At 75.8% G+C, this 46,956-nt stretch carries 42 protein-coding genes; 17 read left to right on the forward strand and 25 right to left on the reverse strand.

Annotated features, from left to right (window positions below; all coding sequences use genetic code 11):
- Positions 1-23: 23 nt before the first annotated feature.
- Together IE329_RS23440 and IE329_RS23445 are read left to right on the forward strand one after the other, a co-directional pair.
- Positions 24-1,304, forward strand: a complete 1,281-nt coding sequence (locus IE329_RS23440; protein ID WP_190212932.1) for a sensor histidine kinase — start codon at positions 24-26, stop codon at positions 1,302-1,304.
- Positions 1,301-2,017, forward strand: a complete 717-nt coding sequence (locus IE329_RS23445) for a response regulator transcription factor (protein WP_373311263.1) — start codon at positions 1,301-1,303, stop codon at positions 2,015-2,017. Before IE329_RS23440 ends, IE329_RS23445 begins: the two co-directional genes overlap by 4 nt.
- An 82-nt stretch (positions 2,018-2,099) precedes the next feature.
- Here the strand turns inward: IE329_RS23445 and IE329_RS23450 are convergent, their stop codons facing one another.
- Positions 2,100-2,921, reverse strand: coding sequence for an NAD(P)H-binding protein (locus IE329_RS23450; protein ID WP_190212933.1), 822 nt, complete (start codon positions 2,919-2,921; stop codon positions 2,100-2,102).
- Positions 2,922-3,005: 84 nt separating this feature from the next.
- Between IE329_RS23450 and IE329_RS23455 the strand changes: the two genes are divergently transcribed.
- On the forward strand, positions 3,006-3,416 hold the full coding sequence (locus IE329_RS23455) for a winged helix-turn-helix transcriptional regulator (RefSeq protein ID WP_190212934.1): 411 nt from the start codon (positions 3,006-3,008) through the stop codon (positions 3,414-3,416).
- Positions 3,417-3,464: 48 nt separating this feature from the next.
- On the opposite strand, the gene IE329_RS23460 is transcribed toward IE329_RS23455, so the two are convergent.
- Both IE329_RS23460 and IE329_RS23465 read right to left on the reverse strand, forming a co-directional pair.
- Positions 3,465-4,643, reverse strand: coding sequence for a CaiB/BaiF CoA transferase family protein (locus IE329_RS23460; protein ID WP_190212935.1), 1,179 nt, complete (start codon positions 4,641-4,643; stop codon positions 3,465-3,467).
- A 303-nt stretch (positions 4,644-4,946) separates the two neighbouring features.
- A complete protein-coding gene (locus tag IE329_RS23465) occupies positions 4,947-5,993 on the reverse strand; it encodes a Gfo/Idh/MocA family protein (RefSeq protein WP_190212936.1) in 1,047 nt (348 codons plus the stop codon).
- A 261-nt stretch (positions 5,994-6,254) separates the two neighbouring features.
- On the opposite strand from IE329_RS23465, the gene IE329_RS23470 reads away from it, so the two are divergent.
- Positions 6,255-7,265: a hypothetical protein gene (locus IE329_RS23470; RefSeq protein ID WP_308438396.1), complete on the forward strand. Its 1,011-nt coding sequence runs from the start codon at positions 6,255-6,257 to the stop codon at positions 7,263-7,265.
- Between the two features lie 149 nt (positions 7,266-7,414).
- On the opposite strand, the gene IE329_RS23475 is transcribed toward IE329_RS23470, so the two are convergent.
- The 5 genes from IE329_RS23475 to polX form a co-directional block, all read right to left on the reverse strand.
- Positions 7,415-7,861 (reverse strand): nitroreductase family deazaflavin-dependent oxidoreductase, encoded by a 447-nt coding sequence (locus IE329_RS23475; protein ID WP_190212938.1) that lies wholly within the window; start codon positions 7,859-7,861, stop codon positions 7,415-7,417.
- 181 nt (positions 7,862-8,042) lie between these two features.
- Positions 8,043-8,540 (reverse strand): MarR family winged helix-turn-helix transcriptional regulator, encoded by a 498-nt coding sequence (locus IE329_RS23480; RefSeq protein WP_190212939.1) that lies wholly within the window; start codon positions 8,538-8,540, stop codon positions 8,043-8,045.
- 166 nt (positions 8,541-8,706) lie between these two features.
- On the reverse strand, positions 8,707-9,528 hold the full coding sequence (locus IE329_RS23485; RefSeq protein ID WP_190212940.1) for a (2Fe-2S)-binding protein: 822 nt from the start codon (positions 9,526-9,528) through the stop codon (positions 8,707-8,709).
- 121 nt (positions 9,529-9,649) lie between these two features.
- Positions 9,650-11,032: a histidine-type phosphatase gene (locus tag IE329_RS23490; protein ID WP_229927692.1), complete on the reverse strand. Its 1,383-nt coding sequence runs from the start codon at positions 11,030-11,032 to the stop codon at positions 9,650-9,652.
- 392 nt (positions 11,033-11,424) lie between these two features.
- Complete coding sequence (polX, locus tag IE329_RS23495; RefSeq protein WP_190212941.1) at positions 11,425-13,155, reverse strand: DNA polymerase/3'-5' exonuclease PolX; 1,731 nt, start codon at positions 13,153-13,155, stop codon at positions 11,425-11,427.
- Between the two features lie 672 nt (positions 13,156-13,827).
- On the opposite strand from polX, the gene IE329_RS23500 reads away from it, so the two are divergent.
- The 3 genes from IE329_RS23500 (at position 13,828) to IE329_RS23510 (ending at position 16,437) form a co-directional block, all read left to right on the forward strand.
- Entirely contained in the window at positions 13,828-14,193 is a 366-nt protein-coding gene (locus IE329_RS23500) for a histidine kinase (protein ID WP_190212942.1), read from the forward strand.
- A gap of 106 nt (positions 14,194-14,299) precedes the next feature.
- Positions 14,300-15,001 carry an ArsR/SmtB family transcription factor gene (locus tag IE329_RS23505; protein ID WP_190212943.1) on the forward strand — a complete coding sequence of 234 codons (702 nt, stop codon included), beginning with the start codon at positions 14,300-14,302 and terminating at the stop codon, positions 14,999-15,001.
- On the forward strand, positions 14,998-16,437 hold the full coding sequence (locus IE329_RS23510; protein ID WP_190212944.1) for an MFS transporter: 1,440 nt from the start codon (positions 14,998-15,000) through the stop codon (positions 16,435-16,437). Before IE329_RS23505 ends, IE329_RS23510 begins: the two co-directional genes overlap by 4 nt.
- A gap of 76 nt (positions 16,438-16,513) precedes the next feature.
- Here the strand turns inward: IE329_RS23510 and IE329_RS23515 are convergent, their stop codons facing one another.
- From IE329_RS23515 to IE329_RS23525, 3 genes are all read right to left on the reverse strand, one after another.
- Complete coding sequence (locus IE329_RS23515; protein WP_190212945.1) at positions 16,514-17,350, reverse strand: SAM-dependent methyltransferase; 837 nt, start codon at positions 17,348-17,350, stop codon at positions 16,514-16,516.
- A 269-nt stretch (positions 17,351-17,619) separates the two neighbouring features.
- Entirely contained in the window at positions 17,620-18,999 is a 1,380-nt protein-coding gene (locus tag IE329_RS23520; RefSeq protein ID WP_190212946.1) for a glycoside hydrolase family 16 protein, read from the reverse strand.
- A gap of 342 nt (positions 19,000-19,341) precedes the next feature.
- Positions 19,342-20,517 (reverse strand): FHA domain-containing protein, encoded by a 1,176-nt coding sequence (locus IE329_RS23525; RefSeq protein ID WP_229927693.1) that lies wholly within the window; start codon positions 20,515-20,517, stop codon positions 19,342-19,344.
- Positions 20,518-20,727: 210 nt separating this feature from the next.
- Between IE329_RS23525 and IE329_RS23530 the strand changes: the two genes are divergently transcribed.
- Positions 20,728-22,719 (forward strand): serine/threonine-protein kinase, encoded by a 1,992-nt coding sequence (locus IE329_RS23530; protein ID WP_190212948.1) that lies wholly within the window; start codon positions 20,728-20,730, stop codon positions 22,717-22,719.
- Between the two features lie 61 nt (positions 22,720-22,780).
- Positions 22,781-24,220, forward strand: coding sequence for a phytoene desaturase family protein (locus IE329_RS23535; RefSeq protein ID WP_190212949.1), 1,440 nt, complete (start codon positions 22,781-22,783; stop codon positions 24,218-24,220).
- Here IE329_RS23535 and IE329_RS23540 read toward each other — a convergent pair.
- Together IE329_RS23540 and IE329_RS23545 are read right to left on the reverse strand one after the other, a co-directional pair.
- Entirely contained in the window at positions 24,171-24,866 is a 696-nt protein-coding gene (locus IE329_RS23540) for a DUF6629 family protein (RefSeq protein WP_190212950.1), read from the reverse strand. The genes IE329_RS23535 and IE329_RS23540 overlap by 50 nt on opposite strands.
- Positions 24,867-24,974: 108 nt before the next feature.
- Positions 24,975-26,003 (reverse strand): DMT family transporter, encoded by a 1,029-nt coding sequence (locus IE329_RS23545; protein WP_190212951.1) that lies wholly within the window; start codon positions 26,001-26,003, stop codon positions 24,975-24,977.
- 195 nt (positions 26,004-26,198) lie between these two features.
- On the opposite strand from IE329_RS23545, the gene IE329_RS23550 reads away from it, so the two are divergent.
- Positions 26,199-26,462: a dsRBD fold-containing protein gene (locus IE329_RS23550; protein WP_190212952.1), complete on the forward strand. Its 264-nt coding sequence runs from the start codon at positions 26,199-26,201 to the stop codon at positions 26,460-26,462.
- 177 nt (positions 26,463-26,639) lie between these two features.
- Here the strand turns inward: IE329_RS23550 and IE329_RS23555 are convergent, their stop codons facing one another.
- The 3 genes from IE329_RS23555 to IE329_RS23565 form a co-directional block, all read right to left on the reverse strand.
- Positions 26,640-28,700 carry a PTS fructose transporter subunit IIABC gene (locus tag IE329_RS23555; protein ID WP_190212953.1) on the reverse strand — a complete coding sequence of 687 codons (2,061 nt, stop codon included), beginning with the start codon at positions 28,698-28,700 and terminating at the stop codon, positions 26,640-26,642.
- A gap of 125 nt (positions 28,701-28,825) precedes the next feature.
- The gene (gene pfkB, locus IE329_RS23560; protein ID WP_190212954.1) at positions 28,826-29,770 is read right to left on the reverse strand and encodes a 1-phosphofructokinase; all 945 of its coding nucleotides are present in this window, start codon (positions 29,768-29,770) and stop codon (positions 28,826-28,828) included.
- On the reverse strand, positions 29,767-30,528 hold the full coding sequence (locus IE329_RS23565) for a DeoR/GlpR family DNA-binding transcription regulator (protein WP_190212955.1): 762 nt from the start codon (positions 30,526-30,528) through the stop codon (positions 29,767-29,769). The genes pfkB and IE329_RS23565 overlap by 4 nt, the downstream gene beginning before the upstream one ends.
- 439 nt (positions 30,529-30,967) lie before the next feature.
- Between IE329_RS23565 and IE329_RS23570 the strand changes: the two genes are divergently transcribed.
- The 5 genes from IE329_RS23570 (at position 30,968) to IE329_RS23590 (ending at position 33,930) form a co-directional block, all read left to right on the forward strand.
- Complete coding sequence (locus IE329_RS23570; protein ID WP_190212956.1) at positions 30,968-31,252, forward strand: HPr family phosphocarrier protein; 285 nt, start codon at positions 30,968-30,970, stop codon at positions 31,250-31,252.
- An 80-nt stretch (positions 31,253-31,332) separates the two neighbouring features.
- Positions 31,333-31,806 (forward strand): HD domain-containing protein, encoded by a 474-nt coding sequence (locus tag IE329_RS23575; RefSeq protein WP_190212957.1) that lies wholly within the window; start codon positions 31,333-31,335, stop codon positions 31,804-31,806.
- Positions 31,807-32,009: 203 nt separating this feature from the next.
- A complete protein-coding gene (locus IE329_RS23580; RefSeq protein WP_190212979.1) occupies positions 32,010-33,002 on the forward strand; it encodes a LacI family DNA-binding transcriptional regulator in 993 nt (330 codons plus the stop codon).
- A gap of 221 nt (positions 33,003-33,223) precedes the next feature.
- A complete protein-coding gene (locus tag IE329_RS23585; protein ID WP_190212958.1) occupies positions 33,224-33,709 on the forward strand; it encodes a DUF2975 domain-containing protein in 486 nt (161 codons plus the stop codon).
- Positions 33,709-33,930, forward strand: coding sequence for a helix-turn-helix domain-containing protein (locus IE329_RS23590; RefSeq protein ID WP_190212959.1), 222 nt, complete (start codon positions 33,709-33,711; stop codon positions 33,928-33,930). Before IE329_RS23585 ends, IE329_RS23590 begins: the two co-directional genes overlap by 1 nt.
- A gap of 52 nt (positions 33,931-33,982) precedes the next feature.
- On the opposite strand, the gene IE329_RS23595 is transcribed toward IE329_RS23590, so the two are convergent.
- The 9 genes from IE329_RS23595 to chvE all read right to left on the reverse strand — a co-directional run bounded on the left by IE329_RS23595 (position 33,983) and on the right by chvE (position 44,046).
- Positions 33,983-34,909: a DUF2797 domain-containing protein gene (locus IE329_RS23595; RefSeq protein ID WP_190212960.1), complete on the reverse strand. Its 927-nt coding sequence runs from the start codon at positions 34,907-34,909 to the stop codon at positions 33,983-33,985.
- Positions 34,906-35,505, reverse strand: a complete 600-nt coding sequence (locus tag IE329_RS23600) for a hypothetical protein (protein ID WP_190212961.1) — start codon at positions 35,503-35,505, stop codon at positions 34,906-34,908. The genes IE329_RS23595 and IE329_RS23600 overlap by 4 nt, the downstream gene beginning before the upstream one ends.
- Positions 35,493-35,720: a hypothetical protein gene (locus IE329_RS23605; protein ID WP_190212962.1), complete on the reverse strand. Its 228-nt coding sequence runs from the start codon at positions 35,718-35,720 to the stop codon at positions 35,493-35,495. The genes IE329_RS23600 and IE329_RS23605 overlap by 13 nt, the downstream gene beginning before the upstream one ends.
- On the reverse strand, positions 35,717-36,877 hold the full coding sequence (locus tag IE329_RS23610; RefSeq protein ID WP_190212963.1) for a hypothetical protein: 1,161 nt from the start codon (positions 36,875-36,877) through the stop codon (positions 35,717-35,719). Before IE329_RS23610 ends, IE329_RS23605 begins: the two co-directional genes overlap by 4 nt.
- Positions 36,878-37,067: 190 nt before the next feature.
- Positions 37,068-37,562: a hypothetical protein gene (locus tag IE329_RS23615; RefSeq protein ID WP_190212964.1), complete on the reverse strand. Its 495-nt coding sequence runs from the start codon at positions 37,560-37,562 to the stop codon at positions 37,068-37,070.
- A gap of 202 nt (positions 37,563-37,764) precedes the next feature.
- On the reverse strand, positions 37,765-39,885 hold the full coding sequence (locus IE329_RS23620; RefSeq protein WP_190212965.1) for a ricin-type beta-trefoil lectin domain protein: 2,121 nt from the start codon (positions 39,883-39,885) through the stop codon (positions 37,765-37,767).
- A gap of 154 nt (positions 39,886-40,039) precedes the next feature.
- Complete coding sequence (gene mmsB, locus IE329_RS23625; protein WP_190212966.1) at positions 40,040-41,281, reverse strand: multiple monosaccharide ABC transporter permease; 1,242 nt, start codon at positions 41,279-41,281, stop codon at positions 40,040-40,042.
- Positions 41,282-41,284: 3 nt separating this feature from the next.
- A complete protein-coding gene (gene mmsA / locus IE329_RS23630; protein WP_190212967.1) occupies positions 41,285-42,832 on the reverse strand; it encodes a multiple monosaccharide ABC transporter ATP-binding protein in 1,548 nt (515 codons plus the stop codon).
- Between the two features lie 107 nt (positions 42,833-42,939).
- Positions 42,940-44,046: a multiple monosaccharide ABC transporter substrate-binding protein gene (chvE, locus tag IE329_RS23635; RefSeq protein WP_229927695.1), complete on the reverse strand. Its 1,107-nt coding sequence runs from the start codon at positions 44,044-44,046 to the stop codon at positions 42,940-42,942.
- A gap of 427 nt (positions 44,047-44,473) precedes the next feature.
- Between chvE and IE329_RS23640 the strand changes: the two genes are divergently transcribed.
- Together IE329_RS23640 and IE329_RS23645 are read left to right on the forward strand one after the other, a co-directional pair.
- Positions 44,474-45,457, forward strand: coding sequence for an aldo/keto reductase (locus IE329_RS23640; RefSeq protein WP_190212968.1), 984 nt, complete (start codon positions 44,474-44,476; stop codon positions 45,455-45,457).
- A 207-nt stretch (positions 45,458-45,664) separates the two neighbouring features.
- Positions 45,665-46,243, forward strand: a complete 579-nt coding sequence (locus tag IE329_RS23645; protein WP_190212969.1) for a GNAT family N-acetyltransferase — start codon at positions 45,665-45,667, stop codon at positions 46,241-46,243.
- The last annotated feature ends 713 nt before the right edge of the window (positions 46,244-46,956 follow it).

Here is a 46,956-nt window from a genome sequence, read left to right on the forward strand (position 1 = left end):
CCTGCCCGGCCATACTGGCGATCATGATCAGGGGACTCCGGCCGCTGCTGCGCGGCTCCACGTACACGGGTGTGCTGTTCGCCTACGCCGGCGCGCTGGCGAGCCTTCCGCTGCTGCCGTTCGCACTGGCGCCGGCGCTGGCCTGGCGATCCGCCCCGGAGGCCGCGCGGATCGTGCTGGTACTGCTGCTCTGGGCCGTACTGACCGGCTCCGTGGGGCTGGCCCGCACCACGCGGCGGGTGCTGGTCGTGGCCGCCCGCCGGCTGCTGAGGGTGCCGTTGCCCGATCCGGTGGCCGGCCGCCTGCGGGCGGGCCCCGCCGGCGGGCCGGCCACGTCGGCCGGTGCCGCGCCGTCCGGTGCCGGCCGCTGGCGGACGCCGCTCTGGCTGCTGGTGCACGTGCTGCTGGGGTGGACCGGGGCGCTGGTGAGCGGCCTGCTGATCCTCCTGGGCCTGAGCCTGCCGGGCGGCCGGCTCGGCGGCCAGGTGGAGCTGACCCTGTCCGGCCGGGCGCTGCGGGTGGACGGCGGCTGGCAGAGCTGGGTGCTGGGACTCGGCTGCCTGCTGCTGGCCGCCGCCGGGTGCGCGGCGGTGACCGGCGCCCTGCGCTGGACGGCGCCCCGGCTGCTCGGGCCTTCCCCGGCCGAGCGACTCGCGCTGGCGGCCGAGCGGGAGCTGCTGCTGGCCGAACGCAACCGCCTGGCACATGAGTTGCACGACTCCATCGGGCACACCCTGACCGCTGCCACCATCCAGGCGGCGGTGGCGGGCGAACTCCTCGCCGCCGACCCGGCGGCCGCCCGGGCCGCCCTGCGCAGCATCGAGGAGTCGGCCCGCGCCGCGCTGGAGGACCTGGACCACGTGCTCGGCGTGCTGCGCGAGGAGCGGCCGGGGACGGCACCGACCCGGACGCTGAGCGACCTGCCCGAGCTGCTGGACCGGTTGCGGCACGCCGGTGCGGTCCTGGAGCCGGACCTGTCGGGCGACTTGGCGCAGGTGCCGGGGACGCTCTCCCGGGCGGCGTACCGGATCCTCCAGGAGGGGCTGACGAACGCCCTGCGGCACGGGGCGGGTGGTCCGATCGAAGTCCGGGTGGCGGCCGGCGCGGACGGGCTGGAGCTTGACGTGGTCAACCGGACCGGCGCGGCTCCCGGCCACGGCCCCGGTGCCTTCCCGACCACCGGGCACGGCCTGCCCGGCCTGGCCGAGCGGGTCCGGCTGCTGCACGGTGAGATCGACTTCGGCCCGGCCGGGCCCCGGCACTGGCGGCTGGCCGTCCGGCTGCCGCTCCGGTTGCCGGCGTGACCGGCCCGGACGGGAGCGGAGGCCTCCCCGCCGCTCCCGCCGCCGGCCCCCCGGACGCCCCCGTCACCCTGCTGATCGCGGACGACGACGAGGTGACCCGCAGTGGGCTGCGCACCCTGCTCTCGGCGCAGCCGGGGATCACGGTGGTCGGGGAGGCCGCCGACGGGGTCGAGGCGGTCGAGCGGGCCCGGTCGCTGCGGCCCGACGTCGTCCTGATGGACGTGCGGATGCCGCGCCGCAACGGGATCGAGGCCACCCGGCTGCTGCTGGCCGGGCCGGCCGGGCCACCGAAGGTCGTGGTGATCACCACCTTCGAGAACGACGGCTACGTGACCGCCGCGCTCGGCGCGGGGGCCTCCGGATTCGTGCTCAAGCGGCTTCCGGTCCGGCAGATCGCGGAGGCCGTGCGGGTGGTGGCGGCGGGCGAGGCGGTGCTCTTCCCCGCGGCGCTGGGCCGGATGGTCGCGGCCCGTCCGCTGGGTTCCGCGCAGGCCCTGCCGCGGGCGGCTCTGACGGGGCGGGAGGAGGAGGTGCTGCGGCTGATGGCCACCGGGCTGTCCAACCCGGAGATCGCCGAGTCGCTCACGGTGAGCCTGGAGACGGTGAAGACGCACGTCGGGAACGTGCTGACCAAGCTCGGTGCGCAGAACCGGACCCATGCGGTGGTGATCGCGTACGAGTCAGGCCTGGTGGTGCCGGGATTCGCCGGCTGACCCGGCCTGCCGCCTGCCGCCTGCCGCTTGCCCGCCGCCCGCCGTCCGCCTGCCCGCCGCCGCCAGGGCGCGCGGGCGGGGGCTACCCGCTCAGGCCGGTGATGACGTCCATCGCCGAGCGGGGCGCCCTGCCGAGCAGGGCGCGGAGGTCGCCGCCGGTCCGGTCCAGGAAGCCCGCCGCGACGGCGGAGCAGGTGCCGAGCACCATCGGCACCTGGAAGGGCGCGGCGCCGGAGGCGGTCAGGCGTTCGCGGGCCAGGGCCAGCGGCTCGGACTCGTAGACGACACCCGGGCCGTGGGCGCGGGCGAGGTCCTCGCCGCCGAGGGCCTCTTCGCCGACCAGCTCGTAGGTGCGCCCCGCGTGCGCGGCCGGCGCGAGGACGACGGCCGCCGCGGCGTCCGCGAGGTCCGCGCGGGCCACCGCGGCCAGCCGGCCCCGGCCCAGCGGGGCGGTCAGCCTGCCGTCCGGGGCCGGCGCGGCGAGCTGTCCCAGCAGTTCGGCGTACAGGCCGTTGCGCAGGATCGTCCAGTCCGCCGAGCCCTCGCGCAGCCGGCGCTCGGTCCACCGGTGGGGGAGGGCGTAGGGCAGGTGGTCGCCGTCGCCGGTCAGGCTGGTGTAGACGATGTGCCGCACGCCGGCCCGCTCGGCCGCGTCGACGGCCGCCCCGTGGCGGGCGATCACGGTGTCGTCCTCGCCGTAGCCGGCGGAGACCAGCAGCAGGACGTCCACCCCGGCGAAGGCGCCGGCGAGGGTGTCCGGCACGTCGAAGTCGAGCGGGCGGACGGGCAGCGGCACCCGGACGCGCTCGGGCGCGCGGGTGCCGAGGACGACGTCGCCCTGCCCGGCCAGCCGCTCGGCGACGAGGGTGCCGAGGCCGCCGGTGGCGCCGGTGAGGAGGATCAAGACGTGCTCCCTGCGGGGTAGGTTCTCTTCGGTGACCAGCACCATCCTGCGGATCCGCGTCGCCGGGCATAAGGAGGCACTTGCATGTCGGTAGGGCACACGGGGATAACCACCGGGCCCGTGGTCAGCTGCGAGGAGCACGTGGACTGCGGCATCCGCGACGTCCTGGACCGGATCGGCGACAAGTGGTCCGTCCTGGTCGTCGTCGAACTGGCCCAGGGCATGCGCCGGTTCCGCGGGCTGCAGCGCGCCGTCCCGGGGATCTCCCAGCGGATGCTGACGCTCACCGTGCGCCGGTTGGAGCGGGACGGGCTGCTCACCCGGACCGTCCACCCGACCGTTCCGCCCCAGGTCGAGTACGAGCTGACGCCGATGGGGCACAGCCTGACCCACCTGGTCCGGGCGCTCGCCGACTGGTCGCTGGAGCACCGGGACGCCATCGCGTCGGCCCGCCAGGAGTGGGACGGGGCGAACCCCGGTTCCGGGATCCGCTGACGGGCCGCCGGCCGCACGGACGGACGGGGGCGGCACGGGGAGCGGTCGTCAGGAGTCCAGCCAGGCGGTGAGCTCCTCGGTGTGCTCGCCCAGGCGCGGCGGCCGGCGGACGTAGCGGGGCGGGGTGCGGGAGAGGCCGATCGGATTGGCCACCAGGTCCAGCGGGCCCCGGTCGCCGGCCACGGTGGCGCGCGGCGACAGGCCCAGCGACTCGGCCAGGCCGAAGGCGCCCGCCAGGTCGTTCACCGGGCCGCAGGGCACGCCGAGCGGGGTGAGCAGGTCGAACCACTCGGCGGCGGTCCGGCCGGCCAGCAGGGCGGAGAGCGCGGCGGCCAGTTCGGCCACGTGCGCGACCCGGTCGGTGTTGGTGGCGAACCGCCGGTCCCGGGCGAGGCCGGGGGCGGCCAGCCCCTGGCACAGCGCGGCGAACTGACGGTCGTTGCCGACCGCGATCACCAGCTGCCGGTCGGCGGCCTCGAACACCTCGTACGGGGCGATCGACGGGTGCCGGTTGCCGAGGATCCCGGGCACCGCGCCCGCCAGCGTGTACCCGGCGGCCTGGTTCACCATGCTCGACAGCAGCGAGGTGAGCAGGTTGACCTCGACGTGCTGGCCCTCGCCGGTCGTCTCCCGCTCGCGCAGCGCGGCCAGCACCCCCACGGCGGCGTGCAGGCCGGTCAGCACGTCCACCAGCGCCACACCGGCCTTCACCGGCTCGCCCGGGCCCGGTCCGGTGACGCTCATCAGGCCGCCCACGGCCTGCACCAGCAGGTCGTACCCGGGCAGCGCGGCGCCCGGGCCGGGGCCGAACCCGCTCAGCGAGCAGTACACCAGGCCGGGGTTGAGGGCGTGCGCCCGCTCGTACCCGAGGCCGTGCCGCGCCATCGTGCCGGGCCGGAAGTTCTCGAACAACACGTCCGCACGGCGGACGAGTTCGACCGCGCGGACGTGGTCGGCGGGCTCCCGCAGGTCGAGCGTCAGCGATCGCTTGTTGCGGTTCACCGAGAGGAAGTACGTCGCCTCGCCCTGGGCGTGCGGCGGCCCCCAGGCCCGGGTGTCGTCGCCGCCCCCCGGCCGCTCGACCTTCACCACGTCCGCCCCGAGGTCGGCCAGCAGCATGGTGGCGTACGGCGCGGCCAGCACCTGGCCGAAGTCGGCGACCAGGACGCCCGACAGCGGCTGACCACCGCCGGCGCCCGTCGGCGGCACGCCGTCCCCGGCGCTCATCGGCGGCCGCCCGGCCGCCGACCGGTCACCGGCGGCTGTCCGGTCACCGGTGGCCCGGCCGGCCCCGCGGTCGTCGCTGTGCTCCGCTGCATGACACCCTCCCAAGCTCCGTACCTGACGCACCGGCCGCCGCCGGGTGCGGCGCCGGCCGGGACCGGCTCCGGGCGGGAACGGTCCGTGCCGAACATTGTGGAGCCGCGCGGGCGCGGGGACGGTGGACGCGGTGTCCTGGCGTCGGGGTGTCGCCAGGACACCGCGTCGGCACGGGTGGGTGCCGGGCCGGTCCGGCCGGGTGCCGGGCCGTCAGTCGCGGTCTCCCGGGTAGCGCAGGCCGATCCGGCGGCGGACGGTGTCCAGCGTGGCCATCACGGCCAGCGTCCCGTCCAACGGGACGAGCGGCGACTCGACCGCCCCCGCCCGCAGGCAGCGCATCACCTCCGCCGCCTCGTACCGGTAGCCGTGCCCGGCCTCGCGCGGGAACCGGAACTCCTCCGGCTCGTGCCCGCGGCGGTGCAGCACGAAGGAGTCGGGCCGGTAGAAGTCGCGGGGGATCTCGATCCGGCCCAGCGTGCCGCCGATCTCGGCCCGCTGCGCACCGTCCGAGACGATCGAGCAGGACAGCACGGCGTGCGCCCCGCCCGGGTGCCCGAGCACGATGCCGGTGTTGTCGTCCACGCCGTCGGCGGCGATCCGCCCCCAGGCCTGGACGCTGTCCGGCGCGCCCAGCAGCAGCTGGGCGAAGGCCAGCGGGTAGACGCCGATGTCCAGCAGCGCGCCGCCGCCGGCGCCCGGGTCGCGCAGCCGCCCGCTCCCGCCGGGATCCGCGGTGAACGCGAACTCCGCCTGGACGGTGCGGACGTCACCGATCGCGCCGTCGTCGATCAATTGGGTCAGCCGGCGGACGGCCGGGTCCAGGTAGGTCCACATCGCCTCCATCAGGAAGACCCGGTGCTCGCGGGCCAGCCGTACCAGGTCCTGCGCCTCGGGCAGGTTGAGGGTGAACGGCTTCTCGCAGAGCACCGGCTTGCCGGCCGCCAGCAGGAGGGCGGTGGCGGCGTGGTGCTGGGCGTGCGGGGTGGCCACGTAGACGACGTCGATCTCCGGGTCCTTGGCCAGCTGCTCCCAACTGCCGTACGCCCGGGGGATGTCATGGCGCTCGGCGAAGCGCCGGGCGGACTCCTCGGTACGGGAGGCGACCGCGGTGAGGCGGGCGTCCGGGAGCAGTGCGAGGTCCTCGGCGAAGGCGGTGGCGATGGCGCCGGTGGCGAGGATGCCCCAGCGGACCGGCGCGGTCGCGGTTGCGGGGGCGGCGGGGGTGCTGGGGGCGCTGCGGGGGGTGGGGGCGGTCATGGGGCCCGTTCTGGTCGGGGCGGCCGCTCGGTGCGGTCTGCGTGTCCGTATCGGAGCATATGGGAGCGCTCCCACAGAATGGCCCCGGGGGCCGACCGGGCCTGCCCGGAAGGGCCGGGGACGCCGGACTCCGGGATGCCCGGCTCCCGGGACGCCCGGAGCCGCCCGGCGGGCGGTCGGGAGCGGCCGAAATTCCGTTGTCCCCGCCCGCCCGGCCTGCTGGGATGCAGGGGCTACGACGACGAGGGGGACGGCTTGGCGGTGTTCGGGTGCGCGGACTGCGGCACGGTGCTGACGGCGGCGGTCTCGGAGGTGGCGCTGCCGATCCACCTGAGCGCCACCCACTGGGAGACGCTCCACCCGCCGCTCCTGGAGGCGGGGACCTACGCCGTCGACCCCGAGCCGAACGGACCGCCCTGGCGCCGGTGGGAGGAGGCCGTCGCGGAGGAGGCCGCCGGGCGGGGGATCTTCGCGCCGGTGGGCGCCCTGTCCGACGGACCGACGGACACCGTCCTGCTCGCCCCCGGTGACCTGCGCGGCACCGGGCTGATCCTGGAGCGCGCCGACGGCTACTGCATGGGCATCGACGGGCGGGCCGGGCCGAACCTCGCCTGCCTGGGCTGCGGGCTGCCGGTCGGCACCCGGATGGACGACTGCGGGCAGTGGCAGCTGGTCCGGCTCCTCCCGCACGCGCTGGTGCGGCTGCCCGGCCCTCCGGAGCGGCCGGTCATGGCCTGGTCGCGGCTGCCGGCCGACGGCGCGCTGTGGCACGGGCTGAGCGAGTTCCGGGACATCCCGGCGGGCGTGGCCCTCGCCCACCTGGTGGTGGCCGCCCGGGGCGGGCCGGTCGAGCCGGCGCCCGGTCCGGTCGCCGAACTCCTCGGTCCGACGATCGCCGCCCTGCTGCCCCCGGGTGCGGGTGCCAAGCGGCTGGACCTGGCCGGGCCGGGGTACGGCGAGCCGGCCGCCGACCTGCTGCTGGTGCCGGTGCACCCGCAGACCGGGGCCGTGTGGCGGCCGGGCCGCGGGGCGGTGGCGGTGCCCGTCGAGGCCTCGTTCTGGGCCGAGCTGGCCTTCCCGGTCCACCGGACCAGGCTGCCGGTGGTCGGCGGGCTGCCCGCGGGTGTGGAGCGGGACGATCCGCTGCCGCTGTTCTGGCGGTCCCGGTACTGGCCGTCGCGCGATGCCTTCCGGTACACGCTGGCGCGGATGCCCGCCGTCCGGGAGCCGTGGCTGCGGGCGGCGTCGGCCCGTGCGAGGGCTTGGTACTGAACGGCGGCGTCGACGGCCCCGAGGCCCCGAGGCACCTGGCCCGGACGCCCTGACGCCCTGACGTGCTGAGGCCCTGACGCCCTGAGGCCCCGACGCCCTGACGCCCGACGTTCTGTGGCCCCGGCGCCCGACCCCCTGAGGCCCGGACGTCACCCGGCCGCGGGGGTGTCCCGGCGGAGGCGGATCACCGGGATGTCGCGGTTCGTCTTCTTCTGGTAGCCCGCGTACGGCGGGAAGACCTCCACCAGGCCCGGCCAGACCCGCGCCTTCTCCTCGGGCGGGAGCACCTCGGCCGTGGCGGTGAAGCGTTCGGGTCCGACCCGCAGCCGGACCTCCGGATTGGCCGTCAGGTTCAGGTACCAGAGGGGGTGCTGGTCGGCGCCGCCGAGCGAGGCGACCACCAGGTAGTCCTCGCCGTCCCGGCCGTAGATCAGCACCGTCCGCCGCCACTGGCCGCTCTTCCGGCCGAGGTGGTCCAGCAGCAGGCAGGGGGCGCCCTGGATGGTGGTGCCGGCCGTTCCGCCGGACTCCTCGTAGCGGCGGGCCTGGTCGGCGACCCAGCCGGTGGGGCTGGCTGTCGGCTCGTTCTCGCTCACGCGCTGCCTCCTTGTCGGGCCGGCGCCGTGCGGCGCCCGCGGCGGCCGGGCGCCTGCCCGGCGCCCGCCGGTCCACGGTAGACCAGCGGTGCCCGGCCGGGGGTGCGGCCGCACCGGGCCGGAGCGGCCGGAGCGCGGCCGGGGCGCACCGGGGGGTGCGGGGCGGTGCGCTGAGCGGGGGTCAGGGCCGGTCCGGCCGCGCCGGCTGTCCGGCGGCGGCCACGGCGGCGTCCAGCGGGACGTCGAGCAGGGTCGTCAGCTCCGCGACCAGCGCCTCGGTGCGCGGGCTGTCCAGGCCGCCGAGCGGAGCCAGCAGTTGTCCCAGCAGCCGCTGCACGACGTCGACGGCCCGGCGGGTGGTGGCCAGCCCCTGGTCGGTCAGGGACAGGCGGACGGCCCGGGAGTCGGCCGGGTCCTTCGCGCGGTCGACCAGGCCGGCCTCCTCCAGGGCGCGGGCCAGCTTCGACACGTACAGCGCCTCCAGGCCGGTGTGCTCGGCGAGTTGGCGCTGACTGGGCTGCTGCCCGGAGCGCTGCATGCCGAGCAGGGAGGCGAGCAGCGAGTACTGCGCGTGGGTCAGGCCCAGCGGGGCGAGGGCCCGGTCGACGGCCACCCGCCACTTGGTCGACAGCCGCCAGACCAGGAAGCCGGGAGTGGGGCCCGGGGATGCCTTGCTCATGGCGGATACGGTACATGGACATTGCATACATGGCTACTAATGACCCGGTGGCCGTGGGGCGTCCCGGCGCTGGTCCTGGTCCCGGTCCCGGACCCGGCGCCGGACCCGGCGGACCGGCCGTTGGGCAGTTCGGCCGCCCGCGGTTCGGCTGCCGCGCCGCCGCGGTTCAGGACCGGCCCGGCGGCGCGTCGAAGACGCAGTCGCCGCAGATGCCGGCCCGGGGCCCGATGCGGTAGTAGAGGCAGCAGCTGGTGCGGCGGAAGGCGGGCACGGCGGCCGGCCCCGCGCAGGTCAGGGTGCCGGTGCCGGCGAGCGGGCCGAGCCCCAGCAGATCGTCCGCGAGCCGGCGGGCGGTCCGGGCGGCCTCGGGCCGGCGGGCGGCGGCCCAGCCGTGGAGCACCCGGAGCGCGCCGGCCAGGGCGGACGCCGCGTTGCCCCGGAGCAGTCCCTCCGACACCGGCACCACGGCGCGCACGGCCGCCGCGAGCGGGACCAGGTTCTCGGTCACCACGGCCCGGTACAGCAGGGCCGCCGAGGGCTGCTGCCGGGCCGGTGCCCCGGTGGTGGGCCCCGGCCGGTCGCCGGGGCGGACCGCGCCCCGCTCCTGCTCGCCGTCCGGCGGCGGGAGCCGGAGCAGCAGCGGGCCCTGCGGCGGCAGCAGGGCCTCGACGCGGTCGGGATGCAGGTCCACCGTGGTGCCGCCGAGCGCCGCGGCGCCGAGCGCCACCGACCAGAGCCGCGAGGCGAGTCCGAGCTGCAGGATGGAGGCGGCCACCCGCAACTCCGCCGTGCCCAGCCGCTCGGCGACCGCCGGGATCCGCTCGGCCAGGACGGAGCCGGGCCCGGTCGCGTACAGCTCCCGCAGCGGCCGCAGGCCGGTCGTCCGGTCCGGTTGCCCCGGGGCGCCGGTGAGGATCTCGAAGTACGGCCCGACCGCGGCCAGTCGGGCGGCGAGGTCGGCCGGGCGCGCGGCGCGGGGCTGGGTCACGGTGGTCCCCCTGGGGCGGGCCGGCGTCGTTCGTACCGGCCGATCCTACGGCGCGCGACGGCCGTCGGGGTGCGTCCGGGCGGGGCGGGCCCGGACGCACCCCGGCCGGGGCGGCCGGCGGTCAGGCCCGGCCGAAGCAGCGCCGCAGCTCGTCGAGGTCGTAGAAGTAACTGCCCTTGGCGACGGGCTTGCAGGAGGGCTTGAAGGCCGTCTCCTGCTCGTTGTAGAGCATCCGGACCAGGTACGCCGGGGACGTGCCGCCGCCCTTGCCCCGGCTGCCCGCGTAGAGGTCCCACTGGATGTTCGCGGCCATCGGGGAGACCTGCCCGCCCCGCCACTCGTCGTTCCGGTAGGTGTACGGCTCGTCCGGCGCCGCGGGCTCGGTGCTGCCGGGCAGGCCCATCAGCGCCGCGAGCGGCTCGATCTCCTCGGCGTGGGTGAAGCGCAGCACGGCCCCGTCGTGGCTGCGGCCGGCGGCCTTCGCCTCGGCCTCGGCGAACAGGTCGTCGAGCAGCGGCTGGGCCATCCGGTAGGTGATGGTGCGGCCGGCGAAGCCGGGGCCCTTCTGGTAGAACTCCTCGGCGTCGTCCAGGTAGGCGAACCACTGCGCGTCCCGGTCCGTCAGGAAGGGGCCCAGGTCGACCGCCGGCGCCTCGTCGTGGAGGTCGGGCGCGGTGCTGTACAGCTGGTGCAGGGCGCGGGCGAAGCCGATCCGGTCCTCGGCGGACATCGACGCGACGAACCCGGCGTCGAAGAGCCGCTCCGCCACGTGCCGGGCCGCCTGCCCGGTGCGCGGCCCGCCCTCGATCCGGGCGAGCACGGCCGCCAGGTCCGGGTCGTTCGCCAGGTAGGCCTGGTAGTCGGCGTTCTGCGGCTGCTTGTGGAAGTAGAGCAGGTTCTTGTCGGTGACCGGGGCCCGGACCAGCCCGGCCAGCGACGGCTGTCCCTCGGTCAGCCCCGAGGTGAACGCGTCGGCGCTGGCCACCGTCCGGGCCACCCCCGAGGTCTCCACCACGACCGGCTCCCGCTCGGCCGCGATGGTCCGGAAGAGCTCGGGCAGGCGCTGCTCCATCCGCAGTGCGGTCTCCCGGTGCTCCCGCACCCCGCGACCGGCGAGGTTGCCGTAGCCGATCGCCGAGGCGGCCCCGAGCAGGGTCCGGACCTGCGGCGCCAGCCCGGCACCGAGCCGGGTCAGCGCACCGCGCTGCTCGGCGGCCCCCAGCACCGCCAGCACCAGGTCGCCGTCCTCGCTGTCGGTCATGGCCCGGGAGCCGTGCCGGGCGACGTTCTCGGTGAAGACCGGGAGGTAGCCCCTCGGTGCCCGCTCGTACTGCTCCGGCCGGCCCTGCGGCTCGTAGGGGGTCTTGGTCCCGTACAGGTACGGGTCCCCGTCCGGGTGCCCGCCACCGTGGCCCGACCGGGCGGAGGCCGAGCCCCCGCCGAGCAGCACGGTGGCGGCGAGGGCCACCGACATGGTGGCGGAGAGTGCGGCGGAGGGTTTCACGACCGGGCCCTTCGGGAGCGGGACGACGCAGGGGGCGGGCGGAGCGCCTCGCAGCCTGTTCCCGCCCGGTGAACCGCGGGTGGCCGCCCCGCGCGCCCGCGGTGAGCCGTGGATGAACACGTACCGGAGCGGGCCCGGGCGCCCCCGGCCGACCCCGTCCGGACACCGAAGACCCCCGGACGGTCTCGCCGTCCGGGGGTCTGGGTGGACCCACGGGGTGGGGGTTGGCCTCCGGACTCAACCATCGTCCTCCGGCCGCTCAGTCCGATCGTCGACCGAGGTACCAGCGGCAGAACCTCGACCTGTCGCCACTGCCTCCTGCGGTCGAACTCCCTCGTCTACCTCGCAGGTCCACTTCCATGATGCGCCTGATCAGGGCGGGACACCAGGGGTCAATGCGGCGGATTCTTGGTGAGGAACCGCTTCAGCCGCTGCCACGTCCAGGTGTTGATCACGTCCTCCGGGGTGAGCCCGCCGCGCTGCGCCGTGCCGACGCCGTACCGGGGGTTCGCGAGCTCCCGGGCGGAGTGCGCGTCGCTGTCGATCGCGAACCGGACGCCGAGGCTCCTGGCCCGCCGGACGTGCTCGTCGCGCAGGTCGAGCCGGCGCGGGGCGCCGTTGATCTCCATCGCGGTGCCGGTCCTGGCGCAGGCCCGGAACACCTCGTCGAGGTCCACGTCGATCGGCGCCCGGCGCCCGATCAGCCGGGTGGTGGGGTGCCCGATCACGTGGACGTGCGGGTTCTCGCAGGCGCGCACCAGCCGCCGGGTCTGCGCGTCCCGGTCCAGCCCGAAGTGCGAGTGGACCGAGGCCACGCAGACGTCGAAGCCGGCCAGGAACCCGGCCGGCCAGTCCACGCCCCCGTCCGGCCCGATGTTCAGCTCGGTGCCGTGCAGGACCCGCATCCTCCGGTACCGGCCGTCGAGTTCGCGGACCAGCGCGCGCTGGGCCAGCATCTTCTCGTCGGTCATCCGCTGCATGACCAGGTCCGGGGCGTGGTCGGTGACCGCGTAGTAGGCGTAGCCGCGCGCGGCGGCCGCCGCGAGCATCTCCTCCAGCGGCGCCAGCCCGTCCGTCAAGTCGGTGTGGGTGTGCAGGTCGCCGCGCAGGTCCCGCTCGGTGACCAGCCTCGGGAGTTCGTCACGCAGGCCGGCCTCGATCTCCCCGGTGTCCTCGCGCAGCGGCGGCGCGATCCAGGGCAGCCCGAGGGCCGCGTAGACCTCCTCCTCCGAGGCGGACACCAGCTTCTCGCCGCCGGGGCCCGCCCGGAACAGCCCGTACTCCGAGAGCTTGAGCCCGGCCTCGACGGCCATCCGGCGCAGCCGGATGTTGTGCGCCTTCGAGCCGGTGAAGTACACCAGCGCCGCGCCCCAGTCCTCCGGCGGGACGACCCGGAGGTCCACCTGGACGCCCTCGGCGGTGCGCACCGAGGTCTTGGTGGCGCCGGCGACGACGACCTCGGCCACGTACGGCAGCGCGGTGAACGCCGCCATCAGCGGGGCCGAGTCCTCGGCCGTGGCCAGCACGTCGATGTCGCCGGCCGTCTCCCGCATCCGCCGCAGCGACCCGGCGTACGCGCACCGGATGCACCCGGGGACGGCGGACAGCGCCGCCACGACGTCCTCGGCCAGCGCCGTCGCCACGTCGATCCCGATCCGGCCGCCCGCCTGCCGGCGCAGCTCGATGCCCTGGAGGATCCGCTCCGCGCTGCGCTCGCCGAAGCCGGCCACCTCGCCGAGCCGGCCGGCCCGGGCCGCCTCGGCGAGTTCGTCCACCGAGCCGACGCCCAGGCCGCGGTAGAGGGCCATCGCCTTCTTGGGCCCGACGGTGGGGATGCCCATCACCTCGCGGACGCCGGACGGGATCTTCGCCCGCTGCTCCTCCAGGGCCTCGATCCGCCCGGTGCGCAGGTACTCGCCGATCTTCTCGGCCGTGGACTTCCCGACGCCCGGGATCCCCTGCAGTCCCTTCACGTCCAGTCCCGCGACGTCCTCGGGGTGGCCGCCGACCGCCCGGGCGGCCTTCTCGTAGGCGCGGGCCCGGAAGGCGTCCCCGCCGGTGATCGAGATGAGGTCCGCGTACTCCTGGAGCAGCGCCTTGACCTCGTCGTTGAGCCGGGGCATGGCGCCAAGTCTAGGTCCGCCGGGCGCTCGCGGCCGGTTCGTACCCCGCCGTTCGGCGGGTCGGAACGGGACCGCAGCCGGACGACTCCGGGGCCGGGATTCACCCAGACTGGTCCGGTACGTCACGTCCTGTTCAGGTCCGCGCACCTCGCGCCCGGTGAACTGCCGCTCCGGGCCGTGCCGCCGCCGGCGCGCAGGTCCGGAGCGGTTCGGGCCGCGTCCGAGGGGCGGGCCGGGTGCCGGGGTCCGGGAGGCCGGGTGCTTGGATACGCCGAGCGGGCCGGACGTGACCGGCCGGGGGAGTCCGGCGGTCCGGACGGAATGTTTCACAGCGACGGGGGAGCCGAGATGGCGCGGGGCAAGCGTTGGACCTTTCTGGCCCGGAGGGCCGACCGCCGGTCCGGGTGGGGTGCGCCGATAGCCGTCCCCGAGGTGTTGGCGGCTGGTGCGCCGGTCCCGGCCCCCCTCGTGCGGAACCCCGCCGGGTGCGGGGCGCCGCTCGGGCCGCCGGATCCGGCGGGGCGGGGGACGGCGCGGCAGCCGGCGGCCGGACAGGCGGCGGCGGGCGGTGCGGACGTACCGGGCCGCGGGGCGGGGCCCGGGCCGGCCGACGCGGCCCAGGCGGCCCGGCAGGCCGTCCGCACGGCGGCCGGGGGCGGGCACGTCTCCGCCGTGCGGCTGCAGCTTCCGGCGGACCTGCCGCCGGTGTCCGCGGACGGCGCGCAGCTGCGACTGGCGGTGGCCGCCCTGCTGGAGCACGCCCTGCGCCGCCGCCCGCCGGGCACGAAGGTGCTGGTCCGGGCCGAGGCGGTGGGCGGCGCGGTGGACGGGGGAGCGGGGCGGGTGGAGATCCGGGTGGCCGACCGGGGGGCGAGCCGGCCGGGCGAGGCGAAGTACTGGACGGCGGTCGAGGGCGCGGAGGGTGCCGCGCGGGCGGCGGGCGGCCGGCTGCGGGTGGAGGAGACCCCGGCCGGCGGGCTGACCTTCGTCCTGGTGCTGCCCGCGCTCGCCGCCGGCGGCCCCGGGCGGCGCGCCTGAGCGGGACCTGATCCGGCGGGCCGCGCGGGGGAGCGCCCACCCGACCGCAAACAGTTCTTTGCGAAGAGATGTTTGCAAAGAACTCTTTGCGGTCTAGGATCCTGCCATGACGGACGAAGAAGCCGGCCGGCCCGCCGGGCCGCCGCGCCCCGAGGGCGCTGTGGAGCTCGACGCCAAGGGCCTGCGGGCCCTGGCCCATCCCGTCCGGGTCCAGCTGGTCGGGCTGCTGCGGACGCACGGGCCGTCCACCGCGACCCGGCTCGCCGAACGGATGGGCCTCACCTCCGGCGCCACCAGCTACCACCTGCGCCGGCTCGCCGCCGCCGGTTTCGTCGCCGAGGACACCGGGCGCGGGAACGCGCGGGAGCGTTGGTGGCACGCGGTCCACCGGAGCACCTGGTTCACCGACACGGGCCTCGCCGACCGGGAGCCCGAGGCCGCCCTCGGCTATCTGCAGTCGATCGTCGCCGCGCACACGCGGACCGCGCAGCAGGCCCTGGACGCCCTCCCGGCCATGCCCCGCCCCTGGCGGGACGTGTTCGACCTCAACGACTGGGCGCTGCGGCTGACCCCCGAGGAGGCCACCCGGCTCGGGGCCGAACTCGTCGACCTGGTCGGCCGGTACCGGCAGGCCGGGCCGGAGGACGCGACCGCCGGGCCGGACGGCACCGGACGGGTGGCGGTGATCGTCCAGTTGCTGCCGCAGCCGGCCGAGGGCCCGGAGGCCGGCGCCGCCCCGGCGGACCCTGCCACCCCCGGCAGCCGCACCACCCTCGGCGCCCCCGGCGATCCGCTGGAGGGGCGGTGAGCGGCGGCGCGCCGGCGGTCGCCGGCATACCCGGCCGGGGCCGGACCAGGCCGCTCGCCGGGCTGCTGGCGGCGCTGGCCGTCTCGCTGACCGGCACCCGGGTCTCGGCCATCGCCCTGCCCTGGTTCGTCCTGGCCACCACCGGCAGCGCCACCCGGACGGGCCTGGTCGCGTTCTGCGAGATGACCCCGTACGTGCTGGTCAAGGCGTTCTCGGGGCCGGTGGTGGACCGGCTCGGTCCGCGCGTCGTCTCCTGGAGCACCGACGCGGTCAGCGCGGTCGCGGTGGGGCTGGTGCCACTGCTGCACAGCCAGGGCCTGCTCTCCTTCTGGGCCCTGCTCGGCCTGGTGGCGGTGGTCGGCGCGGTGCGCGGGCCGGGCGACCTGGCGAAGGAGGTGATGATCCCCGAGGCGGCCGAACGCAGCCGGGTGCCGCTGGAGCGGGCCACCGGGCTGAGCGGGGTGACCGAGCGGCTCGCCTCGACGATCGGACCGGCCGCCGGCGGCGCGCTGGTGGCGCTGCTCGGGCCCATGTCCGGGCTGGTGGTCAACGCGGTGGCCTTCGGCCTGGGGTCGGTGATCATCGCGATTGCGCTGCCGAAGGGCATGGGCCGCGCCACCGACCTGCCGCCGGCGCCCGAGGGGGAGCCGGAGCCGGGCTACTGGCGGCGCTTCGGCGAGGGGTTCACCTTCCTGCGCGGGGAGCCGCTGCTGCTGGCCGTGATCGTCATGGTCGGCGTCACCAACGTGCTGGACGCGGGCTTCATGACCGTCCTGGTGCCGGTCTGGGCCAAGGAGTCCGGGCAGGGCCCGGCCGGCATCGGCCTGGTCAGCAGCGCGTTCGGGATCGCGGCGGTGGCCGGCAGCCTGATCGCGGCGGCGGTCGCGCACCGGATGCGGCGCCGGGTGGTGTTCTTCGCCGGGTTCCTGCTGGCCGGTGCGCCGCGGTTCCTGGTGCTGGCGTTCGGCTCCCCGATGTGGGTGGTGCTGGCCGTCTTCGCGGTCGGCGGTTTCGGCTCCGGGTTCCTCAACCCGATCCTCGGCGCGATCTCCTTCGAGCGGGTGCCGGCCAGGCTGCTGGGCCGGGTCCGGGCGCTGGGCGACTCGCTCGCCTGGGCGGGCATCCCGTTCGGCGGGCTGATCGCGGGTGCGGCGGTGACGGCCGTGGGCCTGGCCCCGGCGCTGCTGGTGGCCGGCACCGCGTACTTCCTCACCACCAACCTGACCGGACTGCGCCCGGAGTGGCGGGAGATGGACCGCCTGCGCGGCCGCGGGCGGGCGGCGGACCCGGCTACGGACGAGGGTGCGGTCACGGCGGCGGGCCTCGGCCCGGCTGCGGCCCCGGCCCCGGGCGAGGTCACGGGAGCCGGGGCGGATCCCGGCGTCCCGCCCGGGCGGGCGGCGGGGACGGCCGCACCGGCCGCCCCCGCCGGCTGAGCGGGCCGGTCGCGGCGGGCGCGGGGCCGGTGTCGTCCCCCCCCCCCGCCGCCGGCCCGCCGTCCTGCCCGGCCGGTCAGGACTTGCGGGCCACGGCCCCGTAGCCCGGGGTCCACGCCTCGGCGGCCTCCGGGTCCTCCGGGCGCCACTTCGGCGGGGCGACCAGGCCCGGTTCGACCAGGTCGACGCCCTCGAAGAACCGCAGCACCTCGGCGTACGGACGCGGGCTGACCTGGGCGGCGGCCTTCTGGTAGGCGGCCTTGCCGGCCACCGAGTGCTCCGGCGGGTCGAAGTCGCCGGTGGCGTGCGAGAGGATCAGGAAGCTGCCGGGGGCGAGCGCGTCCAGCAGGGTGCGGACGATCCCGTGCGGGTCCAGCTCGTCGTCGACGAAGTGCAGTACGGCGACCAGCATCAGGGCGACCGGCTGGTCCAGGTCGATCGCCTCGCGCACCCGGGGGTCGGTGAGGATCGACTTCGGGTCGCGCAGGTCGGCCTGCAGCACGGTGGTGGCGCCGTGGCCCGGGCCGGCCATCAGCGCGCGGGCGTGGGCCAGCACGATCGGGTCGTTGTCGATGTAGACGACCTTCACGGCGGGATCGACCTGCTGGGCGACCTCGTGGGTGTTGCCCGCGGTCGGGATGCCGGTGCCGATGTCCAGGAACTGGGTGATCCCCTCGCCGGCCACGTACCGGACGGCGCGCTGCAGGAAGGCCCGGTTGGCGCGGGCGGCCGAGGGGGTCGCCGGGGCGAAGGCCAGCACCTGCTCGGCGGCGGCCCGGTCGGCGGGGAAGTGGTCCTTGCCGCCGAGGAAGTAGTTGTATATCCGGGCCGGGTGCGGGATGTCGGGCCGCAGATCGCTGGGCGGGCGGAAGTCCTCCGCCGTTCCGTCCATCCATGAGGTGTTCTCGGCCATGGCTGCCTCCGCGCTCCTTGATCACTCCCGGTCGGGATCAGGATAGGGGTGCCGGGCCCGGCGCGCGACGGCCGGTCCCGCTCCTTGGCCACGGCAACCGGCCCGAGGGGCATCGGATGTGACACGCAGTCCGTTCCCGTCGCCCGGCGTCCGCCGGAGCCGGTCCGCCGCGACGCCCCGGACGCGGCCGTCCCGCCGGACCCGGCCCGTCACGGGGACGGGCGGGTACGGCGGGACGGTGGGCCGGCGGACGGGCCGCCGGGGCCGGGTCAGTGCTGCCAGACCCGGACGTAGTCGACCTGCATGTCGGCGGGGGCCACGATCTGGCCGCCCTCCGGGCTGACCGCGTTGTTCAGGATCAGGTACTGCGGCGAGGAGCTGATGCCGGTCGTGATCTGGCCGACCTGCTTGCCGTCGTAGTAGTACGTGACCGAGCCCGGCTTCCACTCCGCGCCGTAGGTGTGCCAGCCGGAGTAGTTGCCCGGCGTGCAGCCGCCGGGGCCGCCGGAGGGCGAGTGGTAGTGGTAGCAGGCGTCGCCGCCCAGGCCCTCCATGATGTCCATCTCACCGTCGGTGGGCCAGTTCTGGCCGTCGGTCCAGAAGGCCGGCCAGTTGGCGATCGTGGTGCCGGCGGCCGGCAGGTAGATCCTGGCCTCGAAGGCGCCGTAGGTGAACTGGGCCTTGCCGTTGGACTGCACCATGCCCGAGCGGTACGGGTAGGTCTTGCCGTTGGCGACGGTGTCCTGCTTGGCGGTGGTCAGGTGCAGCGAGCCGCCGCCGACGCTCACCTGGGACGGGGCGTAGGCCGCCGTCTCCGAGCCGGTGACCGGGGGCGTGGTGCAGGTCGGGCAGCCGAGCCAGTTGGGGGTCCACTTGGAGCTGTCCAGGCTGCTGCTGTTGAACTCGTCCGCGAAGACCGGGCGCCAGCTGCCGGCGATGCCGAGCGGGCCGCCGGCTGCGGGGGAGGAGGAGGCGCTCGGGCTCGGCGTCGGCGTCAGGGTGGGCGTCGGCGTCGGAGTGGGCGTCGCCGTCGCGCTGGGGGTGGGCTTCGGCGTGGCCGTCGGCGACGGGGTGAGGGTCGGCGAGGGGCTCGGCTTCGGGGTCGCCGTGGCGGACGGGCTGGGCGTCGCCGTCGCGCTGGGCGTGGGCTTCGGCGTGGCCGTCGGCGTCGGCGTGCTGGTCGGGGTCGGCGTCGGGGCGGGCGCGACGGCGCCCGAGGTGAAGGTGCCGACCGGGGTCAGGTTCTTCCAGACGCCGCCGGCCTTGTAGGCGACGAAGTAGGTGTACTTGCCCGCCGGGAAGGTCCGGCTGTCGGGCTTGAACGTCGTCTGCGAGGTACCCAGCGTGGTCTGGATCGCCCCGGGGAAGTCGTAGTTGGCGCCGTTGGCGGCCCGGACGGCGACGGTCAGGCTCTGCAGGCTGATCCGCTTGCCGGCGTGGACCTTGGCGGTCGCGGTCACCGGGGCGGTGGCCGAGGGCGTGTCCGTGGAGAGCGTCAGCGAGTCGACGACCACGGGGAGCGTCGCGGCCTGGGACTGGACCGCCCAGACGGCGGCACCGGTGGCCACGGTCGCGGTGGCGAGCCCGGCGGCGGCCGCGCGCTTCCAGGCGGCCGGCTTGCTGCGGCGGTGTTTCGCGTGATTGATCATGCTGTGGGGGAACCTTTCCTACCCCCCCTCAACGTGGCAGGCCCCACCCGCGGCAGGAGCGGATGAGAGCCCGATGAAGGTGGAGCCTGCGGTAAGCAGCTGGTCCCGCGCAACCGCCGGAATTGGCGCATGCCGCCCACCGGGCGGCTCGTTCGCCGACAAAGTGCCTGGTGGGCGCGGGTGCGGTGGACGCCTCGCGGGCCGATGTGACCTCGGGCACAGGTGAGACACCCCACAGCCCGCGCCCGCCCGCCGCGAGGGCCCCGGCAGGGCCCGGGCCCGTGTGCGGGCCGCCTCCCGGCCGCTGTCCGCACCGGCCCCGGCGACCGCGCGGCGGGCCGGTCAGGGCAGCGACCGGCCCGGCACCTGGGTGGGGCCGGAGGCGTACGTCGGCGGCGGGGTCCGGCCCGCCGCGGCGCGCCAGACGTCGGACAGCTCGGCGGGGAAGAGCCGGCCGCTGCGCACCAGGACCACCCCGGGCGCGAGCTCCAGCTCGTCCCCGGGCCGGAACCCCTGCTCGGTCCGCGGGGGCAGCGGCTGCCAGAGCCCGAGCCGCCCGCGCCGGTCGGCCCGCCGGACCCGGGTGCCGTAGGTGCTGACGTCCTCGACCCGGACGGTGCCCTGCCGCACCGAGACGCCGAGGTGCCGGCGGCTGACCCGGGCCGCGCGCTCGGCCGGGAGCAGGGCGTGCAGCGCGATGCCGTCGGTGCCGGGGCTCCGCCCGACGACGGTCAGCGAGCCCTCGTCCAGCGTGTAGCGGGCCACGCAGACGCCGTCGAGCACCGCCTTGAGCTGCGCCGTCCCGGTGCGGGGCCCGGCCTCCAGCAGCGCCGTGCCGTGCAGTTCGCAGGTGGGCACCCCGCGCCGCATCCGCGGCAGCAGGATCCGCCCGCCGCTGCGGGTGTCGTAGAGCGAGCAGCGCCGCTCGGGGCAGCTCCAGGAGCGCCGGACCACCTCGGCCAGCGGGGTCCGGCGGGCGTCCAGCAGGCCCTGCTTCTTCAGGGCGTCGAGCTCCAGCCGGCGGGAGATCTCCACCGCGCTGCGGTGGCCCATGTCCAGCGGGACGAGCACCACCACGCCGGGCCCGGGCAGCCGGCCGTGCCGCCGCTCGGGCTTGAGGAACTGCCAGGTGTTGCCCTGGAGCCAGGGGTGCTCGTCCCGGGAGGAGGCGTAGTGGTCGCCGGTGACGACCCGGGTGCCGGTCATCCCGGCGATCTCCAGCACCCGTTCGTCGGCGTCGCCGACCTCTTCCACCAGGCCCTCCGCGACCCAGTGCCGCAGCAGCCGGACGTCCTCGGGATCGCCGAACTCCCGCGCCCCGGCCAGCAGACTGCGGTCGGCCACCAGGTAGAGCGTCACCCCGGGATCCCCGGTCAGCGTCACCAGCGCCTTGACGACCAGCTCCAGGCGGCGCAGGGAGCGGGCGGCCGTCCCGCCGAGCGCGGTGTCCCGGACGATGTTGGAGAGGTCCACCAGGTAGTCGGCCCGGTCCGCCGAGGCTGTCAGGTGCTTCTCCACCGCGTCTCCAACCGTTCGCTGACGATGCGTCATGCCGGGCCCGGACGGCGGACCGCCGGTCACAGCGCACTGTACGCCGCCCGGTCCGGCGCGCGGGCGTCCTCCGGCCGGACCGGCCTGCCGCCGGGTCAGGGAATCCGCTGCCGCCGTCGGTGCGGCCCAGTAGCATCACTCTGCGATCAGACCGGGGAGGGCGATCACATCAACGGCATGGGCGACGCAAGGTACTTGAAACCGCTGGGGCCCGACGACCCGCAGGAGCTGGCGGGTTATCCCCTGCTGGCCCGGCTGGGGGCGGGCGGGATGGGGGTGGTGTACCTCTCCTACACCCGTGGCCGGCAGCCCGTCGCGCTCAAGGTGATCCGCAACGAGTACACCCTGGACGCGGAGTTCCGCCGGCGCTTCCAGCACGAGGTGCGGGCCGCCCGCCAGGTCTCGGGGTACCACATCGTGCCGGTGGTGGATCACGACACCACGGGTGAACGGCCCTGGCTGGCCTCCTCCTTCGTGGCCGGCCTGGCCCTGGACGAGGCCCTCGACGAGGGCGGGCCGCTGCCGGTGGCCACCACCCTGCAACTGGTCGGCGCGGTGGCGGAGGCGCTGCGGGCCATCCACGCGGCCGGGGTGATCCACCGTGACCTCAAGCCGAGCAACATCCTGCTCGGCGCCGACGGGCCCTGGGTGATCGACTTCGGCATCGCCCGCGCCGCCGACTCCACCAGGCTCACCCGTAGCGGCGGGCTGATCGGCACCCCGGAGTTCATGTCGCCGGAGCACGCCGGCGGCGAGCCGCTGACCCCGGCCAGCGACATCTTCTCGCTGGCCCTGGTCGCGGCGGTGGCCGCCACCGGCCGGCACCCGTACGGCAGCGGCGGCACCATCACGCTGGTCGCGAAGATCGTCAACACCGCCTTCCGGCCGCCGGAACTCGGTGGGTACCCGGAGCCGCTGCGGGGCATCCTGGAGCGCTGCCTGGCCGCCGACCCGGCCGACCGGCCGACGGCGGGCGAGCTGGCCGGGCTCTGCGCGGAGGCGGTCGGCCAGGTGCCGCACGACTTCGCCGGCTGGCTGCCGGAGCCGGTGCTGGCCGAGATCGCCCGCCGGGCCGGAATCGCACGGGAGGCCCAGGCCGCGGCCGTCCGGGCGGACACCCCCGGGGGCGTCCCGCTGGACGCGCCCGCGGACGCACCGGTCACGCTCCCCCCTGCGAGCGTCCCGCCGGCCGCTTCGCCGAGCGCCCCGGCGCGGTCCGGGCCGTCCGGGAGCGTGCCCTCGACGGGCTCACCGCAGACCGGCCCGCCCGCGACGGTCCCGCCGCCGGCCCACCCGCCGCAGCCCGGGCCGCCCGCCCGCCCGCCGCAGCAGCAGACGCCGGACCGTCCCGCTGCGCCGCCGCGACAGCCGGCGCCGCAGTACGAGGCACTGCAGCACCAGGCACCGCCGTACCAGGCGCCACAGCACCAGGTACCGCCGTACCAGGCCCCGGCGCCCGCCCACCAGCAGCAGCCCGGGCCGTACCCGCCCCCGTACCCCGGCGGTCCCGTCCCGCCGGTCGCCGGGCCGGCCGGGGTCTCGCCGGCCCCCGGGGGGAACCGGAAGGTCCGGCTGGCGCTGGCCGCCGTGGTGGCGGCGGTGGTCGCGGTCTCGGCCGTGGGCTGGATCGTGAGCCAGGGGGACAAGGGCGGCGACCCGTCCGCCCGGGAGACCAAGGCCCCCGCGGCGGGCGCGAGCACCGGCGGCCCGGCCTCGCCCGGCGGGGACGGCAAGCCCGGAGGGGACGCGGCGAAGCCCGTCACCTACACGCTCAAGTTCCAGGACAAGCCACTGACCGTCAACGGATCCGGCCACTCGCTCTACACCACGGTCGACTTCGACGCGCCCAAGGTGAAGAGCGGCCAGGACGTGTACGAGGAGGAGTGGGAGTACTTCCAGGCCGCCGACAAGAGCGAGCTGGTCTTCGAGGAGGGCACCGGCAAGAGCGCCGGCCGCACCCCCGAGCAGTGCCGGGAGGCCGCCGACGGCGCCCCGCTGCGCAGCCCGGTCACCATGAAGCAGCTGCCCGGGGTGATGCCCGTCGGCTCCCTGCTGTGCACCGTCACCACCAAGGGTGACCTCGCCATGCTGGAGATCACCGCGCTCAACCCGACCGACGAGTTCTACGAGATCGTCGGCAAGCTGACGGTCTGGTCGCTGCCCGGCTGACCGCATCGTCGCAGACGCCCGGCCCGCCCCGGCCGGCCGGGCGTCTGCGACGATGCGGAGCATGGACGCAGCTCGTACGGGTGAGGCGATCGTGGTGGGCTCGGGCCCCAACGGGCTGGCGGCGGCGCTGGTGCTGGCCCGGGAGGGGATCGCCGTCACGGTGCTGGAGGCCGAGGCGGAGATCGGCGGCGGCACCAGGTCGGGGGAGCTGACCGTCCCCGGCCTCCTGCACGACCACTGCTCGGCGGTGCACCCGCTGGGCGTCGGCTCGCCGTTCCTGCGCTCGGCCGGCCTGGAGAAGTACGGTGTCGAGTGGTGCCGGCCGGAGATCGACCTCGCCCATCCGCTGGACGCCGCCCCGGCCGGCGTGGTCGTCCGCCCGGTCGGCCTGACGGCGGCAGGGCTCGGGGCGGACGGCCCGGCCTGGCAGCGGCTGTTCGGGCCGCTGACCGCCGGCTTCGACGAGCTGGCCGAGGACGTCCTGCGGCCCGCTCTCCGGGTGCCCCGGCACCCGCTGCGGACGGCGGGCTTCGGACTGCGCGCGCTCCGGCCCGCCGACCTGACGGCCCGGCGCTTTTGCACCGATCAGGCCCGCGCGCTGTTCGCCGGCGCCGCCGCGCACGCCATGCAGCCGCTGAACCGTCCGATGACCTCGGCCTTCGCCCTGATGCTGCTCACCGCCGGGCACCGGTTCGGCTGGCCGGTGGCCCGGGGCGGCTCCCGTACCGTCACGGACGCCTTGGCCGCCGCGCTCCGGGAGCTCGGCGGCAGGATCGAGACCGGCGTGCGGGTCCGGTCGCTGGACGAGTTGCCGCCGGTCGCCACCGTGATGCTGGACGTGGCGCCGGGCGCGGCCGCGGACATCTGCGGGGAGCTGATGCCCACCCGGGTGCGGCGCGCCTACCGGCGCTGGCAGTACGGGCCCGGCGCCTTCAAGCTCGACCTCGCGGTCGAGGGCGGCGTGCCGTGGACCGACGAGGCGTGCCGCCGGGCCGGCACCGTGCACGTGGGCGGCACCCTGGAGGAGATCGCCTTCGCCGAACGGGAGGTGCACGCCGGCCGGATGCCCCGGCGCCCGTTCGTCCTGGTCTCGCAGCAGTACCTCGCCGACCCCGGCCGCTCGGCCGGCGACGTGCACCCGGTCTGGGTGTACGCGCACGTGCCGCACGGCTACCAGGGCGACGCCACCGATACGGTGCTGGACCAGGTGGAGCGCTTCGCGCCCGGGCTCCGGGACCGGATCGTCGCCCTGGCCGGCCGTTCGCCGGCCGGGATGGAGCGGCACAACGCCAACTACGTCGGGGGTGACATCGGCACCGGCGCCAACACGCTCCGGCAGACCCTGCTGCGGCCGCGGGCCGCCCTCGACCCCTACCGCACCGGCGTCCCGGGGGTCTACCTGTGCTCGGCGGCGACCCCGCCCGGCGGCGGGGTGCACGGGATGTGCGGGTTCAACGCGGCCCGCTCCGCCCTGCGCGGCCTGGGACTCGCCGGGCGGTGAGCAGGGTGGCGCCGGGGCGGCCGTCCTGACGCACCCACCACAGCAGCAGCACGCTGACCAGCGCCGCCAGCGCGCACCAGGCCGAGGCGAAGGCCAGCCGCCAGAGCAGCACGCCCGCCAGTGCGCCGGCGCCGGTCAGCACGCCGAGCAGCCGCAGCACCCGGTCGCCGCTGAGCAGCAGCGAGCCCACCGTGCTGAGCAGGTACCCGGCGATCAGCACCGGCGCGAACGGGACGCCGACCGCGTACGACAGCGCGTGCCCGTCGGCCTCCGCGGTGACGGGGTGCACCGCGACGGCCACCGCCAGCGCCGCGGCGACCAGGACCCCGAGCACGGCCAGGGCCGTCCGCCGCCCGCGCCCCCGCGCACCGGGGACGGCGCGCAGGACGCCGACCGGTACCAGGGCGGGCAGCAGCGGCAGGGCGATCACCGCCCAGGCGGTGCGGGCCCACTGCGCGGGCCCGGGCCCGATCCGGCCGTCGACGCCGAGCCAGACCGCCGACTCGATCAGCTGGTGCACCCCCAGCACCAGCGGGAGGGCGGCCAGCGGCAGCTGACCGGCCCGCCGGACCTGCGCCAGGCAGGCCAGGCCGAAGCCGCTGACGACGACACCCGCCACCAGGTCGGCCTCGGCGCTCCAGCACATCGGGGGCCTCCAGGGGGTGGTGACGCTCGCGGTGGTGACGGGGGCTGGGTGACGGGGGTTGCGGAGACGTGCGCTGCGCCGACCGGGGGCGGCCGGACGGCCGGACGGTCAGGGGCCGGGGCCTGGGCCGGCGTCCGGGCCTGAGCCGTTGCCGCCGTCCGTCCCGCTGCCGCTGCCGGTCCCGGTGCCCGTGTCGGCGTCGGAGGCGGCGTCCGGTTCGGCGCTGTGGCGGTGCAGGGGGCCGTGGCGATGTCCGGAGCCGGGCATGGCCGGGTGGCGGCCGATCATCACCACCCCGACCACGATGCAGACCAGCCCGGCCGCCTCCCAGGCCAGCGCGACCGGCGTGACCCGTAACCGGTCGCCGAGGAAGGCCACCGCGCAGGCGATCCCGGTGAGCGGCTGGGCCGCCGTCAGCGCGGGCAGGGACATCCGCAGCGGCGCCGCCTCGAAGGCGCTCTGCACCAGCAGCAGCCCCACCACACCGGCGGCCAGCACCGCGTACGGCTCCCAGGTGCGCAGCACCTCGCCGAGCCCGTGGTTGTCCAGCCGCTGCGCGACCGTCCGGGTCAGCGCGTCCTGGAGGCCGTACAGCAGGCCGGCGGCCAGCGCGAGCAGGGTGGCCTCCTCCAGCAGCGGCATCCGGCGGGCGGTCGAGACCAGCAGCAGGGTCAGCCCGACCACGATGCCGACCGTCAGCCAGTGCCGCAGCGCGCCCGCCTCCGTCCCGCCGCCCTGCGGCTTGCCGGCCACGATGAACGCCGTCACCCCGGCGGCCAGCAGCAGTACCCCGCACCAGCCGGAGCGGCCGAGCGACTGCCGGGTCAGGACCCGGGCCAGGGCCATCGCGAAGAGCAGGTTGGTGGCCAGCAGCGGCTCGACCAGCGAGACCTCGCCCTTGTCCAGGGCGAGGGCGCTCAGGGCCAGCCCGCTGACCATGAACGCGGTGCCCAGCAGCCACTGCGGCATCCTCATCAGGTCCAGCAGCAGCCGCCAGTGCAGCAGGTCGGAGCGCGGTGCGCGCTGGGCCGCCTGCTGCTGGAGGACGAACCCGAGACCCAGGCAGCAGGCCGCGCCGACAGCCAGGAGGAAGACCACCACGGAGGACCACCCAAAGGTCTGGTGGCTGCGCCGCATCCGAGCCGGTCCGGCCGGCCCGGTGCCACGGCGCGCTGCCGCCAGCCTACCGCCGGGGGCCTGGCCGGGGCCGGTCCGCCGACGGCGCGCGCGTCGCGCGTCGCGCCCTCATGCAAGGCTTGCAGCCGGGCCCCGCGCGGGCGCACGCTGGTGGGAGCGGGTGCGACGAGGGGGGTCTGCGCCAGGAGGTGCGGCATGCACAACCAGTGGGATGTGGAGCTGAGCTTCGAGGAGGACGGGGTGCACACCGAGTGCGAGGCCAGACTGGTCGGCGCGCGGGCGCCGGGCCTGAACGCCCACGGTGAATCCGTCCGGAGCGCCGACGACCGGCCGCTGGCCCGGATCGGCGAGGAGATGGCGGCCGCCCGGGCGCTGGAGGAACTCTCCCGCAAGCTGCGCAGCCAGGCCGTCGGCGAGATCGACGACGAGGGGCACCGCCCCGCCTACCTGATCTACTGACGGACCCGCCGGCCCGACCGGTCCCCGATGCGTCCGGCCGGCGGGTGCGGCGCGCCCGGGGCCGGGGGACGCCGTGCACCCGGCCGTGGGTGCCGCCCGGTGACGGCCGCCCGGGCACCCGACCACCGGATCCGGGGGGCAGAGGGCAGACGGTTCGGCGGCTCGGACGCCCGCGGGTCAGACGCCCGCGCGTACGCTCCCCGGCTCCGGGACGGCCGGGTCCTTGCCGCGGATGCCCTTCAGCAGCAGTACGAGCAGGGCCGTGACCAGCGTGCCGGCCACGATCGCGAGCAGGTACAGGAAGGGGGCGCCGATCAGCGGCAGCACCCAGATGCCGCCGTGCGGGGCCCGCAGGGTGGAGCCGAAGGCCATCACCAGGCCGCCGGCGGTCATGCTGCCGGCGATCGCGGCCGGGATCACCCGGAGCGGGTCGGCGGCGGCGAACGGGATCGCGCCCTCGGTGATGAACGAGGCCCCGAGCACCCAGGCCGCCTTGCCGTTCTCGCGCTCCTCCCGGGTGAACAGCCGGGCCCGGACGGTGGTCGCCAGCGCCATCCCCAGCGGCGGGGTCATCCCGGCCGCCATCACCGCGGCCATCACCTTGAGGCTGCCGGCGTCCGGGGCGGAGCCGGCCGTGGTGAGCGCGCCGGCGGCGAAGGTGTAGGCGACCTTGTTGAGCGGGCCGCCCAGGTCGAAGGCCATCATCGCGCCCAGCAGCACGCCCAGCAGGATCGCGTTGGTGCCGGACAGGCTGTTCAGCCAGTTCGTCAGGCCGCTCATCGCCGAGGCGATCGGCGATCCCACCACCACGAACATCAGGAAGCCGACCGCCGCGACCGACACCAGGGGGATCACCACCACCGGCATGATCCCCCGGACCGCCCCCGGCACCCGCCGGCGCACCATCCAGCGGACCAGGAAGCCGGCGGCCAGCCCGGAGACCAGGCCGCCGAGGAATCCCGCGCCGACCGTCACCGAGATCGCGCCGCCGACGATGCCCGGAGCCAGGGCCGGCCGGTCGGCGACGGCGTACGCGATGTAGCCGGAGAGGACCGGCACCAGGAAGCCGAAGGCGGCCGTACCGGCCTGGAAGAGCATCGCGGCCCAGCTCTGCCGGGAGGCCCAGTCGAAGTGGCCGACCACGGAGGCGGCGGACGAGATCTCGTACCCGCCGATCGCGAAGGCCAGCGCGATCAGCAGCCCGCCCGCCGCCACGAACGGGATCATGTAGCTGACGCCGGTCATCAGGTACTGCCGGAGCCGACTGCCCCAGTGGTCCTCCCGGCGGCCGGTGACCGGGCCGCCGCCCGCCGCCCGGGCGTCCGCGCCGACCCGGTCCGGGCCGGCCGGATCGGCGGCCCGCGCGGCCCGGACCGCCCGGGCGACCAGCTCGTCCGCGCGGTGGACGCCCGCCCGCACGCCGACGTCCACCGTGGGCTTCCCGGCGAACCGGCCCCTGTCCCTGACCTCCACGTCGTGCGCGAGGATCACCGCGTCCGCCGCCGCGATCACCTCGGGGGCGAGCGGGGTGGAGCCGGCCGAACCCTGGGTCTCCACCCGGATCTCGGCACCGGCCCGGGCCGCCGCCTGCTCCAGGGCCCGGGCGGCCAGGTAGGTGTGCGCGATGCCGGTCGGGCAGGAGGTCACGGCGACCAGCCGGGGCCAGGACCCCTCGGCGGGTCCGTCGGCGGGCCCGTCGGCGCGCGCTTCGGCGCCGGCGGCCGGTCCGGTGGGCGGTTCGGCGCCGGCGGCCGGTGCGGGAGCCGGTGCGCGGGCCGCCGGCGCGTCCTCGCCGTTCACCAGGGCGGCGACGGCGGTCGGGTCGGTGGCGGCCCGCAGGGCGCCGGTGAACCCCGGGTCCGTCAGCCGGCGGGCCAGCGCGGCCAGGATCCGCAGGTGGTCCTCGTCCGCGCCGTCCGGCGCCGCGATCATGAAGACCAGGTCGGCCGGGCGGCCGTCCGGGGCGTCGAAGTCCAGGCCGCGCGCGCTGCGCCCGAAGGCCAGGCTGGGCCGGGTGACATGCGCCGAGCGGCAGTGCGGGACGCCGATGCCCTCGCCCAGGCCGGTCGGCGCCCGCGCCTCGCGGGCGGCGACGTCGGCGAGGAACCCGTCGAGGTCGGTGATCCGGCCCTCGGCGAGCAGCCGCTGGGCGAGCGAGCGCAGGGCCTCCGCCTTCTCCCCGGGGGCGAGGTAGAGGTCGACGAGCGGGGGAGTGATCAGCCTGCCGGAGTCGTGCACGGTGGTGGTCCTTCAGCGGTCGGTGCCTGGTGGGTCCCATGGCCTGGTTCCCGTTGCCCCCGGGGTCCGTCCCGGCCGCGGTCCGCGTCCGGCCGGTGTCCGGGGGTCGCGCCCCGGGCGCGCGGTCAGCCGGCCAGCGGCCGCTCCAACGGCAGGTCGGCGGTGACCTGGACCGTGTCCGGATCGAGGTCGGCCGGGCCCGGCATCGCGCTGCCCGGCAACCCGACGGCGGCGGCCCCGTGCGCCAGCGCCGCCGCCAGTGCCCGGGGCCCGGCGCCGCCGGCGCCGAGGAACCCGGCGAGGGAGGCGTCGCCCGCCCCCACGTCGCTGCGGACGACGGCGACCGGCGCGGTGCCGAACCAGCTGCCCTCCTCGCAGACCAGCAGCATGCCGTCCGCGCCGAGGCCGGCCAGCACCTGCCGGGCGCCCTGCTTGACCAGGTGGCGGGCCGCCTCGAAGGCGTCGCCGACGGTGGCCACCTCGCGGCCGGCCGCCTCGGCCAGCTCCTCCCGGTTGGGCTTCACCACGTCCGGCCGGGCGCCGAGGGCGGCGAGCAGGGCGGGGCCCGAGGTGTCGACCGCGGTCCGGGCGCCGCGGTCGCGCACCCGGCCGACGAGTTCGGCGTACCACCCGGGGGCCAGGCCGCGCGGCAGGCTGCCGCAGCAGGCCAGCCAGTCCACCCGGGTACCGGCGAAGTCCTCGCGGACGGCGGCGAGCAGGGCGGCCGCCTCCGGCGCGGTCAGTTCCGGCCCCGGCGAGTTGATCCTGGTGAGGACGCGGTCGCCCTCGACCACGGTGACGTTGGTCCTGGTCTCGCCCCGGACCGGCACGGTCGCCACCCGGATCCCCTCCTGGAGCAGCAGGCCGGAGAGCAGCGGTCCGGCGGAGCCGCCGAGCGGCAGCACGGCGGTGGTCCGGTGTCCGGCGGCGGTCAGCGTGCGGGCCACGTTGACGCCCTTGCCGCCCGGGTCCACCCGCTCGGAGGCGGCCCGGTTGACCGCGCCCCGGTGCAGCCGGTCCAGCTCGTAGGTCCGGTCCAGGCTGGGGTTCGGCGTCATCGTGACGATCACGCGCGGATCACCTCCGGCCCGAGCCGCTCGATGCCGGCGGCCCGCTCGTCGGACAGCCCGGTGTCGGTGACCAGGACGTCGACCTGGCTCAGCGAGGCGAACCGGGCGAAGTGCCGGGTGCCGAACTTGGCGGAGTCGGCGACCAGCACCACCCGCCGGGCGGCCCCGACCATGGCGCGCTTCACCGCGGCCTCCGCGAGGTCCGGGGTGCTGAGCCCGCCCTCGGGGTCGAAGCCGTTGGTGGCGATCACCGCCAGGTCGGCGTGGATGTCGGCGAGGTCCCGCAGGGCCCAGGCGTCGACGGCGGCCTGGGTGCGGTGCCGCAGCCGTCCGCCGACCAGGTGGAGGGTGAGGTCGGGGTGGTCGGCCAGCCGGGCGGCCACCGGCAGGGCGTTGGTCACCACGGTCAGCGCGCTGTCCAGCGGCAGCAGGGCGGCGAGCCGGGAGACGGTGGTGCCGGCGTCGAGCAGCACGCTGCCGTCGGCGGGCAGCAGGGCGAGCGCGGCCCTGGCGATCCGCTCCTTCTCGCCGGCCGCCGTGCTGTCGCGCTCGGCCAGCCCGGGCTCCAGGTGGAGGCCGCCGGCGGGCAGCGCGCCGCCGTGCACCCGGCGCAGCAGCCCGGCCCGGTCCAGCGCGCTCAGGTCGCGCCGGACGGTCTCCTGGGTGACGCCGAACTCCTCGGCGAGCGAGGGTACGTCGACCCTGCCGCGCTGCTGGGCCAGCGACAGGATCTGCTGCTGCCGCTCCGCTGCATACATGTGGGTTTGGGTCCGTTTCCTGTCCGGTTACGCCTGATTGACCCAGACGATACGCGCGGCCGACGGGAAAGCCCAGGAAACCGGGCCGTCCCGTTATGCCCGAATCTGTTGACTTGATCATGTAATCGGACGTAGAACCAATGGAAACGCCCCTTCGGCGGACGTGGAACCACATCCGCTCCCGGCTTTCCGTCGAAACCCGGAGGCGCCGGCCCGGTCGCCACCGCGCACCGCGGCCGCCTCCCGCCCCTCGTCACCGCGTGCGTACTCCGGGGCCCGCATCCCGCATCCCGTTCCCCGGCCGGCCGCGTCACCCATCCCGGCCGCGTCACCCGCCCCCGCCGCCGACACATCGCCGTCAGCATCTCCGCCGCCGGCCACCGCCGCCTCCCGACCCTCGCCGCCCCGCCACCTGCCGCCACCACCCAGGGAGGTCCCCGTGCCCCGACTCCTCGTCTCCGTAGGCTCCCCCGCCGGCCTGCACACCCGCCCGGCGGCGCTCTTCGCCCGGGCCGCCGCCCGCCAGCCCGTCCGGGTGACCGTCCGCAAGCCCGGCCGCAACCCGGTGGACGCCCGCAGCCTGCTTGCCGTCCTGACGCTGGCGGCCTGCTACGGAGACACCCTGGAGCTGGCCACCGACGGCGACCACGCCCACGCCCAGGCCGCGCTGGACGAACTCGCCGGCCTGCTCGGCGGCGACTTCGACAACGGGGACGGCCGGTGATTCGACAACGGGGACGGCCGGTGAGCGGGCGTCCCGGCCCCACGCCCCGGGCCTCGACCGGCACGGCCTAGCATGTCGGGATGGACTTCCTGAGCCTGGCCGAGGTGGAGACGATCGCGCGGCGGGCCCACGACGGGCAGGTCGACAAGGCGGGCCGGCCGTACGCCGAGCACCTGGCCGCCGTGGCCGGCGGGGTGCGCGAGCGCGGCGGCAGCACGGAGCAGATCGCCGCGGCCTGGCTGCACGACGCGGTCGAGGACGACGCGCTGACCCAGCAGTGGCTGGACACGGCGCCGCTCCCGCCGGCGGTCAAGGCGATCGTCGCCGCCGTCACCAAGCGGTCCGGCGAGGCCCCCGAGGAGTACGCCGCGCGGATCCTGGCCACCCCGGGCGCCCTGCTCGTCAAGCAGGCCGATCTCGCCCACAACGCCGACCCGGTCCGGCTGTCCGCCCTGGACCGGGCCACCGGGGAGCGGCTCACCGCGAAGTACGCCCGGATGCACCGCCTGCTGGGCCTGCCCGGGCCCGCGGACGCCGGGCACCCGGCGGGCTGAGCCGGCGCCCGTCCCGCGCGGCCGCCGGCCCGGTCCGGGGGCCGGTCCGCCCCGGCTGACGGCCGCCCGGCGCCGGGGCCGGCCGTTGTGGGCGTGAACCAATACACTCCCGTTCGCACTCATGAGAGAGTCGTGGTGCCGAACCGACGAGGGGGCCACGAGTGGCAGCAGGAAGCACCGAGCCCGAGCCGCGCCAGCCCGTGATGGCGGACGTGGCCCGGGTCGCGGGAGTGTCCCACCAGACGGTCTCCCGGGTCCTGAACGGTGCGCCGCACGTCCGGCCCGACACCCGGGACCGGGTGCTGGCCGCGATCCGCGAGCTCGACTACCGCCCCAACTCGGCGGCCCGGGCACTGGTCACCCGGCGTTCGCAGACCCTCGGTGTGGTCAGCTTCGGCAGTGCCCTGTACGGGCCCGCCTCGATGCTGGACAGCATCGAGCAGGCCGCCCGCAGCGCCGGCTACTTCGTGAGCGTGGCCAGCCTCCGCTCGCTGGACAGCCGCTCCGTGCAGGAGGCCGTGGACCGGCTGCGGGACCAGGGCGTGGAGGGCGTCGTCGTCCTCGCCCCGCAGATCTCGGCGGTCAGCGCGGTGGCCAAGCTGACCACCACCGTGCCGGTCGTCGCGATCGGATCGGGCAGCCGGTCCCGGGTGCCGATGGTCGCGGTGGACAACGAGGCGGGGGCGCTCGCCGCCACCCGCCACCTGCTCGACCTCGGGCACGCGACCGTGCACCACATCGCCGGCCCGGCCGGCTGGCTGGAGACCACCACCCGGCAGGACGGCTGGCGCAAGGCGCTGGAGGCGGCCGGCGCCCGGGTGCCGGCCGTGCTGACCGGCGACTGGAGCTCCCGTTCCGGCTACGAGGCGGGCCTCAGGATCGCCGAGGATCCGCAGGTGAGCGCGGTGTTCTGCGCCAACGACCACATGGCCCTCGGGCTGCTGCGGGCCCTGCACGAGTCCGGCCGGGCCATCCCCGAGGACGTCAGCGTGGTCGGCTTCGACGACATCCCCGAGGCCGCCTACTTCACCCCGCCGCTGACCACCGTCCGCCAGGGCTTCGGCGAACTGGGCCGGCGCGCCCTGGAACTGCTGGTCGCCGAACTGGGCGACGGCGGTGGCGCGAGCCCCAGCCACGCCCTGGTCTCCCCGGAGATGGTGCTCCGCCGCAGCACCGGGCCCGCCGCGCAGCGGTAGGACAGGCCCAGGGCCCCGCCGGGCCGGACGTCCCCCGCTGCCCGGCAGCGGGGGACGTCCGGCGTGCGCGCCGGAGCGGGGCCGGCGCCGGCCCGGTCCGTACGGTCCGGCGGGCGGCTCTCCCCGCGGTGCGGAATCCCAGCCAACCCTGCCGTTCCCACGCTTGCGCCACCTATCGAAAATCGATAGATTCCCATCGCAACTCGATGGAGGGATGGTTCATGGGAAAGCTGACGGTGCGCGCGCTGCGCGCCATCCTCATGCTGGTGCTCGTCGGCACCGTGCTCGTGCAGGTGGGGTTGGTGTGGGCGTTGGCCACCGACCCGGAGGACGGGTCGCTCCCGCTGACCCCGTTGCGCCTGATCACGATCCTGGGGCTGGTGTCGGTCCAGGTCGCGGTGGTCTGCGTCTGGCGACTGGTGGCGATGGTGCGACGCGGGACGGTGTTCTCGCACGCCGCCTTCCGGTACGTGGACGGTGTGATCGGCTCGATCGTGGCGGCCGCCCTCGTCTGGTTCGCGGTCACCGCCGTCAACGCGCCGGGCCAGCGGGAGGACCCGGGCGTCACGGTGATCATGGCCGGGATCGGCGTCGCCATCCTGGGGGTCGCCCTGGTGGTGCTGGTGCTGCGGATGCTGCTCACCCAGGCCGTCGCGCTGGACGGCGAGGCGGCCCGGATGCAGGCCGAGTTGGACGAGGTGATCTGATGCCGATCACCGTCGACATCGACGTGATGCTGGCCCGGCGCAAGATGTCCGTCGGCGAGCTCGCGGAGCGGGTGGGGATCACTCCCGCCAACCTGGCGGTACTCAAGAACGGCCGCGCCAAGGCGGTGCGTTTCGCGACGCTCGCCGCGCTCTGCGAGGTGCTCAAGTGCCAGCCGGGTGACCTGCTGCGGTGGGAGGCCGAGGACGCCGCGGGCGGATGACGTGCCCCGCGGGGCGGCCGCCCGCGCCCGCCCGGCCGCCTCGGGACGCCGGTCAGAACAGCGACTCCTGCGCGCCCCTGTCCTCCGGCCGGCGCCGCACGCCCGTCGCCAGCCCGGTGCACGCGGTGGGGCCGGCGGGGGCCAGCGTCCAGCCGGTGAGCAGGCGGGTGTCCAGCAGCAGCGGCGGGTCCTGCGGACCGGTGTCGAGGAAGAGGTGCCGGCCGATCGGCGGGCGGAGCGTCCCGGCCAGGGTGGCGCCGTCGTGCAGCGCGGTGACCTCGTGGTAGAGCGGCGGTGCGCCGGCTTCCAGCCCGAACAGCTCCACGTGGTCGGCGAGCGGCTGGTCCGTCAGCAGTTCGATCGCGTGGCCCGCCAGCAGACGCAGCACCGAGGCACGCAGCTCGACGAGTTCGTGGCGGCGCGTCGCGGCGTCCGGCACGTCCCACCAGCAGGCCGACTTGGTCCGGGTGGTGAGCCGCTCACGGGCCAGGCCGGCCTGGGCGACGGTGAGTTCGGCCCGCCGTACGCCGGGCAGCGGGCCGCGCCCGACGAAGGTCCAGCCGAGGGCGGCCTGCTCCAGCAGCCGGGTGGTGCCGCGCTGTTCGGCGGTGATGCCGACCTTCACCACCCCCGGCCCGAACCAGGCGAGGTAGAGCCGGTAGGTGCGCCCGTTGTCCAGGACCTGGTCGCGGGCGAGGGCCAGCCCGGGGTCGGCGTCCTGGCAGGACTGGCACTGGACGGCCTTGCCGGCGGCCTCGACGACCGCCCCGAACGGGCACGGACGGTGCCCGCCGGAGGTCCGGACGCCGGTGCAGCGGCGCGGCCCGCCCACCAGCCAGCCCACCGGCGTCCCGCTCGCCACGGCCCGGGCGTGCTCCCGGCCGCCGTTGCGCGCGGTGAGCACCGGGCGGCCGTCCTGCCAGCGCAGGCCGGTGGCGGTCCAGCCGGCGGCGGGCGGCTGCGGGGCGGAAGTGGTCACGGTCGGTGAGCGTACGACGTGGCACTGACACCGACCGCCGAGGGGGCCGGCTGCCCGGGCCGGTCACCGCGGGCGGCGGCCGCCACGTGATCGAGGACGTGGCCGGCCATGGCACCCAACCAGGTGCTCGCGTCCAGCTCGTCCCCGGGCGTCGCGTCCCGCCGGCAGGCGACGACGTTCACCAGGCCCTCCTCACCCCGCTCCGGCGGGGGCAGCGCCCAGCGCAGGCCGCGCCCGCCCGCCAGGTACTCCACGCCCCACTTCACGCGCGGCGGCCAGGCGTGGACGTCGTCGAAGCAGCCGGCCCAGCGGGACGGCAGGCCGGCGCCGCGGGCCGCACGGAAGCAGAGCCCCTCCTCGTCGTCGCTGCCGAGGGTCAGCCCGGTCGTGTCGTTCCAGAACTCGACGGCCGCGACGCCCTGGCCGGGGGCGGCGGCGCCCGCCACGCCGTCGGGCAGCAGGTCGAAGGCGGCGGTCAGCGCCACCCGTCCCAGCCGGGCGTGCGCCGTCACCAGCCGGACGGCGCTCCAGCAGCCGTCCAGCGGCAGCCCGTCCTCGTAGGGCAGCGGCGGGAACGGCGTGATCAGCAGTTCCACGGCGGCGATCCGGTGCTCCCACCGGGCACGGTGAAGGCCGCCGGGGGCCGGCCCGGGAGCCGCCAGTGGTCGATCACGGCGGAGACGGACAGCGTGCCGAGCGGCGTGACCACCGAGGGCACGCCCGGCCGGGGATCGGCCTGCCGGGGAACGGCGGGCAGCAGACCCCTGCCGTCACCCGGCACCGGACGGCCGCCGCCGTGAGCGGCGGTCACAGCCAGGCGATCAGGCGCGGGGTGAGGGGGTTCACGACCCCCTCGGGGGGCATGCCGATCGACCCCACCACGCTCGGCACGGCGCCCGGGGCGAGGTCGAGCCGGTAGAGGACGGTGTGCTCGTCCTCGCTGGCGAGGTAGGCCAGCGAACGGCCGTCGGGGGCGAGTGCGGCGCTGTCGACCCGGCGGAAGTGTGCGGGCGGCAGGAGCGCCGTCGCGGTTTCGAGCCTCCCGCGGTCGGCGCTGAAGGTGAGCAGGTAGAGGTTGTCGCCGCCGCAGAACAGGGTGACGTCACTGGTCCACCCGATCGGGCTGCAGTACGGGGCATGCTCCGAACCCGGCAGGGCCGCGCGGCCGTTGGCGGCGCGGCCGATCAGCACCGGCTCGACGTACTCGGCCGCGTACGAGGAGGCCGGGTCGGTCCGGTGCCAGAGCGACAGGCCCGTGCCGACCGCCACCTGCCCGTCGGGGGACACCGCGACCTGGTCGGCCTTGCTCTCCAACGGCCGCCGCAGCCAGGGCTGGTCGCCGGCCAGGACGAAGTCGACCCCCGGTGCCGCCCCGTGCGGGGTCGGGGCCGCTCCCGGCGTGCCCAGGTCACGGCTGGTCACCTGCCGGTCGCCGGTGGCGTACCAGAGGACCGAGGTGCCGGGCTGGAACGCCGGCGCGCTGTCGTCGCCCGCGGCGGCCGGCTTCGGGCCGTCCACCGGGGTGCCGCCGGGCACGGTGAAGGCCGTCGCTCCGAGGCCGTCGCCACCGGGGCGGGGAGCGGTGCCGGCGATCAGGGTGAAGTCCGCGTTGAACAGGGCCCGGTCGGCGGCCGCAGTGGTGCTGCGCGGCTGTCCGCACAGGGCGTCGACCGAGCCGCGCTCCGGCAGGGTGACCTTCTGCCGGGCGATCCGGGCCCCGTCCGGCACGGACAGCGCCTCGACGGTGATCACGTGCACCTTGCCGTCGGCGGAGACCGGGGAGGGCGCCCCGAACCGCTCGCACCAGGCGACCACCACCCGGTCCTTCCCGGCGATTGCCGGGCCCTGCGGGGTCGCGGCCGGCGGGGCCGCCGAGGGGGTTGCGGGCCCGGTGCCGCCGGCGCAGGCGGAGAGGGCGAGTGCGGCGGCGACCGCCAGGAGCAGGTGTCTGCGGGCACTGCGAAGCATGGAGATCCCCCGGTTCGTCGTTCAACGATCCGCAAAATCTAGCAGTGGAGATCATCGGGCCGGTCCGGCGTCCGGGGCGGCCCTCCGCCCGGCGGCACGGCCCGTGAGGCCGGCCGATGACGCCCGCCGGGTGCCCGGGCGGGGACCGGGCCGGGGCGTCGACGGCCGGCACGACCGGCCGACGTGATCGTCAGAAGATGCCGAAGAAGCGATGCCACCAGGTGGGCCACTGAACATGCGAAGGAAGCCGGCCCGGCCCGTCGTAGTCGCTCTCCAGCAGTTCCTCGGGAACCACCGCATAGCCGAGCTCGGCCAACACCCCGTCAACCTTGGCAAGGTCCGCGTCGTCCAGCTCGCCCTCGGCCCGGGCCTCGTCCGTGCCCAGGAAGGCACCCGGGTTGTCCGCGCAGACCAGAGCCAGCGAGCCGAACTTGCTCACACAGACGACGATCCGGGTCCCGCACACGGTCGCGTCCCCGGGCACCGTGACCCGTCCGAACTCGCTGGAGTCCTGGGTGTCCTGCTCAGCCGTGCAGGGGGCTGAGAATTCGCCTTCGAGCCGGGCCACCAGATCGCCGAAGCGGGCCGCGATCCCGCCGCGGTCGTAGTGCTGCGGCCGCTCCAGCCACTGCGGATCATCGAGCTCGCGCAGCAACGCCCGCAGATCCGCTTCATTCCCGTTCATGCGCTCATCCTGACGCGACCGCAACCCACCGACCGGCTCGGGGTACCACCCTGCGGCCCGACACCGCCCCTTCAGGTTCAGGTACCCGGTTCCGGGACGGGCGGGGCTCGCGGCCGGAGGGCGGAGCAGCGCCGTCATCGACGGGCATCCCGCTGCGCAGGTGGTCCGGGCGGCCCGGCCCGCCGTCGGTGCCGGCCCGGGGCTACCGGAGCTCCCATGTCCGGCCGGGCGTCCCGTCGCAGCTCCGGAGGTCCAGCGGGGTGCCCTCGTCGGCGCCGCGGCCGGGGTCGTTGAGGCAGAGTCCGGAGAGGCCGTTGCGGATCGTGCCGTCCGGGTGCGGCGCCCAGGTCCGTCCGGGGGCGCCGGTGCAGTCGCGGACGACCACGGGGGTGCCGTCCGCGCGGCCGTCGCCGAGCGCCGCCAGGCAGCGGTTGCCGTAGACCACCAGTTCGCCGCGCGGGGTGGCGGTGAAGGTCTGGTTCTGCCCGCCGGTGCAGTCGGCCGGCACGGCGCGGGTGTCGTCGGCGACGGCGTTGCCGGGCAGTTCGGCGCAGCGGGCGGAGCCGGCCCCGACCAGGGCGGTGCCGGCGGTGCCGGGGAGGGGCCGCAGCAGGACGGCGTCCGGGGCGGGGCCCGGAGCGTCGGGGGCGGCCAGGGTGATCGTGTTGTCCCCGCCCTTGGCCAGCGACAGCAGGACGGAGACGGTGCCCGGCGTGCTCCAGGAGCCGGTGGGCGGGAACGACACGACCGTCGGGGTCTGCCCGTTCACCCGCAGGGTCGCGGTGCGGGCCACCGGGTCGCCGTTGACGTAGGCGATGTCGGCGAGCGCGATGCCCGCCGTGGCCGTCCCGACGCCGGTCAGGGTGAGGCCGGTGCCGGGGCCGAGCGGACCGGCGGCCGCGCCGCCGGAGCAGGGCGCGCAGTCGGTGCGCCCGGCGCCACCGGCCCGGGTGCCTTCCTCGGCCTGGTAGGTGGCGGCGGGCGCCTCGGTGCCGGTGACGGTCAGCAGGACGGAGCCGCCGGCCGGGACGTCGGCCGTCCAGCCGGTGGCGGGGGTGCCCCGGTCGGCGGCCGCCCAGACCTCGCGGACGGTGGCGGGCGCGCCGGTGAGGCCGAGGTCGGTCCAGCGGACGGTGACCGGCGCCGCGGCGGCCGTCCGGTTCAGCAGCAGGACGGCCCGCCGGCCGGTGCCGCTCAGCACCTTGCCGTAGACCTGCAGTCCGGCGGTGTCCTCGGCGGCCTTGACGCCCTGGAGGCCGCGCGGGTCCTGGTCGATCGCGATCATCTCGGGGTTGGTGAGGGTGGCCCGGGTCGTGGGGGTCATCCGGGTCAGGTCGTTGCCGGCGAGCAGCGGCGCGCCGGCGATCGCCCACAGGCTCAGCTGGGTGCGGTTCTGGGCGTCGGTGAGGCCGTCCATGCCGGCCGTCAGCATGTCGGGGTCGTTGACGAAGCCGGTGTGCTGGGCGGCGGGGTGCAGGCTCCGGTCGAAGCTGGCCAGCGCGGCCCCGGGCGAGGGCCGTTCGCCCCAGTGGATGATGTCGTAGCCGGTGCGCCACATCGCGGCGGTGCCGGCGGCCCAGTTCCACGGCCGGCCGACGCCCCATTCGCAGACCGAGAGCAGCATCGGGTGCCCGGTGGTGGCGGTGGCCCCGGCGATCGCGGCGGCGACGGTGCGGTAGCTGGTCTCGGGGTCGAGGTGCTCGGCGTCGCCGCCGCACCAGTCGACCTTGAGGAAGTCGAAGCCCCAGCGCTGGAACCGCAGGGCGTCCTGGAGTTCGTGGCCCTCCATGCCGGTGCCGGCGGCGGCGGGGCGGGTGGTGGGGTAGTAGTAGCCGCAGCCGTTGCGGCCGGCGTCGGTGTAGATGCCGGCCTTGAGCCCCTTGCCGTGGATGTAGTCGGCGACGGCGGCCATCCCGCCGGGCCAGCGGACGGGGTCGACGGTCATCTCGCCGTCGGCGTCGCGGGCGCCCTGCCACCACCCGTCGTCCAGGTTGACGTACCGGTAGCCGGCCTCGGGCAGGCCGGCCGCGACGAAGGCGTCGACCTGTGCCTTGACGGTGGCGAGGTCGATGCTGCTGGCGAAGCTGTTCCAGCTGGCCCAGCCCATCGGGGGCGGCGCGGCGGCCCGGCCGGCGCCGGCGCCGGCGCCGGCGCCGTCGGCGCCGTCGTCCTGCGGGGCGGGCCGCGGGCCGGCGGGCCGGGCTTCGAGGGCGACGGGCCGCGGGGCGGGGCCGGCCGTCGGCGCGCCGGGTGCGACGGCGCCGGCGAGGGCGAGGCCGAGCACCAGGGCCCTGACGACGGGCCGGGTGAGCCAGGGGGTCATGCGCGGCACTCCTGGGTGCGGGAGGTGCGCCGTCCGGGGGCCCGGGCGGGCGTCGCGCGGACCGGCTCCGCCGGGCCCGGGCGGACCGGGACCGGACGGAGCACCGCCGGACCGCCGTGGCGGGCGGTCCGGCGGACGGGGTGCCGACGGAGGGTCAGGACCCGGCCTTGCGCTTGTTGTAGACGTCGAAGCCGACCGCCGCCAGCAGCACCAGGCCCTTGATGACCTGCTGGTAGTCGGTGCCGACCCCGACCAGCGACATGCCGTTGTTGAGCACGCCGAGCACCAGGCCGCCGATCACGGCGCCCAGCACGGTGCCGACGCCGCCGCTGGCCGAGGCGCCGCCGATGAACGCGGCGGCGATCGCCTCCAACTCGAAGTTGATACCGGCCTGCGGGGTGCCGGCGTTGAGGCGCGCCGCGAAGACCATCCCGGCGAGCGCGGCCAGTACGCCCATGTTGACGAACGCGAGGAACACGACCCGCTTGCTCTTGACACCGGAGAGCTTCGCCGCCGGTTCGTTGCCGCCGATCGCGTAGGTGTGGCGGCCGAGGATGGAGTTGCGCATGAGGTAGCCGAAGCCGACCAGCAGCGCCCCCAGGATCAGCAGCACGACCGGGAACCCGTGGTAGCTGGCCAGCAGCAGGGTGAACACCAGCACCGCGGCCGCGATCGCCCCGAGCTTGGCCAGGAAGAAGCCCGTCGGGAGCAGCTCGATCCCGTACCCGGCGGCCTGCCGGCGGCCGCGGACCTCCTGGAGGACGGCCACCACCAGCACGCCGAGCCCCAGCAGCAGGGTCAGGTTGTGGTAGTTGGTGTGGGGGCCCACCTCCGGCAGGAACCCGCTGCTGATCTTCTGGAAGCCCTTGGGGAAGGGCGCCACCGACTGGCCCTGCAGCAGGATCTGGGTGCCGCCGCGGAACAGCAGCATGCCGGCCAGGGTGACGATGAAGGACGGGATGCCGACGTACGCGATCCAGAAGCCCTGCCAGGCCCCGGCGGCCGCGCCGATCAGCAGCGCGACGACCAGCGCGAGCGGCCACGGCACGTCGTGCCGGACCATCATCACCGCCGCCGCCGCGCCGACGAACGCGGCCAGCGAGCCGACCGAGAGGTCGATGTGCCCGGAGATGATGACGATCATCATGCCGATGGCGAGGATCAGGATGTAGCTGTTCTGCTGGATCAGGTTGGTGACGTTCAGCGGCATCAGCAGCGTGCCGTCGGTCCAGATCTGGAACAGCACGACGATCAGCGCCAGCGCCAGCAGCATGCCGTACTGCCGGATGTTGCCCTGCAGCGCCCGGGCCAGCAGGGCGCCGACGCCGCGGCTGCCGCCCTGGTCGGGGCCGGGGGCCGCGCTCGCGGGGGGTTGCGTGGTCTCGGTCTGGGCCATGCCTTACACCTGCTCGTTCTCGGTTGCCGCGCTCACGGTCATGAGGCGCATGAGGGATTCCTGGGTCGCGTCCGCGCGGTCCAGCTCACCGGTGAGCCGGCCCTCGGCCATCGTGTAGATGCGGTCGCACATGCCGAGCAGCTCGGGCAGTTCGGAGGAGATGACCAGCACCGCCCTGCCCTGCGCGGCCAGCCCGGCGATCACCGTGTAGATCTCGGCCTTGGCGCCGACGTCGATGCCGCGGGTGGGTTCGTCGAGGATCAGCACCTCGGGCCCGGAGAAGATCCACTTGCTGAGGACGACCTTCTGCTGGTTGCCGCCGCTGAGCTTGCCGGTCTGCGCGAACACCGAGGGGGCCTTGATGTTCATGCTCCGCCGGAAGCCCTCGGCGACCCTGGTCTCCTCGTGCTCGTCGATCCAGCCGCGCCGCGCGACCTTGCCGAGCGCCCCGAGCGAGATGTTGCGGCTGACGCTGTCCGCCAGGTTCAGCCCGAGCTGCTTGCGGTCCTCGGTGACGTACGCGAGGCCGTGGCCGATCGCCTCCGGGACGCTGCGGGTGCGGATCTCCTTGCCGTCCAGCAGCACCCGGCCGCCGGCCCACCGGCCGTACGAGCGGCCGAAGACGCTCATCGCCAGTTCGGTGCGGCCGGCGCCCATCAGGCCGGCGATGCCGACGATCTCGCCGTGCCGGACGTGCAGCGAGACCCTGTCCACGACCTTGCGCTGATGGTCGATCGGGTGGTGGACGGTCCAGTCCTCGACGGCCAGCGCCACCTCGCCGATCTCCGGGGTGCGGTCGGGGTAGCGGTGCTCCAGGTCGCGGCCGACCATGCCGCGGATGATCCGGTCCTCGGAGATCCCGTCCGCCCTGACGTCGATGGTCTCGATGGTCCGGCCGTCGCGCAGGATGGTGACCGAGTCGGCGACCCGGGCGATCTCGTTGAGCTTGTGCGAGATGATGATGCAGGAGATGCCCTGCGCCTTCAGCTCCAGGATCAGGTCGAGCAGCTTGCGGCTGTCCTCGTCGTTCAGCGCGGCCGTCGGCTCGTCCAGGATCAGCAGCTTGACCTCCTTGGCCAGCGCCTTGGCGATCTCGACCAGTTGCTGCTTGCCCACGCCGATGTCGGCGACCCGGGTGTGCGGGTTCTCGTGCAGGCCCACCCGCTTGAGCAGCGCGGTGGCGTGCGTGACGGTCCGGTGCCAGCTGATGATGCCCCGGCGGGCGTGCTCGTTGCCGAGGAAGATGTTCTCGGCGATCGACAGGTACGGCACCAGGGCGAGTTCCTGATGGATGATCACGATGCCGCGCCGCTCGCTGGCCCGGATGTCCCGGAACTCGCAGGGCTCGCCCTCGAAGCGGATCTCGCCCTCGTAGGAGCCGTGCGGGTGGACCCCGCTGAGCACCTTCATCAGGGTGGACTTGCCGGCGCCGTTCTCGCCGCAGATCGCGTGGACCTCGCCGGGGGCGACGCTCAGGTTGACGTCGGAGAGGGCCTTGACCCCGGGGAAGGACTTGCTGATCGAACGCATCTCAAGGACGGGTCCGGCCATGGTGGTGCATCCGTTCGACGGGGGCGGTACGGGCCGGCGGCTCGGGTGAGCGGCCGACGGCCCGTACGCGCCCGGCTCGGCGCGGCCCGGGGGCCCGGGCCCCGGGACTACTTGAGCTGGTCGGCGGTGTACTGCCCGCCGTCCACCAGCACCTGCCGGTAGTTGTCCTTGTCGACACTGACCGGCTGCAGCAGGTACGCGGGGACGACCTTGACGCCGTTGTCGTACTGCTTCTCGTCGTTCACCTCGGGCTTCCCGCCGGTCAGCACCGCGTCGCCCATCTGCACCGCGACCTTGGCGAGTTCGCGGGTGTCCTTGTAGACGGTCTGGGTCTGCTCGCCCGCGATGATCGACTTCACCGAGGCCAGCTCGCCGTCCTGGCCGGTCACCACCGGCATCGCCTTTCCGGCGCCTCCGTAGCCGACCCCCTTGAGGGAGGAGAGGATGCCGATCGAGATGCCGTCGTAGGGGGAGAGCACCGCGTCGACGCCGGCCGAGGTGTACGACTTGCTCAGCAGGTTGTCCATCCGGGACTGCGCGAGGCCGCCGTCCCAGCGCAGGGTGGCGACCTGGTTGAAGTCGGTCTGCCCGCTCTGCACGACCAGCTTCTTGCTGTCGAGGTACGGCTTGAGGACGCTCATCGCGCCGTTGAAGAAGAACTGCGCGTTGTTGTCGTCCGGCGAGCCGGCGAACAGCTCGACGTTGAACGGGCCCTTGCCGTCCTTGAGGCCGAGCTTGTCGGCGATGTACGTGCCCTGGAGGACGCCGACCTTGTAGTTGTCGAAGGTCGCGTAGTAGTCGACGTTCTTGGTGCCGCGGATCAGGCGGTCGTAGGAGATGACCGGGATGTGGGCGTCGGCGGCCTTCTGCAGCACGTCGGTGAGCGAGGAGCCGTCGATCGCGGCGACCACCAGGAGCTTCGCGCCCTTGGTGATCATGTTCTCGATCTGCGAGACCTGGTTCTCGACCACGTTGTCGCCGTACTGCAGGTCGGTCTTGTAGCCCTTGGCCTGGAACTGCTTGACCATGTTGCTGCCGTCGTTGATCCAGCGCTCGGAGGACTTCGTCGGCATCGCTATGCCGACCAGGCCGCCCTTGGCGCCACCGCCGCTGCCGCTGCTCGCGCCGTCGCCGACGCCGTTGGCGCTCTGGCCGCAGGCTGCCAGCGAGAGCGCGAGGCCGGCCGTGGCGAGGCCCGTCAGTACTTTCCGCACAATTCCTCCAGTGGTCTGCCATCGTCGGCGCGGCCTCGGTGTGGGTCCGGGGCGGGTGGAGCGGGGGCGGGCGAGCCCCGGGCCGACGGATTCGGGGGGCCGGCCGGGAGGGGGCTCCCGGGGCCGTCCGGTGGGGGCCGGGCGGGCCCGCGGGAGCCCGCCGTGGGTGTCGCCGCCATGCCGCTCCGGCCTGGCGTTACATGAGTGTTAACGCTCACAGAAACCTCGTCAAGTGGCCCGAGATCACCGTTGGGTCTCGCGGAGGAGGGGATTCGGAGGATGTCGCGCGGGGGCTTGACGAGGAGATTGTTAACGTTAACAATCGGGCGGGAACGGGCCGCGGCCGTCGCCCGCGCCCGGCCGGGCGCCACGGACACGCGGACCCCCGGAGACCGTCGCCGGCGGCCCGAAGTGAGAGGCTCTGGGCATGGAACAGCGCGTACTCGGCAGGACCGGCCGCAAGGCCTCCGTCGTCGGCCTCGGCACCTGGCAGCTCGGCGCGGACTGGGGTGACGTCCGCGAGGAGGACGCCCTCGCCGTCCTCGACGCGGCCGTGGAGTCCGGAGTCACCTTCTTCGACACCGCGGACGTGTACGGGGACGGCCGCAGCGAGCAGCTGATCGGCCGCTACCTGCGCGAACGCCCGGACGCGGGCGTGCTGGTCGCCACCAAGGCGGGCCGCCGCCTGGAACAGCGCCCCGAGCACTACACCCTGGAGAACCTCCGGGCCTGGACCGACCGCTCCCGCGCCAACCTCGGCGTCGAGGTGCTCGACCTGGTCCAGCTGCACTGCCCGCCCACCGCCGTCTACTCCTCCGACCAGGTCTTCGACGCGCTCGACACCCTGGTGGCCGAGCAGCGCGTGGCCGCCTACGGCGTCAGCGTCGAGACCTGCGCCGAGGCGCTCACCGCGATCGCCCGCCCGGGCGTGGCCAGCGTCCAGATCATCCTCAACCCGTTCCGGCTGAAGCCGTTGGACGACGTCCTGCCGGCCGCCGCGGCCGCCGGCGTCGGCATCATCGCCCGCGTCCCGCTCGCCTCCGGCCTGCTCTCCGGCCGCTACACCCGTGACACCGTCTTCCCCGCGGACGACCACCGCACCTACAACCGGGACGGCTCCGCCTTCGACCAGGGCGAGACCTTCTCCGGCGTCGACTTCGCCACCGGCGTCGAGGCGGCCGTCGAGTTCGCCGCGCTGGCCCCCGAGGGCGCCACCCCCGCGCAGACCGCGCTGCGCTGGATCGTCCAGCAGCCGGGCGTCAGCACCGTCATCCCCGGCGCCCGCAACCCCGCGCAGGCGCGCGCGAACGCGGCGGCCGCGGCCCTGCCGCCGCTCCCCGCGGCGACCCTGGCCGCCGTCGAGGGGCTGTACGACCGGCGGATCCGCGCGACGGTCCACGACCGCTGGTGACCACGACGAACCCGGGCCGCCGCTGACCACGGGGCCGGGCGGGCGGGCCGGACCGGTGCGACCGGGCCGGCCCGCCCGGCGGTTCCGGGCACCGGGCGGCGGTGTCCGGCGGTCCTGGCGGTGCGCGGCCAAAAACCCCGGCGGCGGCGCGCGGGCCCGTGAGAGGATCCCCGGGCAGTGTGCACCGGGACCGACCGTGGAGCGACGATGTACTCGATATCCCTGGGGGACGACGGCGCCGAGCTGTCCCCGCTCGAACCCTGGCAGGCCGAGGACTTCCTGGCCCACATGGACCGGGGGCGGGAGTTCATCGGGCAGCACAACGGGCTCCCCGACATCGTCACCGACCTGGCGTCGAGCCGGGCGTTCCTCCAGGCCTACGCGGAGAGGGCCGCGGCCGACACCGGACGGATCTACGGCATCCGGACGGACGGCACGCTGGTCGGCGCCGTCATCTTCCGCCGGATGGACGTCGGGCAGGGCACCGCCGAGGCGGGCTGCTGGCTGGAGCCGGCGGCCGCCGGCAAGGGGCTGGTGACCCGGGCCGTGCGGACCATCATCGACTGGGCCGTCGAGGAGCGGGGGATCCACCGGGTGGAGTGGTGGGTGTCCGCCGAGAACGGGCCCAGCATCGCCGTCGCCCGTCGGCTCGGGATGACCAGGGACGGTGTGCTGAAGGAGAGTTACCTCTACCGGGGCAAGCGGCACGACCAGGAGATCTGGTCGGTGCTCGCCCCCGTCTGGCGGGCCGCCCGGCAGGGGGCGCAGGCCACGTCGGGCCGTTGATCCCGCCGCCTGCCGTCCAACGTCTGCCGTCCGCCGTCCAACGCCTGCCGCCTGCCGCCTGACGTTCGTCCGCGGGCCGGTGGTCCGGGGCCGCCCGGCCGAGGCGTCCCGGGCTCGACCCTGCGCCTCCTCCGGTGCGTGACCCGGCCGCGCGCCCTGGTCCGCGGCGGGCACGTCGAGGTCCAGGCGAGTCCTGTGACGGTTCGCGCTCCTGAGGGCTGTGCCGCGCCCGGCCGGTCGACGACCCGGCCCGTGACCCGCGCGGAGTCCGGGACGGCGAGGCCCTGACGGCGGACTGCTCCTCCGGCGCGCCCGCCCGGGAGGCCGGCGCCCGCCCCTCGGCTCCCGTACGGCACCGGTCGGCGGCCCGTGCGCCGGCGCCTGGGCCTTGCTCCGCGAGGCGCGGTGGCAGCGGGAGGCGCACGGGCCCCGGGAGGGAAGGGCGTCGTCCGGGCCCGGTGCGGCTCGGGCGCCGAGGGGCGAGGGCATGACCCGGGCGCCGGCCGCACCCGATCAGGGCCGGGCACGGCCGTCCCACCGGCCCCTGCGGTCACAGGCCGGCCGCCGGCCCGCTGCGGTCCGGCGGCCGGCGGCCGCGAATTCGGCCCCGGCCGCCGGCATCCTGCCCAACCGGCCCTGAATCCGGCGGCATTGCCCCTAGTAGGGCTTGGTCAGGTGTACTCGCTGGTGGCGTGTCTTTGTCCCGATTGGCG

Source organism: Kitasatospora indigofera, from assembly GCF_014655955.1.
Taxonomy (GTDB): Bacteria; Actinomycetota; Actinomycetes; order Streptomycetales; family Streptomycetaceae; genus Kitasatospora; species Kitasatospora indigofera.

What these genes read in the sequence shown, in the direction of transcription:
- IE329_RS23440 (WP_190212932.1), top strand. Translation starts at nt 24, where the DNA reads ATGATCAGGGGACTCCGGCCGCTGCTGCGCGGCTCCACGTACACGGGT.
- IE329_RS23455 (WP_190212934.1), top strand. Translation starts at nt 3,006, where the DNA reads ATGTCGGTAGGGCACACGGGGATAACCACCGGGCCCGTGGTCAGCTGC.
- IE329_RS23460 (WP_190212935.1), bottom strand. Translation starts at nt 4,643, where the DNA reads ATGAGCGCCGGGGACGGCGTGCCGCCGACGGGCGCCGGCGGTGGTCAG.
- IE329_RS23465 (WP_190212936.1), bottom strand. Translation starts at nt 5,993, where the DNA reads ATGACCGCCCCCACCCCCCGCAGCGCCCCCAGCACCCCCGCCGCCCCC.
- IE329_RS23480 (WP_190212939.1), bottom strand. Translation starts at nt 8,540, where the DNA reads ATGAGCAAGGCATCCCCGGGCCCCACTCCCGGCTTCCTGGTCTGGCGG.
- polX (WP_190212941.1), bottom strand. Translation starts at nt 13,155, where the DNA reads ATGCCCCGGCTCAACGACGAGGTCAAGGCGCTGCTCCAGGAGTACGCG.
- IE329_RS23505 (WP_190212943.1), top strand. Translation starts at nt 14,300, where the DNA reads ATGACGGACGAAGAAGCCGGCCGGCCCGCCGGGCCGCCGCGCCCCGAG.
- IE329_RS23515 (WP_190212945.1), bottom strand. Translation starts at nt 17,350, where the DNA reads ATGGCCGAGAACACCTCATGGATGGACGGAACGGCGGAGGACTTCCGC.
- IE329_RS23520 (WP_190212946.1), bottom strand. Translation starts at nt 18,999, where the DNA reads ATGATCAATCACGCGAAACACCGCCGCAGCAAGCCGGCCGCCTGGAAG.
- IE329_RS23530 (WP_190212948.1), top strand. Translation starts at nt 20,728, where the DNA reads ATGGGCGACGCAAGGTACTTGAAACCGCTGGGGCCCGACGACCCGCAG.
- IE329_RS23535 (WP_190212949.1), top strand. Translation starts at nt 22,781, where the DNA reads ATGGACGCAGCTCGTACGGGTGAGGCGATCGTGGTGGGCTCGGGCCCC.
- IE329_RS23540 (WP_190212950.1), bottom strand. Translation starts at nt 24,866, where the DNA reads ATGTGCTGGAGCGCCGAGGCCGACCTGGTGGCGGGTGTCGTCGTCAGC.
- IE329_RS23545 (WP_190212951.1), bottom strand. Translation starts at nt 26,003, where the DNA reads ATGCGGCGCAGCCACCAGACCTTTGGGTGGTCCTCCGTGGTGGTCTTC.
- IE329_RS23550 (WP_190212952.1), top strand. Translation starts at nt 26,199, where the DNA reads ATGCACAACCAGTGGGATGTGGAGCTGAGCTTCGAGGAGGACGGGGTG.
- IE329_RS23565 (WP_190212955.1), bottom strand. Translation starts at nt 30,528, where the DNA reads ATGTATGCAGCGGAGCGGCAGCAGCAGATCCTGTCGCTGGCCCAGCAG.
- IE329_RS23575 (WP_190212957.1), top strand. Translation starts at nt 31,333, where the DNA reads ATGGACTTCCTGAGCCTGGCCGAGGTGGAGACGATCGCGCGGCGGGCC.
- IE329_RS23580 (WP_190212979.1), top strand. Translation starts at nt 32,010, where the DNA reads ATGGCGGACGTGGCCCGGGTCGCGGGAGTGTCCCACCAGACGGTCTCC.
- IE329_RS23585 (WP_190212958.1), top strand. Translation starts at nt 33,224, where the DNA reads ATGGGAAAGCTGACGGTGCGCGCGCTGCGCGCCATCCTCATGCTGGTG.
- IE329_RS23590 (WP_190212959.1), top strand. Translation starts at nt 33,709, where the DNA reads ATGCCGATCACCGTCGACATCGACGTGATGCTGGCCCGGCGCAAGATG.
- IE329_RS23610 (WP_190212963.1), bottom strand. Translation starts at nt 36,877, where the DNA reads ATGCTTCGCAGTGCCCGCAGACACCTGCTCCTGGCGGTCGCCGCCGCA.
- IE329_RS23615 (WP_190212964.1), bottom strand. Translation starts at nt 37,562, where the DNA reads ATGAACGGGAATGAAGCGGATCTGCGGGCGTTGCTGCGCGAGCTCGAT.
- IE329_RS23620 (WP_190212965.1), bottom strand. Translation starts at nt 39,885, where the DNA reads ATGACCCCCTGGCTCACCCGGCCCGTCGTCAGGGCCCTGGTGCTCGGC.
- mmsB (WP_190212966.1), bottom strand. Translation starts at nt 41,281, where the DNA reads ATGGCCCAGACCGAGACCACGCAACCCCCCGCGAGCGCGGCCCCCGGC.
- mmsA (WP_190212967.1), bottom strand. Translation starts at nt 42,832, where the DNA reads ATGGCCGGACCCGTCCTTGAGATGCGTTCGATCAGCAAGTCCTTCCCC.
- IE329_RS23640 (WP_190212968.1), top strand. Translation starts at nt 44,474, where the DNA reads ATGGAACAGCGCGTACTCGGCAGGACCGGCCGCAAGGCCTCCGTCGTC.
- IE329_RS23645 (WP_190212969.1), top strand. Translation starts at nt 45,665, where the DNA reads ATGTACTCGATATCCCTGGGGGACGACGGCGCCGAGCTGTCCCCGCTC.